Source organism: Pedobacter sp. MC2016-24 (assembly GCF_015223055.1).
Lineage (GTDB): Bacteria > Bacteroidota > Bacteroidia > Sphingobacteriales > Sphingobacteriaceae > Pedobacter.
Window position 1 is genome coordinate 230,687 of record NZ_JADFBX010000005.1, and the last position, 57,671, is coordinate 288,357.

Consider the following 57,671-nt stretch of genomic DNA (forward strand, 5'->3'; position numbering starts at 1 on the left):
GACACTAACCATAGCACCTTTTGCCTGCGAGTCGTTGTTAAAAATTTTAGCGGTTGTCACCGTATCTGTGGGCTCGGGGATTTCCACGAGCTTAGTACAAGAAAGAATTACAAAGGCCGGAACCAGCAGCAATAACCTTTTGATATAAAAATGTTGAGTGAACATAATCCTGAATTATAATGTTAATGAAAAACCTGCTGTGATAACTTTTGCGGTAGGTAAACCTCCGAAATTCTGAATATCAGGATCGATTCCTTTATAACCCGTAATCACAAATAAATTCTGCGCCTGTACAAAAAAGTTAATACCCTTATTATTCAAAAATGTCTTTGGTAAGGTATAGTTAAAAGCGACATTATTGAGTCTTAAATAAGAAGCGTCTGTATAGGCCAGATCAGAAATGGCTATATTTTGATTTGTAGAATTTGTTAAGGTTGTAAAACCTGCATATGTAGCAGATTGTCCAGGCTGAGTCCAGTGGTCATTGTAAATAACCCTTGGAATGTTAACCATGGAACCAGGAGCGCTCGATGAAAAATTTGCATTCAAACCCTTCTGATTTTTGTATTGAAAAAATAAGCTTAGTGAGAGGTCTTTATACCGTACACTGGTACCAAAAGCGCCCGTAAACTTTGGATCTGAATTGAGTAATACAAACCTATCGTCAGAACCTGGCGCTCCCTGGTCATCTCTGTCAAGTGTGCCATTGCCGTTGCGATCTTCAAACATATATTCTCCGGTAGCAGGGTTGACGCCTGTATAATGAAAAAGATATTGGATATTTATGGGTTGACCAACCAGATATTTATTGAAATACGGAGAATGCTCAATGTCAGGATATTTGAGCAACAAATTGTGGTTGGCAGAAATATTGAAGTTCAGCGACCAGCTAAAGTGCTTCCGCTCCATAAGCCTTGCATTGAGTGTTGCTTCCCATCCACTATTCTGTAAAGACGCGGGCCAATTTGCAGTTACGGTACCAAATCCACTAAAAAATGGCGTAGGATAATCGGTTAACTGGTTATCACAACGATTTCTGTAATAGTTATACTCCAGGTTGATGCGATCATTTAGCACACTAAAGTTAGCTCCGAATTCTAATTTTTTATTCGTTTGCCAATGATATTCCGGATTTACGGCATGTAAGCTTCCGAAAGGAGTAATACCGCCATAATTGGGTATTGAAGCATAAGTTGGATCCAGGTTAGACCATTGCGACAAATATTGATACTCACCAACATTGTCACTACCTGTAAGCGCATAGCTTCCTCTGAATTTCACGAAACTGATAAAACCAGGTAAAAAGGCTTTCATCCAGTCCTCTTGCGAGGCAACCCAGGCTAATCCGACGGCCCCAAAATTTCCATATTGTTTACCAGGCCCAAAACGGGAAGAACCGTCTCTTCTACCACTTAAATTGATGATGTACTTTTCATCCCAGCTATACCCAACCCGGGCAGACAACCCGGCATATTTATAATCTCCATTCCGGCCCGAATATATTTTAACCGGAGCAAGTTGAATCGACTTTAAAAGGTTGTCATCTGTATAACCAAACCCCAGGATACCCGCTCCATTTGTAGCTGTATGTTGCAAAGTTCCACCCATAAAGGCTGTAAATGTTCCCTTGGAAATGGTGGTCCGATAATTTATTTTGGGTTCGATCATCCAATTCTCATTGGTATTTGTTCCAACTGCAGCACTACCAGTTTCATTATCAAGTGGATTCATTGAAGAAATTGGTGTGTAACCCTCATGATTATTAATGCCATTATTATAGCCAAAAGTGCTACTCAGCTCCAGTCCCTTGAAAATTTCATATGATAAACCCAAGCTACCAGTAAGTAACTTATTTTGGGATCGGTAACTTGTCTTTAAAGAACTAAAAGGAAATCTCACATCTCGCCCGGCTTTATTCCACTCTTCAAAGTTCAACTCCCCATTGCTGTCATAAATTGCCGGTGCATTTGGTGCAAGATCTGCCGCAGACGGTGTATTCAGCGTATTTACATCTGTATAAGAATAATTGAAATTCAGATCTGTTTTAAACTTTCTATTCAAAGAGGTATTGGCTACATTTAAAATAACGCCAGCAATTTTATTAGCGCCGCTTGCGGTAAGGATCTCTGTTTGTCGGGTAAAATTGGTTCCCAATCTAAAAGTTGTATTTTCATTTCCTCCAGATAAAGTTGTGCTTGCGCGTGTCAGTTTCCCAGTATTTCCCCATAAGGCTTTTTGCCAGTTCGTATATCTTGTGGTATCCCAAACCAATAAATCCGGGGCATTGAGCGCAGTAGGTTCAATGCCGTCATTTTTAAAAGCCTCACGCCTCATTTTAAGATATTCCTGAGTATTGAGCATGTCCCAATAGCGAACATTTTTACTGATTCCCTGAGAAACATCCGCAGTGATTTTGGTTGCTCCTGCTTTGCCCTTCTTGGTAGTAATCAGGACTACACCATTGGCCCCTCTGGATCCATAAATTGCTGTTGCATCCCCATCTTTTAGGACATCAATACTTTCAATATCTCCTGGATTGATGTTAAACATCGGGCTTTGACCACCCCCTGGAGCAAAACCTCCGTCTTGGATTATCCCATATGATCCTTGATTATATCCAGAATTACCACCAACTTCAAGATAGGTTAAAGGCACGCCGTCAATGATATATAGCGGTTCTGAAGTAAATTTGGGATCAATATTGCTTCTGCCACGAATCTCGACTTTAACTACGCCGCTGGCATAACCCGAAGTCGGAGTTACCGTTACCCCGGGAACCCGCCCAGCCAACGCCAGTAAAGGGTTCATCACGGGCTGTTCACCAATTTCTTTAGCCGTAACGGTACCAATATTCGAAGTAGCCAAACGACGGTTGGTCGTTCCATAAGCCATAACCTGAATTTCATCCAGTTTGGAGGTACTTAATTGCAATCTGATCTGCAAGAAGTCAGAACTGATTTTAACTTCACTGGTGATATATCCCATATAAGAAATCTGTAAAATGGCATCCTGCGGAACATTGGCTAAAGAAAACTGTCCTTTCACATCCGTAGTTGTACTCCGTTTCGTGCCTTTTATAATTACTGTTGCACCGGGTAATGGCTTATTCTCCATATCACCAACATTTCCAACTACCTTGATCCCATCAAATGCAGCAACTACCTTGTCCAGAAAACTAGGTGCCTTTGCCTGCACCACAATGGATTTTTTCAAGATAGCATAAGTCAAAGGAAGGCCCTTAAATACTTCTTTAAGTGCTTCTTCCAAAGAAGCATTCTGTAATTTCACATCGACCTTAATTTTGGTCAGGTCCTCATTTTTCCAAAAGAAACTATAGCCTGTTTGTTTCTCTATGGTAGAGAAAACATTGGTCAATGTCGCATCCTTTTGTTGAATATTGATATTTTGCGCGTATCCAATAGCTGATACCTGTACACAAGCGATGGTGATTATGAAAAAAATAAGTTTCATTACCAAAATGGTTTTACGCATCAATCGCCCCGTAATCCAGGGGATTTTAGCATATGAGTATAAATTCATACGTTTGTATTGTTTGGGTTTGGATTAGTTTTCAAAAATTATTTCATCAATCCGATTTATCGGATTTGGGTAACCCAGGCATCGGTCCGGAGAAAAGTGTCGAAGCCTTCTCTGGACTTTTTTGCATAGTTACCCCTCAGGTTAATCGCTTTGGAGTAAAGATTTTTTCATTTCGATTGGTTTTGGTTTTAGGTTATTTATTAAGTTGATTGTGCTATTTTCCGCTCAGGGCGATACCAGAATTTTCTTCCCCTCTAGTTTTACATGTATTTTATTCATCTCAAGGAGTTTCAACACCTCAGAGAGGGTATAGCTTCTTTCTATTTTTCCAAAAAACTGCTCCTCCTTGATTGTACCTTCATAAACGACTTCTACATCGTACCAGCGTGCGATTTGCCGCATTAACGTTTTAAGGTCGGTATGGTCAAACCGGAACAATCCGTCTTTCCAGGCTACAGCTTCATCGGCATTCACATTTACAATATTGATCCGGCTATGATCTGTTAAAATGGCCTGTTGGTTTGGTTTCAGCATCTGACCATTTACGTTAACACTACCTTCAAGCAAGGTCGTTTTAACATCCGGTTCATCCGCATAAGAATTGATGTTAAAATGCGTACCCAATACTTCTACGGTTTGCCCTTTACTGATGACCCTAAACGGCTTGGCTTTGTTATGTGCTACTTCAAAATATCCTTCACCGACTAACTCCACGGTTCTGTCTTTACCATTGAAAGCTGTAGGGTATTTCAAAGAAGAGGCTGCATTTAATACCACTTTTGTACCCTCAGACAAAGTTATAGTATATTGACCACCTCTAGGGGTAGTTATCGTATTGTACGTCGTTGACGCTGCTGTTGCTGTTCCCTGATAAACCAATTCACCTTCCGCTGTTTTTCTAATTACAGCACTGTTCTCTGTAGCCAGTTCGCCATTTTTGGCATTTGTTAAAACAATAGTTTGCCCGTTGCCCAGCGTTAGTACAGCTTTATTAGAACCTGGAGCAATATCTTGTCCTTTAGTTAAGCTCAAACTAGTTTGCAAGCCGTTGGATTGGCTGGCATAATAAAATAGTCCCCCGCCAACGATCAGCATGATCGCTGCAGCCGCGGCTATACGCGGCCAGAGTTTAACGCGCTTGGGCATGTACTCCTGTTCGGCCAGCCCGGCATGACTGAGTACCCGGTTTTTCAGCTCCGCTTCGATTTGATCAAAATTGATTTCATGCTCCAGCAAGACCAATTGATCAGCTTTTTGTGCATACCAGTTTTCCAGTTGAGCTTTTTCTTCAACTGTTGCTAATCCCTGGTTATACTTTCTGACCAATGCTTTCGCCTCTTGCTTATCCATCTGTTTTGGAGTTCATTTACAGGTAAACGGGTGAAAGTAAATATGGGGGTAGAAAAATTTCAAAATAATTTACAATCAACGCAGCAACAGCAAAAAGGCAATGCTTACACCCAGATCATTCAATTTTGGTTTGATTACCTTCAACGCATTCTGAACCTGTTTTTTCACGGTTTGCTCAGATATCCCCAATTGAGCCGCGATCTCTTTGTGCGATAAATTCTCTTTCCGGCTCAATTCAAAGATCTCCCGCATTTTGGCTGGTAATTTTTGAATTTCGCGTTCCAGGATTTCTAAAATCCGCTTTTCGTCAATGGTATCCACCTGGCTATTTACAGGGTCTGACAAGAAGCTGGCAATTTCACCAATGTAATCAGCGCGTACTTTATTGCGTTCAATGAGATCAAATACTTTATTTCTTGCAGAAACGTACAGTAAACCGGCGATATTGGCACCACTCTTTATATTCGTGGCTTTAAGCCATAAATTACCAAAAACCTCTTGTACTACATCTTTTGCCTCCTCTTCATCACGAAGCATTTTATAGACATGCGCATAAATCAGTCGCCAATGCCTGTTATAGATTTCTGTGAACGCTACCTGGTCGCCAGCCTTTAATAAGGCGGTCAGCTCAGCATCCGGAAATTGGCTATAGACAGTCATACGATACTTATCCCCTATTTGAAGTTCAATGAATTTAAAACAATGTTAGTAAATTACACTCAAATAACGGCCTTGTCTACAATATATTCTTTGCTTTTATCTAAGATCTGCGCTATGGTCGTTAGGGAAATCTTCGCCCGACCAGATTTTCTGCGCCGACCATTTTGCTGCCGGATTTGCCCAAAAAGGATCACTTGAAGGTAAGCCCAGGGGCAAAAAAATATTGCTGCAAATATACGGACTCCCTTGATTGTTGTAAAAGTCGCCAAGGTTGGGCTGAGCTCCATATAGTCCAATCGTTAACCAGCCATTTTTATAAGTACCAGGACTTTCCAGGGTTTTCCTGATCACAGCTGTTAAGGCGCAACGTACCTGCTCGGGACTCAGTTGTTTGGGTAAAACCTGTCTCCAGGCCATATCGGCCATGTGATGAAAAGCAGCACCGCGATACACGATCGAGCGTCCGGTAGCCGGATAAGTTCCATCGGTATTGATCAGACGTTCCTGGATTATGGCATACCGCTCATTTCGTTTCCGGATCTTATCAAACAGGCTGTTATAGTCCTTTGTTTTTTTGCCAATAATGCTGGCAATGGTAGCCAGATAAGGATGAATGACATAACTGTTATAATAATCAAAAGCATAAGTACTGCCGTCTTTATACATCCCATCCCCCACATACCATTGTTCCATTTGTTGCAGGGCATAGTCTACACGCATTGGGTCCCAGGTATAACCGAATTTAGCTAAAAAAGCTTCATTCATTGCTGAGAAAAGCAACCAGTTTGAAAATACAGGTTTGAACTTCCTGGTGGTTACAATAGATTTCATCATCAATTCCTGGTGCTTCCGGCCCAGGTTTTCCCACAACCAGGGTGCACGGATGAAAGCCAACGCGACATAAGAAGCGTCGACCAGTTGCTGACCACCAATATCGTAATTCATAAAATCTTTCGCTGTAGAATCCAACGAGTTTTTAAGTCCCGCTATCGCCCATTCCCGGTATTGTTTTCTTAAGGCAACCTCACTGGGTTCCCCGCCTTCAAGCTGTAACCAGGGTGCTATACCACTCAAAACACGGCCTAAAACTTCTACATACTGCACTTTAATGCGGTGCTCTTTATTGTCAATATGAACAGAGGTCACTTGTGGCATCGCCAAACGCAAACTATCCTTGGCCAGGTTATACAAAACCGGTTTTACCATTTTATCCAACTGCTGCAGCCAAAACTGCCTGTCGGATCGTACTTCTGCTTTCTTTTTCTTTTGTCCGGATGCCAGGCTTGTGCCTGACAACAATACCAGAACAATCAATAACGCTTTGTGAAATGAGGGTTTCATATGTGATAATAAGAGTAAACTATTTTTTCAAGTACCGGTACAATTCGCAATTGGCCAGCAGAAAAGCGCCTACACCAAAATTTGCAGTTGAATTGGCATCTACAATTTGTCCGGGAATGGCCTTTTCGCCAATGGGTTGTACATAGCCTACTTTTCCACTTTCCTGTAAAGCTGTACTCGCCAGGAAATTCCAGCCTTTCAAAGCTGCGGGTAAAAAATCCTTTTCCTTAAGGTAGCCATGATTGATTCCCCAAAGGAGACCATAAGTAAAAAACGCGGTTCCGCTGGTTTCTGGTCCAGGTGCATGTTCCGGATCCAGCATACTTCGTGTCCAATAGCCTTCGCTCTGCTGGCTAGCTAGAATAGCCCTCGCCATTCCCATGTATTTACCCAGGTATTCGTTCCGGTGCGGGTCATTTAAAGGCAAATCGTTCAACACCTTCGCTAAGCCGGCAAATACCCAGCCATCGCCCCTGGCCCAAAAATCCTTTTTACCCTGGGCACTTTTGTGTTTTGGATAGACATATTTGGCATCACGATAATACAGTTTTTCTTCTTTGTCGTACATAATGCTATTCGCATACATAAAGTAGGCATACAACTTATCCAGGTATTGTTGATTTCCTGTGGCTTTGTAAAGCTTGGTCATCACAGGCATCACCATGTATAAACCGTCTGCCCACCACCAGTATTCGTTTGATGGGGTACTCATTTGATACTCCATCACTTCTTTTGCCCTGGCAATTTTATGCGCTTCAGGATTCAGATGATACAAATCAATATAGGTTTGAAAGCAGATTTGCCAATCCCCAAACAAAACATAATCATCTGTTTCACCGTATTTGTACTTCCATTGACGCTTGTCAGTAGATTTAGCTCCCATCCACTGATTGTGAGTGGCCCAATCCTCAGAATACTTGCGATAGTTTTCGTTTCCGGTTAACGCCACCACTTCCATATTTCCGGTATGGTAAGCAGCATTGTCCCAGAACGAGCGGGCTTCTGGTTTGTTGTTGCTTTGCCAATAACCATTTGCCCGATCAATGATATTCAGCACCTCTTTTTTAGATGGCAGGCTTTGCGGTATACCAGGTTTCCATTCCAGTACCTGAACCGGACTTGGTTTTGCATCGGCCTTACCTTCCCCATCAATCTGTATCACATTTTGAACGTACAGATTAAGCACGGATTTGTCCTTCCAAAGTTCGGTATCGTAGCTGGGTTCCCAGTCGCCCAAATCCTCCGAGGTCAAATCGGTCACTTTCCAATCCTTAGTATCCAAATCCTGGTTGATGGCGATGGAAGCTTTGTTTCCTCGCTCGGCATCCCTAAAAAGAATCCCAGCTCCAGATCCATTGGCATTTGGCCAGGCAATAATCTGTGGCCTGGATATTGGTATTTTTTTAGTGCCACTCCCACTCAGACTGAATGCTGTTTTCCTAAAAGAGAGGTCATTTACTTTCCATTTTTTGCCATCGTTAAAGACGATATGGTATTGCGGAACGCCTCCCGGTTGTGTATTCCAATAACTGACAATAAAAACCCTTCCTTTTGCATCGGCATACATAGCAGTCTGATTGATCAGTTCACTTTTTTGGGGGATTTTTAAAGCATATTCGGCATTTGAAGCTGTGATGGGTAATTGGTAAACTTCACCTGTTGATTTTTGCCAGCTAAGGCCACCATCCAGTGATTTAGCATAACAGAGATCATGGTTACTGGCCACATCCGGACTCTCGCGCCAAACCCACGACAAGTGCAGGGTTCCTGTAGCATCTACAGCCATTTGCCAGTAAGCGTTGCGTTTGCCCTCTCCATCAATCATTCCGTCCTGCACACGGCTCCAGTTCTTGCTACGCAGATCATAACGGTTGATCATCAGGTTGCCGTTCCCCGATCCCCCATCGCGATAAAAGAAAAGCAAATCCCCATTGACAAGTTTATAGAATTCCGGGTAGCTGACTTTGCTTTCCTTTGCTGAAGTCATCGGGAGTTTACCGCCTAATTTTAAAGTGCCGGGAGCTTCAGATCTTGCATAATTCAACGCATTATTGTGTTGGCCCCAGGCTACATGTACAAAGCCAGCACCATCCACCATAATACTGATTGATTTATGGGCGTCTGTGGCATCGCCTTTATATTGTGTCTTTTCTATAATCCAATCCTGGCCCCCTGATTTGCGTTTTGCCAATACGAGGTTTTGATCTGAATCGTAGTAGGCTGCGTATTGATAACCCTTGGCTGTTACCAGTGAATTTTTTCTAAAAATAACGGCATTGACAGAATTATTGGCCCATCCATTGGACGCAATGGTTGTGAGTTGGTTTTGTTGTCCTTTACAGAATTGAGCCGCACAAAGTACCATACAAAAGAACAGCAGCGCCTTAGCAAATAGTTTAAGATTGAATATCGGGTTATTCATTATCATATCTTGTTGAGTAACTAAGATACAGGATTTTATTAATAATTGTCAAAAAGACATATATAAACCAAGACAACTGTTGCACCCTAAAAAAAATCCCGCCAAGGAGACCATTCTTTAATCTTGCCATAACATGATAATTTTTGGTGAATTAATAAGCCCTTAAAGGGGCCTTGCTGGGGCTATAGCCCCAGCAAGGCCCCGGCAACACCTGGTAAGGGCCCCAGCAAGGCCCCTGTGATTACAGTGTTGATGTAGCCTAACTAGCCGCTGTTTACTTGATAGTTCCGTTCCAGTTCATTTAGTTGAATAAAAGCTATGTCCTGAAACTAAATGCCACCTATCAAAATAAATAGATTTTACTACAGAGTGGTCTGATTCAAAAAGGTTAACTTGTAGCCTTAAATTTAAGCTTTTGAATTGACAGAATTTCCGCAGCCCATCAAGTTCAAATACAGTTGGAGAAAATATCAGCAACGTGTCTTAAACGGCCTTGATGAATATTTAAAGGATAGGCATTTACATGTCATTGCGCCACCTGGCTCTGGCAAAACGATATTAGGTTTAGAGGTTGCACTAAGAATTAATCAACCCACTTTAATTCTTGCACCAACTACGGCTATCCGTAATCAGTGGATCCAAAAATTTCGCGAACTGTTTCTACAGATAGATGATACCCCGGACTGGATTTCCCAGGACATATACCATCCAAAATTTATGACTGTTGTTACCTATCAGGCATTATATGCTGCTTGCAACAACCTTAAAGCTATAGATGAAGACATCGACAATGAAGAAGATTTACCTGAAAATGGAAGGATTAAATCGTCCAATAAAAACCTGACCAACATTGTTCATGGTTTAGAAAAGCAGCACTTAGGTGTTGTCATTGTAGACGAGGCTCATCACCTTAAAAACGAATGGTGGCAAACCTTAACCAAGGTTAAAGAAAGTCTGGACCCTATTATCGTGGGGCTTACCGCCACACCGCCCTACGATGTTACGCCTTTGGAATGGCAAAGGTATACCGAATTGAATGGCCCCGTAGACATTGAAATTTCAGTTCCCGAGTTGGTTATTGAGGGGGATCTTTGTCCGCATCAGGACTATATCTTTTATGCCCCTCCCTCTCCAACTGAAAATCAACAACTCATTCAGTTTAGAAAAGAAATTGAAGCGCTCTTTAAAGAGATAAAAAAAGACGAAACCATTGTCACTGCTATAACCAACCATCCCATTTGGTTGAATCCGACCAATAACCTGGAATGGATTTATACGAATCTTCCTTTTTATTCTGCGGCACTTATTTTTTTAAACGCGAACGGGCAACTCATCCCGGAAATGCACCTGGAAATCATTGGTGATAAAAAATTAAAAATCCCGGATTTTGATGACTATTGGGCGGAAATACTTTTAGCATTCTATCTTTTTAAAGATCCAGTAAATTTTAAAGCATTTGCCGAACATCAACAAGAACTGGAACGCTTGTTACGCAAAGCAGGTGCGCTGGAGAATCGACAAATTAATTTCGCTCAAAATAAACGGATGACCAGCATCCTGACTTCCAGTATCAGCAAGCTAACGGCCATTCAGCAAATTGTTAACTTTGAGCATGGGCAGTTGGGTTCCTCGCTCAGGCTTGTCATATTGTCCGACTTCATCAGGAAAGAATTTTATGTAAATACAACTGAAAACAACCTGGAACTCAACAAAATTGGCGTGATCAGCATTTTTGAAAAGTTAAGACGTCAGCAGCATACAAATATAAAAATTGGCGTGCTTACCGGTTCTCTGGTCATTATCCCCAAAACCGCGTATCCTGCATTTAAGGAGCATGCCAGTAAATACAATATCAAAAACATCAATTGCAACCCGGTTCCATTCGACGAAAACTACTTATTAATCGAACAAAGCCAGCAATTGAAGCATGACATTGTGCATGTTGTTACACATATTTTCCAACAAGGAGAAATAGAGGTACTCATTGGTACAAAATCCTTATTGGGCGAAGGCTGGGATGCTCCGGCAATCAATACATTGATACTGGCAAGTTTTGTTGGTTCTTTCGTATCTTCTAATCAGATGCGCGGCAGAGCCATCAGAACACATCGGGGATGCTTAGAGAAAACGGGTAACATCTGGCATCTTGCCTGCGTAGATCCGACATCTTCCAATGGAGGACAGGATATTGATCTTTTAAAAAGAAGATTTAAGGGGTTTGTAGGTATTTCCTTAAAAAAGGATGGCGGAATCGAAAATGGAGCCAGCCGCTTAAACTTATCAGAGCGATTCGATCTTTCAGGAGAACTTGACCGAAAAAATCTTGAAACTTTTCGGCTTGCAGCAGATCGCCAATCGCTAAAAACGCACTGGGATCATGCACTTGAAAAAGGGATTTCCCTTGTGGAGGAGATTAAAATTCCTTTTCTGGAAGAACAACCCTATCAAGCGGTAAAACAACTGTATCTACGCAAAACCATTTCCAATTTAATCGCATCCCTGGCTTTTGGCTGGTCTGTATTTCTGGAAACGTTTATACGTTCTTCCAGGTACATGAAATCGGCTAATGATGTTTATACTTTTCTTAAAATTGCAGGGCTTATTGGCTTTGTACTCTACGGCCGATTGGCAATAAAGACACTTCTACTTTACATTAAATACCGGGATATATCAAAAGACATCCAAAAAATAGGTGAAGCTTTATTAAATAGCCTCATCAGCATTGGAATGGTCAAAACCGAAGGGTCAATCCTTCAGGTTGTATCCTCAATAGATAGTAGCGGTGCCGTTCTTTGCCGCCTCGAGGGCGGAAGTACTTTCGAAAAATCTTCCTTTATTAATGCTTTACAAGAGATTCTTGCCCCGATCGAGAATCCAAAATACGTCATCGTTAGAAAAGGCATGTTCATGCGCTTCCTTGAACAGAAAGATTACCATGCGGTTCCCGAAGTTTTAAGCCGAAATAAAGCTATAGCCGTTTATTTTAAAGACGAATGGGAAAAGATTGTCGGACCTTGTGATCTTATTTTCAGCAGAACCATATCCGGAAGAAAGATATTATTGAAATCGAGGATTAAATCACTGGCGTCGCAGTTTGAAAATAAAATTGAGCGTGTCAATAAATGGAGAAAGTAAGTATTCATTTAGGATTATATTTTGAAGGTCACTTATACAATTTAAGTTTTTGATGACATGGAGATCCCCGTAAGACTTTTTCACCCCTTTAACTAGCATGGTGTTTTGCATATGTTTCGTCTTAAATAGTGGTAACTCTGGACAGGTCAACGCCTACTCCTTTCAGTGCGGCATAAGTCAATTTATCCATCATAGCGCCGTCAAAGCAAATGGTTTGGAGCGTTCGGTAATACTTATTGGTAAGTGCATATTGCGCCCTGAAAGACACATTGCGCAGGGTTGTGTCTTTGAATGTAGTACCGTTCAGCGCAGTATTGGTGAATTGGACACCCATAAAGACCTGACCGTCCAGGCTCACGCCGCTAAGATCAGAATACTTGAAGTCTACATTTTCAAAAATGCAGCTCTTAAACAAGGTAGTCCGGAGGTCGGTCTTCGTCAGTTTTACCTCGCTTAGTTTGGTATCACTGAAGTTTACCCGGATCAAGCTTGACTTACTGAACTCGGTACGTAAAAGCGTCGTTTGATGAAAACTGGCATCTGTTAGGTCCAGGGCCGAAAACAGGCAATCGGTCAGATTTGCCCGGTCAAAGTTAGCCTCCCTCATGTCGCTGGAGGTAAAAGAACTTTCGGTCAGGTCGGCGCCTGAAAAATCAGATCCGCGCAGGGCACTGCCATGAAATTTTCTTTTGTGCGCAGTTATATTTGCAAAATCACTTCCGTCCAGGTTGCTGCCGATGAAGTTAACCAGATCCTTAGCTTCCGCTGACTGACTGCTGCCTGTTGTTTTCGGCTGGAACTGAGCTTCTGTGGAAGGGAAATCGGCGGAGAAATAGTTCAGGTCGACTCCCAGTACCTTAGCGAGTCGATTGAACGTAATCAAGTCCGGGATGGATTCCCCACGTTCCCATTTACCAACGGCCTGTGGACTTATAAATAAGCGCTGAGCCAGCTCGGCCTGGGATACTTTCATTTTTTTTCTTGCTTCGGCAATTTTGCTGCCGATCATCTTCATTTCCATACTATTATCTTTTATGTGATCTTTCGACAAGACAAAGATAGTGAGGCTGTTTACCAAGATCACAAAAAACGCGGCAACCGTTAGTTGTTTTGTACGCTACTTATAGTTGTATACGACAACTAACTAATTTTAAAATAGAGCACTCCGTTTGTTTTTACGTCAATGAGCTTTGTAAGAAAATGACCTGACATTTTACTTATAATTTCGAAGGGAATACCTAGCGAGGGTTGCAGTAGTAGCAAAAATATACCTGCAGCATGAAATGAGCCTAGAAAAAAAAACCTGCAAATCGTGTAATTTACAGGTTTTAATATTTTGTTGATTCTTGCGGACCGGACGGGACTCGAACCCGCGACCTCCGCCGTGACAGGGCGGCATTCTAACCAGCTGAACTACCGGTCCGTTTTCCTTTTCAGGTGGCCTTTTATAGTAGGGCCTCTACTTTAATAAATTAAAAAAGCACTCTACTGAGTGCTTTTGCGGACCGGACGGGACTCGAACCCGCGACCTCCGCCGTGACAGGGCGGCATTCTAACCAGCTGAACTACCGGTCCGTTTTCCCTTTTCGTATTCTTACGTCCGTTTCGGGATTGCAAATATAGAGCCTTTATTTATATTTACAAACTATTTTTTCAAATAGCCATAACTCTTTAAATTACAGCACCTTCCTTTAGTTTCTCTGCATTCTCAGCAAACTGTAACGCATCAATTAACTCCTGAACACCTCCGTCCATGATGTTATTCAGATTGTAAAGTGTCAAACCAATACGGTGATCCGTTACTCTTCCCTGCGGATAGTTATAGGTACGGATCTTAGCAGACCTGTCACCAGTAGATACCATTGTCTTTCTTCTGGCAGCGATATCCCCATTCTTTTTCTGCAATTCGATATCGTAAAGTTTACTACGCAACATCTCCATTGCAATCACGCGGTTACCCAACTGGGAACGCTCCTGCTGACAAACTACAACAATTCCTGACGGTCTGTGGGTCAACTGCACTTTAGTTTCCACCTTATTCACGTTCTGACCACCAGCACCACCTGAACGGGAAGTTTGCAGATCAATATCTGCCGGATTGATGTACAGATCGATCTCCTCTGCCTCTGGCAATACGGCTACCGATGCTGCAGAAGTATGCACACGTCCCTGGGTTTCCGTATCCGGTACACGTTGTACACGATGTACACCAGACTCATATTTCAATTGTCCATACACATCTTCACCGCTCACTTTCAAAATCACCTCTTTGTATCCACCGGCAGTTCCTTCCGTTACATCCACAGTTTCCACTTTCCAACCTTTTTGCTCAAAGAAACGGCTATACATGCGGTATAAATCTCCGGCAAACAAAGCCGCTTCATCACCACCCGTACCACCTCTAATCTCGAAAACGGCATTTTTAGCATCTTCAGGATCAACAGGAATCAGCATCAAACGCACACGCTCTTCCATTTCCTCCTGTTGTTTCAACAACAAATCCAGTTCTTCTTTAGCCATCTCACGCATTTCCGCGTCTTTCTCAGTATTCAGAATCTCTTTGTTGGCCTCTATATTACTCATTACATTTTTGTAGACTTTATACTCGTCTACAATCTTGCCTAAATCTTTGTATTCTTTATTTAAAGCTGCAAAACGTTTCATATCCTGCATGGTATCAGGATTACTCAACTGCTCCTCTACATCTTCCCAACGCAGCTTTATGGCTTCTAATTTCTCTAACATATCTTATAATTCAGCAAATATTATTCATCGCCTGATGCAATTTCGGCAATCCGCTTTTCAGATTTGGTTACTCAGGCTATTCGTTTTTTTGTTTTGGACAACAAAAATAGAGTTTTTCAACTAATTCTTTTCGAAATAATTCAGCGTTAATTCATTACCATCAAATACAGCATAGGAATTGTAATTGATCCACTCCCCCAGATTGACGTATTTGCTATGCTGACTAAGTTCAATATCTAAGGGTAAATGCCTGTGTCCGAAGACGAAATAATCAAAATGGGATTTTTGCAATTGCTCCTTTGCGTAAATGGCCAGCCACTCCCGATCCACGCCTTCAAATACTTCTTCCTTAGCTCCTGCAGCCCGACTGTGGCCCGACCAGCCATTGGCAATTCCTAAGCCGATACGCGGGGGTACTAAACTAAATAACCATTGACAAACCGGGTTTCTAAAAATCTTACGCAAGAGTTTGTACTTTTTATCGCCCGGCCCTAAACCGTCACCATGATGTAAAAAGAAACTTTTTCCGTTTCTTTCAATGATGAGCTCATCGCTCACAATTTCGATACCCAGTTCCTTCGTAAAATAATCATTTACCCACATGTCATGATTTCCTTTGAAAAAATAAACCTTAATTCCAGCATCTGCCATGGCAGCAAGTTTTCCTTGCAAACGCACAAAGCCTTTGGGTATAACCGTCAGGTATTCAAACCAGAAATCAAAGATATCGCCCATTAAAAAAAGTTCAGCACAACTGGGCTCTATGGCGTTTAACCATCTTAAAATGCGGTTTTCACGTTTCCGGCTTTCTTCATAATTTGGAGAGCCCAGGTGAAAATCTGAAGCGAAGTATATCTTATTTCTCATGCGTACAGCACAAAGATAAATAATATTATCAGGCAAAGTTTTTAAATAAAATCTACAGGCTTTATAGAATATTATAAATAGAATCGTTATTAATAACAAAAGTTCGTAAATTCGCACCAAATTTTAAACTATGATTTCTACTGATATAGCCATCATTGGCGCCGGACCCGTAGGTTTATTCGCAATTTTTGAAGCAGGACTGTTAAAAATGCGTTGTCATTTAATTGATTATTTACCACAAGTTGGCGGACAACTTTCTGAGATATATCCTAAAAAACCAATTTATGATATTCCAGGATACCCTACCGTTTTAGCTCAGGAACTGATCGATAATTTAATGGAACAGGCTAAACCTTTTCATCCTGGCTTTACTTTAGGCGAGCGCATCGAAGGTTTGGAAAAACGCGGTGAAGGTGATTTCGTTTTGACCACCAACATGGGAACCATCATAGAATCAAAAGTAGTGGTGATTGCCGGTGGACTGGGCTGTTTTGAGCCAAGAAAACCTGCTGTTGCTGGTTTAGAGCAATTTGAAAATGGCAGGGGGGTGAATTACATGATCCTGGATCCTGAAAAATATCGTGGACAAAAAATGGTGATTGCAGGCGGTGGTGACTCCGCTTTAGACTGGACCATTTTCCTGGCAGATATTGTTGACGAGTTGACCCTGGTTCACAGAAGCGAAAGTTTCCGTGGTGCACCAGACTCCGTAAATAAAGTAATGGCCTTAGCAGAAAGCGGAAAAATTAACCTGGTATTGAACAGCAATTTAAATTCAGTAAGCGGAAACGGAAAACTGGAGCAAGTTGAAATTGTACATAACCGCAGCCTGGAAACCTCTGTTGTGGCAGCAGATCACCTGATCCCATTATTTGGGTTAAGCCCTAAATTAGGTCCAATTGAACAATGGAACTTAAACATCAGCAAAAGTGCGATTGAAGTAAATACAGATGACTATTCTACCAACATCCCTGGTATTTATGCAATTGGCGATATCAATACTTATACAAATAAATTAAAACTGATCCTTTGTGGTTTCCACGAAGCAGCCCTGATGAGCCACAGTGCTTACCAGTACATGAACCCAGGCATTAAATACACCATGAAATATACTACAGTTAACGGTGTAACTGAATTTTAAAAATGGAAGAACAAAACATCACCTTACATGTGCAAAATCCTGACGGCAGCCGCACTACTTTAGAGGCTCCTGTTGACATGGGATTGAGTTTAATGGAATACTTAAAAGCTTGTGAATACGACATTCTGGCAACTTGTGGTGGAATGGCATTGTGTGCTACCTGCTGCGTGGATGTTCTGGAAGGCGAAGATAAGCTGAACGAAATGACTGACGATGAATACGCCATGCTGGACACCCTGCCTGACGTATTGCCAAACTCCAGATTGGCTTGTCAGCTACAGTTAAACCCGGCAATGGACGGACTGGTTGTTAAACTGCACCACGCAGAATAACCCGAAATTTAATCCTCAATAGCACGATTGGCAGCAGCGGTTTTGACCGGGCTGCCAATTGTTTTATACTCCCCTTCACCTTTCAAAATAGCCAACATTTTATTGTTGTTGTTTAAAATCGCTTTCGCGGCATTCAATTCCTGGTCGTACTGGAAGGCCTGAATTACCTTACCCTTATCGTAATAATACCTGCTTACTATCTGCATTTCAAGTAAACGCTTGATTTCAGTTTTATTAACCATCAAGTCTGTTTTTTTAGCACCCAGCATTTTTAGCTTCAAATCATCCAGATCCGCTTTCACTGCGGCCAGCTTATTTTCTTTTTCAGCCTCTGCTCTCAGGTCTGAAAGCAATCGTTCTGTTTTGGAAACGTAACTGTAATCTTTATCCACTATGGAATTCACATACTGCGTGTAATCTGCATCGCTGAGCTGAAAGCCTGCTGCAGGCACAATTGTCTTGTTGTTTTTTTTGTATGTATTCGCATAGTCAAAGAATAAGCTTTTATTCATGAGGGTTATGGTAACCGGACTGAGCTTATTTGCAGTCACAAAAACATCAGGATATACCCCATTTCCATCGTACACGTTACGCCCTTTTTTTGTGCTGAACTTATTCATCAAAGAATCTGCGAACTTAAGTGTCTTGCCATTGGCGTCTTTATGCGCATAATCAAGCGCCTGAATACATCTTCCGGAGGGTGTGAAGTACTTGGCTACGGTGACTTTAACCAAGCTGTTATAGGGCAGATTAAAGGTTTGCTGAACTAAGCCTTTGCCGTAACTGCGCTGACCGACAATAATGGCCCGGTCAAGGTCCTGCAATGAACCGGCTACAATCTCTGACGCCGAAGCCGATGAGCCGCTAATGAGCACAACCAGGGGTATGTTTGGAAGAAGGGGCTGGGCCAGGGTTTTATAGCTTACCGTCTTTTGTGGATTGCGTCCTTTTTGGGTAACAACCAATACATCCTGATCTACAAATAAGTTGACAATTTTAACGGCTTCCTGCAAAATACCACCACCGTTATATCTTAAATCAAGCACCATGCCCTTGGGATTTTGCTTATTCAGATTCACTGCTGCATCTTTTACTTCCTGGGCAGAATTCTCCAGAAATTTATCCAGACGGATGTAAGCAATGTGATCATCTGTCATTCCGGAATAAGGTACGTTTGGCTGTTTGATTTCTTCACGAACCAGTTTTTTAGTGATGACAGCACCATCTCTGATGATCAGCAACTCAACAGCGGAACCTTTTGGCCCCCTCAGTAACTGACTGATCTGGGCCCGTTCTTTTCCTTTAACATCTGTATTGTTGATTTTTACGACCTGGTCTCCAGGCTTAACACCATCTTTATCGGCAGGATAACCTTCTGTAACTTCATTCACAAAAAGTTTACCTTCGATAAATAACGTGCTGGCACCAATTCCCCCGTATTGGGTACTCACATACTTCAGCTTATAATCTTCTATTTCCGACTCAGGTACGTATTCGGTATAAGGATCCAGACCATCAAGCATGGCATCAATGCCATTTCGCATCAGATCAGAAGGATTGGTTTCTTCTACATAATTGATGTTGATCTCTTTGTAAAGAGAAGCAAAAATATCGAGGTTTTTTGACACCAGGAACAGATCTTCTCTAAAAGACCAGCTTAGGGTAGCAAATGCAAGGAGCAGGCATGCCGCAGCAATTTTATATATTTTCATCGGACTAACATCTTGTTTGCTGCTTATTTCCGACAGAAATAAACAGATGAAGCTAAATGTACAAAAAAGCCCTGTATATCAAAACCCTCAGGATTTAAAGACGATTTCCGTCCGGATCAGCCAGAGCCTTTTTGATGGTAAATTCTACGTAATCACGGTCTCTTTTAACCAGATCCATTAATTGTTGTACCAATTGGTCTTCCTGCCCCGGAGTAAAAGGAATATCCAATTGTGCCAGTTCACGGTACTTTCTTAAAAATTTGATCTTAACTTTTTCTGCAGTTTCAGGAGTCAATGTAAAATTTGCCATACGCAAAAATATAAATAATTGTAATAGGATAAATCTTATTTGTTTGCCGGAGCACCTTTTATATGCAGATCTTCAATACGGGCCCTGATTTTTTGCATAAATAACTTTCCAGGATCGGTCTTGCTGGTCTGGTAATTTGGATCAGCCTCTTTCCATAAAGGGGTATTTTTGAAGCGGGTATACTCGTAATGCCCAATGACATATGCTATCGGATACTTGCTCTTTAGTTCCCTAATCAATTGCTCATTGGCTTCCAGTTGCGCCTGGGTTAAAGGACTATTGCTGCCACCAATATTCTCAACCCCGATGGCACAGTAATTTAGGCCAATCACATGCCTTGCAAATACGGTATCCGGCAACAGCCTGTAAATGGTTCCGTCCCGATCTACCATGTATTGTGATGACACGTTCAATGCACTGGCAGAAGTCAGTTCCTTACGGGACCCTGGGATAGTAGAACGGTTGAAGACCTTGAAGGTTGTTTCTATAGATGGAATCTCTGTCCAGTGCAAAACTACCATTACAGGCTTAATGGATGGCTCGGTTTGTTTTAAACCGTGTCGTTTGTATAGATATTCCAGAGACAACTGTTTTCTTTCTGCATCAAAAATGATGGGTCTGTCGATAACGGGGTATTTCTTTTGCGCAAATGCTACTGAGAACAATGAGCATAGCCAAAACAGTATAAATATGAATCTTTCGGACTTCATTAGATAGAGATAAAATTAAAATCGGGTACTCATAAATGATGAATACCCGATTTCAAAAGTAGTGAAAAATTAAGCTATTGAACTTTTAGTGTCAGCACCAATTTTTTAGTTAAGGTATTCTTGTTAACCACTTCTACCTCCATCGCGATTGATGTTCCTGTGGCCAAACCTGAGGGTACAGGATAGGACAGCAACAAGGAATCTGTTCTGCTCACGCTTGAATATGCTTTTTTATAAGGCGTTGTGGATACCAATGCCTGAGCACCCGTACCTACTGTAGCTCTCAAATTGATGAGATTAATTTCATCATCAGACCAGTAGCGTAAGTCCAGTTTCACTGGAGTTCCAGATGCTACATTGGTAGTTTGTGGGGGAGCTACAGTAAAAGTTGCAATTACCGGGACTTTACCGATAATGGTAATGTTATCTTTTAGGAACTGATCTGGGGCATTTTTCTTGCAGGCAGAAAACAAAGCTGCAAGTGTAAAAAGTCCGGATACATATAGAGAAATATTCTTTTTCATGTCATTCGTATTTAGTTAAACAACCATAGTTTTACTGCCTGATTGGCAACCTGTGGAACATTCGGATTTCTACCAGGTTCATTATCCGGATATTTTCCGCGCTGAACAAGTACATTAGCACCTAAGAGATCTTTAAGCGGAGCTTTAAAACCAGGATATACCGTTGTACTGTATTGATACCTGCGCATGTCTGTCCAGGTTTCCATTTGTAAAAATTGTGCGATGTACTTTTGAAGCATAACATCTGTAATTGTCAAATTTGCTGCTCCTTTAGCAATTAATGGAGATCCCGTTCCGGTATAAGCATCAATATCAGCAGTTGCCACCCCGAGCTTAACCATATTACTCCTAATCCCTTCCAAATAAGCCGCATAAGCACCCGGCTTATCAGTAGCAAGTAATGATTCTGCTTTGATAAATTGAACCTCTGAGTAAGTCAGGATTGGTACGGGGGAAGTTTTGGCTGCATAATAGGTTTTTTCCGTGATCTGAGTATTGGTCAGACTTACGCCAGGATCTGTACTAATTGCCCCTACCGGTCTACCCACATAAGTAGCAGCACCATTGTTGTCAAATAGCTTTGGCAGCCTGGGATCAATCAGACCTGGATAGTAACCTGTTCCATTCATCAGGTTAACGATAAAATAAGAAGGCCTGTGTTGTTTGGCCGTCGCAGCAGGTAAACCTAAATTGGTATACCATGGACTAGGCTTATCTGCTGTGTATTTCAACTGCAAGTCAAAAGCTCCGGTCCTATCGTTCAATGCATTATTTGCATCAGCCACGGCTTTAGCTGCATTAGAAGGATCTTTAACCGATAAATGTAAATAATAACGGGCGCGGGCGCCATATGCTGCTCTTTTCCAATTGTCAATTACACCCGCATAAATCAGATCTGTGCTGCCCACCTGTAAAGTGGTAGAAGCCGGAACCGGTTGTTGCAAATCAGCTATTGCACCATCAAGTAATTCCTTTAAAGAAGTAGTATAAATGTCTTGCTGGGTATCGTAAGTCGGACTAGGTACTGACGGCCCTTTAAACGCGTTTTTATAAGGTAAATCACCCCATACATCTGTAGACTGCATTAAGTTCAAAGCCAGCAAAAGTTTACCAATGCCAGCATATTGAGGTGCCCCGGCTGTAGTCGCGCGGTCTATCATATCCTTTAAATTCGGCATGGCATCCCGGTAAGCAGATTCCCAGATGTTATCAAAACCATAAGGATTGTAGGAGTCTATGTTTGCTTCATAAGTATTACTTCCCGCAAGATACTGCGGATAAGAATTTCCATATTGCCCCACATTAAAAAACGAGGTTGCGGTAAACTGTATGGTTGAAGGCAATAACCCCGATAAAGCCACTTGGTCCGGTGTCAGTTTTGAGGGATCATTATTGATATCCAATTGCTTTTTGCAGGATACACCCGCAACCAAAAGCAGCATGGATAAAGTGAAAATTTTATATTTTAAGTTCTTCATAGCTTTAGAAATTAACATTTAATCCTACATAAATACTTCTTGTAGAGGGAACACCGGATCCAACATAACCCACCGAATTAGAACCGGATCCATAAGCACTTGCCTCAGGGTCAAATCCGACAAAGGATGTACTTAACCAAAGATTATTGGCTGTTACAGAAACCGAGGCCGATTTAATAAAGGACTTATTTAACCAAACCTTTGGCAGACTATAGGCTAGTGAGACATTCTGCAAGCGAATCCAGGAAGCATCCTGAAATCCATTATTTTCTGGAGCCAGCTTATAAGGGAAACTAGCGGTATAAAAATTCTGATCGATCAACACTTGTTTATCGTTAGGCACATAGATCGGGGCATCAGCTGTTCCCGTATTTTTAACACCTTTGAAAACTACCATTACGTCTCTGATTTCAGTTTCAGCACCTATCCCGGTAGAAAAACGTTGGGTTCTTGGAATATCAAACACATCCCCACCTTTCCTGAAATTAAACATGAATGAGAAGGTAAAATCTTTATAAGTTAAGGTACTTCCCAAACCACCAGTCCAGTCCGGATAAGCATTGCCGATCAGGTAATTATTAGATAAAGGCTGTGGAATGATCGGAAATCCATCGGCACCAATGATGAGTTGTCCCTGGTTAGCACTTCCGTCGGTAACCCGGGTATACGGCCAGCCGTACCAATCGCCAGGTCTGCCCCCGGTTTTGATGATTTGTTTAACCCATGGACTCTCCGGGTTGAATTGAATTTCGCTTACTCCTGGAGGCATACTCAAAACCCTCCCCTTGGTTTGCGACCAGTTTGCATTGATATCCCATTTAAAACGGTCATTTTGAACTACTGTTGCATTCAGTAAAAACTCCAGGGATTTATTCCGGATTTTACCTGCATTAGTTAAAAACACATCGTATCCAGAAGCATAGCTAATAGGCACAGGCACAATCTGATCTATACTATTCAGGATCGCATAATTGGCATCCAGGGTAATCCGGCTTTTGAAAAAGCGGAACTCTCCACCAAACTCCAAACCTTTTGTTCTTTCTGGCCGCAATTCTTCAGAACCGATTTTGATGTCACGTCTAACTCCACTTACAGCATTAAAAGATGGCAAAGTAGAATAATACATACCTATCTGGTAAGGATCTGCATCTTTACCTACCTCAGCATAAGAGGCCCGCAACTTGCCATAACTGAATATCGGATTTTCCTGTAAACCTAGAGTTTCGGTAAACACGTACGATAAACTGGCCGAAGGATAGAAAAAAGAGCGGTTGCTTTGCGGCAGGGTTGATGACCAGTCATTACGACCTGTCACACTCAAGAACACGGTGTTGTCATAGCTCAGACTTAAATCGCCAAAAAGCCCAATGATGTTCTTTTTGCCAGGATAAGTGTTTGTAGTATACACATTATAGTTATTGATACTCTCTACGTTGGGCACCACTGCCTGAGTTCCTACAACCGATAAATTGGTGCGATCTATATGCGTGTAAGAATGTCCAAGCAGGAAGGATCCATTCCATTTTTCTCCAAATTGCTTACTTGCCCTGGCGAAGAAATTAGAGTTAATCTCATTATAACTGATCCGCTGTTCGGTCATAGATCCCAATGTACTCGCACTAATCAACAGACCTTTTTCACTAAAGATCTGTCTAAAATCGGTATAGTTGTCCATACCAATTTTATAATTGAATGTCAGCCAGTCGTTCGCCTTGTACTCTGCACCAAGGTTACCAATAATCCGGTTCACATTATCCTTCATGAAAGCATTTTCAGTAAAATAAAAAGGGTTATCAATAGAGGCATTGTATGTTTTCTGGGTACCATCAGGGTTTAAATAATCCCTAGGGTCTACAGTGTTGGTTTGACGCATCAGGTAAAATATGGTTCCCGAAACAATACCTGTTCTTGGGTTCCGGCCCCCAGAATTGATGTAATTCGCTGAACCTTCAAATTTGAACTTATCTGACGCCTTTAAGGTTCCTGACAAGCGGATCGATGTTTTCCCATAGTCTGAATTGGGCACAACGCCGTTTTGTTCAGAATTGGCAATAGAGGTAAAATAGGTTGCATTCTCATTACCACCACTAAACGTGAATGAGTTTTGTGTTTGATGGCCGGTCTTAAAGAATAAGTCGTAGGGATTGTATACCGGAGTTCCAGGTTCTATTTTAGGTCCGAAACTATTTACGCTGGGCACATAAGCCCCTCCATTCCCATTGCCATAGCTGGTCTGGATGTCGGGCGTTTTTACCACATCATCAAAACTAACCGAGCTTTTAAAGCTAAATGAGGGCTTCCCGGATTTCCCCGATTTGGTGGTAATTACTACCGCACCATTTGCCGCACGTAAACCATAAAGCACAGAAGCGGCAGGCCCTTTTAAGATCGTCATGGTCTCAATATCCTCCGGATTAATATCTGCAGCACGATTGGTATTTTGGAAATTATCGTTGTTGACGGCAATCTGGTCTGTATTGTTAGATATCGGAATACCATCTACTACAAATAGAGGCTGGTTGTCCGCAGTAGGATTCAATGAGTTGACACCCCTGATCTGGATTCTTGATCCTGCTCCAGCAGCACCACCCACACTGGTAATCTGCACGCCTGAAGCCTTCCCCTTGATGGCATTTAACAAATTGGACTGGTTGGTATTGGTGATATCCTCTGCTTTGATTTCCTGAGCAGCATACCCAAGTGCCCGTTTTTGCTGTTTAATACCCAATGCAGTTACCACCACTTCCTGCAGGTTTTTAGAATCGGAAGCCAGGGCCACATTAATTGTTTTATTGGTTCCAATGGTTCTTTCTTCAGCCTTCATACCAATGTAAGAGAACACCAATACATCGGCAGGAGCCGCTTGTATAGTATACAATCCATCTGTATTTGATTGTACAACCACGGTTGAAGATTTAATTTTCACGGACACGCCCGGTATCGGCATACCGTCATCTGATGAAGTTACCTTTCCGGTAACCGTTACTTTCTGGGCCATAGCCTGGGCAGCCATGATAAAAAGCCCCAAGAATAACAATAGTAGTTTTCTTTTCATAGTAAGGAATTAGTTAATAATTATTGAAAAAAAATTGTGTCTAAAATCAAAATATTGACAAAAAACACAAAGTTTTAAAACAATTAAAACACCTTGGTTGCCCAAGATGTTTTAATTGTTTTTTAAGAATTATATTTATTTTGAAAGTGCCTGATTGGCAGCTTTAATCAAAGAACTTGCACCGGCCACATCCTGGCTAAGTTCCCAAAACATAATTCCATTACCTCTTGCCTTAGCCAAGGCTGTCTTTTTTTCGATCAACGGGATTCCATTGTAGTAATAGGTGATTCCAGATACGACAAACTGAGATCCTTTGGGATCAGCTCCGGCTTTAAGCAGATCTTTAAATGGCAATGCCTTATCAGCAGCATCAGGTTTTTCTCTTCCCTTACCATAGGCAGGCAAACCAAGTACAGTTTTTTCTTTAGGTAAATTCTTTTGTGTCAACCAAACATCCAGTACCTTTTCTGCAAATGTATAAGCGGAATGATCAGCAGGTGCGGCAGCGTCAGCTCCGATTCCATCATAAGCCATCAGATTTACGAAATCACAGGCATCTATGGCATCCTGATTAATGCCATCCTTTACCGGACCTGCATATACACCTGCAGTGACAGCCATACTTAAAGTTTTATGCCAGCTATGCAATTCATTGGACAAGTCCTTCATGAAAAGGCCAAAAGTAACATCACTACCTTTACTTGCACTTGGATACTCCCAATCCATATCTACGCCGTCATACTGATTTTCAACCGCATAGGCAACAATATTTTTAATCAGCAATTGTTTGGATTGCGGATTGGAAAGTAGTGTAGTATAGATCTTATTGTCTCCGTTTAATGCAATGATCATTTTGCAGTTGTGCCTTTTCACTAAGCTCATTACCGTTTTAACGTTCTCTTTTGAATCGTCTAAAACCAGTGTCCCGTCAGCACGGGGCTTTAAAAAAGAAAAAATCACATGCGTTAAATCATCTAAGGAGGTTGTATCAATGTCGCTGATAAAACGATAACTTGGAAAATAACTCACTTTTTTAAAGGACACATCTGCCACATAAGGCGTAGTTGGTTTCACAAATTCCTTTGCGCCATAACCATCGGGTACTTTTGCAATCTCCTTAGTACAAGAGGCAAAAGCAGCAGCCACAACTATACTTAAAATCAAAAACTTTTTCATAATCTCTTACCATTAACCCATCCGGGCTAAGCCCGGACAGGTGTTATTAAATATTATCGTTTAACCTGATCTATTGCCAAGCCATAAGGCGCATAACCTTTCAACAAGAAGTCTACAGGCTGTGTCCCATCTAATTTATAGCGTAGAATACCCGATTTAGAACCAGAACCCACAGTCTGCGGTGCATTGGCGCCATTAGAATCGGCCCTATTCCGGTAACCAAAATACAAGTAACCTTTGCCGGTTTCATCCACATCGATATCCATTCCCGTCACAAAGATTGTTTCGTCAGTAAGACCACCTGTGTACCCCTGATCACTAAAGGCTGTTGTTGTGGTAAAGCCCATTACAGCAGCGTCATTGTAAATGGCCACAATGTTATTACCAGACATATCTGAACGATAAATTCCCGGTGCTAATGTTGCAGATTTATTGATGGCAAAATAGATGTATTTATTTACCGGATCTATTACAAATTGTCTGATACCATGGTTTTTAATGGCACCAGGCATCACTTCGATAAATACACCAGCTTTGGTAAAGCGCTGTATGCCTAACCCTGCTGTTCCTGTGAAGGAAACCCAGATTTCATCGTTTACTTCTTTAATTCCACTGTAGAAAGATGTTGTTCCAAATCCAGTACCGCCGCCTCTAAATTTAAATGCAGGATAAGTTGCTTCTGAAGTTGTCGAATTGATCACATAAACCCCATTATTTCTGGAAGTCCACCAGATGTTACCATCTTTATCAACCATGTGCATCCATGGATCGGAATTGTATCCATTTCCTGAAAGGTTTTTAGTAATTAAATTCTCTCCGCTTCCATCTAGATTGAAGGACTTTAAATACCCATCTCCAAGAGCAGCGTCACCAGAACTAAACCTCAGGCCAAGTCCGGCTTCACTGTAATAGACTTTGCTACCGACTACGGATAGGCCCAACGGGCTTACTCCGGTAGCGATGCCCACGTAAACCGGTACAGAAGGCGATAAGGTTGTCAATTTATACTTATAAATTTTCTTGGTAATGACGTCTGTAAAATAAATGGTTTTAGCCAATTCGCCCTTAACCTGAACCGTAACTTCTACAGCCAGATCATCTACACCATCACTCACTTTTAATTTAACCACATGCGCACCCTCTGTCTTGAATTGTACGGTAGGGCTTTTCAGGGTAGATGTTCCGGCATCGCCAAAATCCCAGGCATATTTCACATCCTTACCAGGATAAACGAATGCTTTAACGTCAAACTTTGCATCCTGAAATACCGCAATGTTCTCCGGAACGACAATTTTAGGCGTCATTTTTTTAAGTACGATCGTTTTACTAACCTCCTCTTTTTTATCGCCCTGCCAGCTCGTCAATTTTACAGTATACGTTCCTGGCAGTTCGTATAAAATGGTATCAGGCACCATTTTTTCAGATTCAGCCACATCGCTTATTCCACTTTTATTTAAAGTTTTACCCCCAGCAAATTCCCAATGGAATTTATCTGCATTCTTTGAACGGTTGGTTAAAATGACCTTTGCAGGTGCGGTGAGCTCCCCATTTGGGAAATCAAAGTTGGCCAGGTAATTTCCCTGCTGACCAATACTGGTAATTTCGTCTTTTGAACAGCCCAAAAACATAAGGCCAATCAAAGCGAATATAAATGTCAATTTCTTCATGATCTTATAGTTTGATATCAAATGTCCGGGTAGCTGCTGTGGTCGTATTTGTTGGTGTCACAGATGCCACATCAATGGTCAGGTTATAGCTGGCTATTTTTTTAATTGCTTTCACAATAGTTTTAAGCTTAGCCCGCGTTAAATTTTGTTTTAAATTGGTCATACCAGCAGTGGAAAGTACGTAGGCTCCAGAGGTTGAAAAATCTGTAGCGGGTGCACTGGCAAACAGCAATAAATAATCACTTTTGCTGATTGAATAAGACAAAATACTCTTCAGGGAACCGAAATTCGCTTCAGAGATCTTATCTATTAGCGTAATGTCATTCGCGTATTTGCCATCTTTGACTTTAACCATGTAGCTGTAATTAACCACATAGTTATTGGAAGATGTTACCCAATATTTATCCAGATCAGCAGCCTGTACTTCCAACAACACATTTTTATTGGAAATGGTATCCACAACCATAATTGTGGATTCGTCTGCAGTGGTTGTCAAAACCCGCGTTCCATTGGTTAAGGTCATATCGATTCCAAAAGACTCTACAAGTGTTTCGTAAATCGCTACTTTCTGAAATTTATCATCCCTTTGCCAGGTTGAAGCGGATACGATCAGCGTATCACCTATAGCAGGCTTGGTATTGTTATAAGTAACCCGAAGCTGACTGGCAAACTCGTTGTTTGTATCGCCCAATTCTGCAATCGGATCGTTTTTTTTACAGGATATCATAAACATGCACATGATTATAAACCCCAGGTATATTTTCAAACTAGTTCTCATCGTATTAATTTTTTAAAGTCGAATTATCTACCCACCATACCGGTTTAAATGCCCAGTTCCGAACTCTTGCGCCCAAACGGTCAATCTCTTTAGGATTATACACATACTCTGTTTGTGGATCATAAGGGAAGCGTTGTATGTATTTACCACCCCATTCTGCCAGGGCGTATTTTGGATAGTAAAGATCAGGATATGCATTTTTACTGTACCCATACCTCCTCATGTCAGACCAGGTCTCTGCCTGAATATACAAAGCAATGTATTTCTGCATCATGATGTCAGATATTTTAAGGGCAGCACTATTCTGCGCTACTTTGGCCGAACCTAAATAACTGATGATTTGTCCTTCAGCTACACCTAAACGTTCCATATTCAGTCTTATCGCTTGCTGATAGGTAGTCAATGCACCCTGCAAGTCGTTCAGGTAAAACTGTGTTTCTGCTTTTACAAAAAGTAATTCTTCTTTAATGATGATCGGATAAGGAGAATCGTCAGCTGTCCAATAGCCGTTCTGAAGGTTAGCGAAATCTTTATAAGTTGTATTGGAAGGCAAATTGCTGGCTTTGTCTCCTTCTGACATTTTTGCACCAAGGTATTTGTTGTTTTCACCAGGTGTTGTCAGCTTAAATAACCGGGGATCATAAACAGGCGTGGTACCGTCAACAACCGTCAATGCTTTCATCAATACATCTGTAGGCAATGTATTTACCAAATCGTTTTTGATGTCTGCAAATTGAAAAGCGTCGGCAGCAGTTGGCGGATTTGGTCCCCAGGTATTGTGGGTCCAGTTGGATGTACTTCCTTTCGGATACCGGAATAGGGCATCTTCAAATTTTAAAAGTGCATCATTAACCAAAGTTAACAATTCCTGATTTCCACCTTTAAAATTTACGGTACGCAGTTTAAGTCTCACTCTAACCGCTTTCGCAAAGGCTCTCCAGCTCTCCAGATTTCCTTTATAGATCAAATCAGATGTAGCATCCATACTCAGGGCCTGATCGGTAACCTTGCCCAGTTCGGCCACACCTTCATCTAAAAGTTTTTCAACTCCCGCAAGCACTTCTTCCTGGGTATCATACACTGGGTTAAAAGTACCAGTATAAGCTTCTTTAAAAGGCATGTCGCCAAAAACATCCGTGGCAGAAAGGTAACTCATGGCCAGAATAATCTTACCTACACCAATATAGTTATTAGATCCTTCTTCCGTTGCCCGGGTAACCATGCCATTTACATTTGATCCGACATCAAAATAATGCCATCTCCAGGCACCCATACGGGTGATGCTGTTGTAATTCCAGGTATCTGTTATGGCGTTGCTATTTCCAGCCCTGGTGGTAAAATAATAACTGTGATAAGCGCCAAACCTGGCTTGTGAATATAGCGAATAGGCCAGATTTGCTTCAATCGCAGGTAAACGTTGTTTAGACGGAACCGTAACCGGTGCCACCGGGTTTACGTTTAAATCCAGTTTCTTACAAGAGCATGCGCAAATAATTACGAGTGCAAATGTTATATTTTTTATAATCGTTTTCATATGATAAGTCTTAAAGCGTCACATTAATACCCAAAGAGAATGAGCGTGGCAATGGGATCGCACCATTATCAACTCCCATTGTACTTGCACCAGAACCACCCGCATTCGGACCGGCACTATTTACCTCAGGGTCACCGCCCGAGTAATTGGTAATCACAAATGGATTTTGTGCAGCCAGCTCAAGGCCTAAGTTTTTAAAGCCCAATTTAGAAGCGATTGTTTTAGGCAACTGGTAGCCTAAAGTGATGTACCTAACCCTTGCCCAATTCACTTTTTCTACGAAGTTGGTTCCTACAGAATAATAGTTATTGGCAAAATAGCTATAATCCAAAACTACCTTCTTATTGTTTTTAATATAGGTACCATCATCTTGCTGAACTACCCCATTGAAAACAAATTCCTTATCTCTCCACTGGCCGATATCATAAGCGATACCATTGGCCATCATCCCCTGGCGACTCGCATTCAGAATGTCACCACCAATTCTGAAATCCCATAAAAAGGACAGGTTAAATTGCTTGTATTTGAAATTATTGATAAAGCCAATATTGAATTCCGGCTCACGGTTACCAATGTATCTTTCTTTGTTGTTGTTATCTAAAACAGGGTACCCATTTTTATCTACCACGATGTATCCATCTTCATTTCTTTTATAATCAGACCCTACAATTCCCAAAACAGGTTCGTTTAATGAAGTAGCAGCAACACCTGCATTTAATTGTGCATTGGTATACTTAAAAGTCACGATATCACCCGCAAATTGCAGCATTTTGGACGTGTTTTTCCAGGCATTCAATGTTGATGTCCAAGTAAAATCATCGGTTTTAACCGGTGTGCCAGTTACAGAAAACTCTACTCCGCGGTTGCGCAAAGATCCTGCATTGAAGGTCATGATTACATACCCCGAAGGCAAAGGAACCCTTGGTGTCATGATCATGTTTAAGCTTTTACGCTGGTAATAGGCAATGTCAAAATTCAACCTTCTTTTGAAGAAGCTTAATTCTGTACCCATTTCAAATTCTTCTGTAGTTTCCGGACCAAGGTTTGGATTTCCTCCGGTTGCACTGGTCACAAAACCTCCACCTACTGTTAGTGAAGAAACCAGATTGGTATTGGTACGGTAAATTGGTGCATCCTTACCTACGCGGGCATAACTACCTCTTAATTTTCCAAACCAGGAGTCTTTGTTTTCGAACAGTTCAGAAAAAGAGAAACTGGCTGAGTAAGAAGGTGAGTAGAAGGTACGCGCATTTGAAGGCAGTGTAGACGTCCAGTCGTTACGCCCGGTTATACCTATAGCTACAAGGTTTTTATATTCCAGTTTTAAGTCGCCAAAAACAGCATAGCGTTGTCTGCGCAGCCAACTTTCGGTTAAAGCCAGGTTTTCTTTATTCACTACGTTTGGAGAGAAGATGTCACCAACTAAAAAGTTATCAGCAGTGTAAGAAAGCGACTTGTTGTCGTAGTATTCACTGCTAAAACCAGCGATTAAAGTTGCCCGGAAATCTTCTAAAAATTTCTTATCAAATGTTGAGGTAAAATTCGAAGTCACGAATTTTGTCACCCCGTTATTTTCAGTTACCGATCCGCCAAAATTACTACCTGGCGTTCCCGGAGTGGTTACAATTCTATATTTTGAATTGGTATAATCCTGCCCCAATCTGTAATTCAGTGTAATCCAGTCATTGGCCTTATACACCAGGTTGTTGTTAACCAGGAAGCGTTCCACATCGTTATTCCTTGGGTTTCTCATCACACCCCACATTGGAGATATCCTGGCTTCTCTTTCTTTTCCTGCTTCCACATAAGAGTACAAAGGCTCTCCGTTTGGCTTTTGATATTCCAGAATATCATTCATCCTTGGGTACCTCAAAATGCTATTGATCCAGCCACCTTCTGAAGCTCCGCCCAGTCCCTCCTGGATGTTGTTTTTGATGTAGTTTGCTGATGTGGTCAGCTCGATTTTAGAACTTAGTTTAGCCGTACCTTTCATCAGGAGGTTAATTTTTTCCTGATTGGTATTCGGAACCATGGAGCCTCCATTACGGTAACCACCTGAAACATAATAATTCAGCTTTTCAGAACCACCATTTACATTTACGTTTACATCGTGTGTAATGGCGGTTTCAAAGAAGCGGTCAATGTTATTGTATATTTTCTCATCATAACGGAATTTCCTTCCCCATGAGCTTGCAGACGAAGCATCGTAAACGCCACCTGTACCCACAGTATAAATTCCCTGTTGCCTTGGGGTTCTTCCCATAGTTTCCAGGAAGGACTTATAAGATCCACTAACCTGCAACGTTCCGGCTTTACCCTGTTTTGTCGTGATGATAATTGCTCCTGAAGCAGCATCAATACCATAAAGTGCTGCTGCTGCTGCTCCTTTAAGAATGGATACATTTTCAATATCTTCCGGGTTAAAATCGGCCAAACGGTTTACTGTTCCATTAGCAGAATTGTTGTTTACACGGATACCATCCACAATCATCAAAGGCTGATTATCGCCCGAAAGTGTAGTAGATCCCCTCAAAATAATTTCAGAAGGAAGCCCAGGTGAGCCCCCGGACGAACTGATCTGAGCACCAGCAACCTGCCCTTGCAAAGCATTGATCAGGTTAGATTGGTTTGAATTCCTTAAATCGTCTCCCTTAACAGTCTGAACGGAATAAGTTAGTGTTCTTTTGTTACGTTCAATGCCTAAAGCAGTTACAACAACCTCACTTAATGCTTTAGAGTCCGTTGCCAAAACAACATTTAGCACAGCAGCATCGGCAACTGTTTTTTCCTGGCTTACAAAACCGATGTATGAGAAAACCAATACATCACCCTTTGAAGCTTTGATGGAATATGCACCATCAACATTTGTCTGCGTAGCAGACGCTGCACCTTTAATCTTGACTGAAGCTCCGGGAACCCCCAGGCGATCATCGGCAGAGGTCACCTTTCCCGTAACTGTTATTTGCTGTGCCATAGCATGGGCAACCAGCAAAAACGTACTCAAGAACAGCATGAGTAATTTTCTTTTCATAAAAGCTAATTTGGTTAAATAAATAAGTTATTGTTTGTTAGTCGGTTATCCACGCAGCTAAAGACGCAAAATAACGCAAAAAAATGAAATAACAATAGCTATTTGCAATATTAAATACTTAAAAACGCAGAAAAGCCGCAACAAAAAAATTACAATCAAAAAAGTACCGCAAAAACACGCAAAAAAAAACACACCTAAAATCAACGTTTCAAAAACCTTGGTTAAAAAAAAACCACCTGATAATTCAGATGGTTTTTTTTTTAAATCAAAGTTTGCAACTACCTTATAAGAAAGAAGGAAAGGTAGGGTTTCTGTGCATTTGCGGTCTTCCCATTATACCCACAGGCAAAAGCTGTATACACACGCTGATTCAGGAACAGACTCGTGCTCGTATAACTTGCTAATATGGTTGCAGATGTAATTGCCGCTCCAGCTGTTCTTATTTTCCAGGTTTTGGATTGTGCACTTTTTAATTTTATCTCATTCGAGATATTTAGATAGCTAATGTTCCCTGCAAGTAAAGTATCCTTGGTTTGATCGGTTGCACTTGTCCCATAATAAAGATCTACCGCAGCAACATTAGGTATCAGATTTACGAAACGATAGCGACAGTATGAAGTGTCTGGTCTCACAAAGTTTTCTTCTGTTAAAAATGTCTTTGTACTACTTGTCGTATCTGCAATATGAGCTACATAATTCTTTCCAGCAACCAGTTGCAGGTTAGTAGAATACAACTCCAAAGAATCCAATCCATTATCCTTCTTAAAAGGAACGATCACTGACAACTTTACTGTTCCTGGATTTACTGCCATAAAATCAGGTCCAGAACCTCCCCCAGTGTTATATCCTCCACCCGGGAAAGGTGTCCGCCAGGTCACAACGTTACTTACGCGGACATCATTTATTTTAAATGCAACGCTACGGTTATTCGCATAAGCAGATACATAATTAATCTTTAACAAAGCCTGATCCGAACCAAGCTTCTCTACATCACCGTAATCCAATACATTTTTATTGCAGCTAATTATTACAAATAACAAGGCGCATATTGATAAAGCTGAAAATATTTTCATAATGTTTCTTTTTAATTGTTAATAATTAAGGCTGACTAAACCACAACTCCTGAGTCATGTAATTTAAATTCAAACCACCCCATTTAGCTAACTCTTCGGTATTCCATACATATTCAGAATTGTAACGCGGCCTAAACCGATAAGCATATTTTCCACCATTTGTCGTAGCAATTTCTGCCCCTGTCAACTGATAATAGTTTCTATAAACCAATGGATCATAATGATATTTTCTGATATCGCACCACTGCTCAAGGCCTGCCCAACCCCATTGCGCAATATATTTTTGGCCCATAATATCTGCTATAGTTAAAGCACCTGCATTTTGAGCAACCTCGGTCGAAGCCATATAAGCATTAATCTCAGGATCGGAGATCGCTACATCAGGTGTCTTAGACGCACGACCATAACGATTACAAAAATCCATGTGCGCTCTGATACCTTTTACATAAGCTGCATAAGCATCTGTAGTATTCCCTTTGACAAATAAAGCTTCTGATTTAGCAAATTGCAATTGACTATAAGTCATCAACGGATAGCGTGCAGCATCGGCAAAAATATATTTACCATTATAAGTTGTAGAGCCAGCTGGTATCGCACCATATACGATCGGAACAGAAGTTGTATTGCTACCATGCGTTGGTTGAATACCCTGATAAACTCCTAAAGTTGCCGTAGCAGTACTTGCAGGTAACATTCTACTTAATCTCGGATCAATAGATGTCTTTGGATCAGGAGTTGCCGTCCCTCTGACACCACCTGTCAGGTATTTCAAAATTTGAGTAGTAGGTCGGCCATAATAAGTGGTATTGGCACTTAAATAACCAAACTGAGGACCAAGCGGGTTTGAATCATCAGCACTTGTAGCCGTAAAATTAACTGTTGCAGACTCTGATTCATCAACAAAGGAAAGGTCGACATACTTAACTACACTATCCGCGTAATTGGTTTTGAATTGCGCCTTATTTCTTAAATGACTATATTGAAGTGCATATAGTGCGTATATAAACTTTCTCCATTTAGCCTTATCTCCTTTATAAATATTGTCTCCAGAGACACTTGCTAAAACTGCGGCATAACTCATTGGACTAGTCATATTTAAGTATTTCAGTGATAGCGCGCCATATTCACGAACCTTAGCATAAACATCTGGTTGATCGTGGTAAGGAAACCTGAGCATTCCTGGTGTGAAAGCTTCGTCCAAAATAATGGGACCATGCAGATCTGTCGTCAACTGATACGCCCAGGCTTTAATTGCATAACCTATAGCTACATACTCGTATTTTTCATTCGCAATTCCATCATTAATCATGTTTTCCAGATTGAGTCCAAGATCTACATAGGTCATCCTCCAGATAACTCCACCATTGTCACTAGTTGATGGAAAGCCATGTTGCTCCCAAATTAATGGCCCTGCAAGCGCAGAGGTTCCTCCCATATCCTGGGTAACCTTCCAAATAAACCGATAATCCTGTGCGGTTCCATTTGTCATCTGATAAATAATCGGCGGGAGTAAAAATTCCGCTTTTGTAACCTGTGGAACTGTAGGATTGGTATTAATATCCAGATATTTCTTACATCCTCCAAAAATCATCGCTACAACCAGTAGCACTACTATTTTATATATATATTTCATGATCTTTCTTTATAATTTTATCCTCAAGCCCAAATTCACTCCTATTGGTTTACCTACGTTTCCATAGTCTATACCATAACCTCCTACCCCGCCTACGCCAGGGGTATTTGAATTACTTTCAGGATCTCCACCAGAATAATTGCTAAACATCACCGCATCTGTTACAGTAACAAAAGCACCTAGTCCCTGCGCAAATTTGATTCGCTTCATAAACGATGGTGGAAAATCGTAACTGAGCGTGATATCTCTAAGCCTCAAAGTTTTAATATTCTTTTCAATAAACATTTCAGGAGAGACATTAGTCGTATAATAAACAGAAGCAGAATAAGGTGTTACAGCAATAGTATTTCGGGTAGGATTACGCGTATTCTCCAATCCATCTTTTAAAACTCCTGTTATTATCCTTGGCGTTTCGCGGTCCAGCGTTTTAAGACTGATGCCTCTCGTAAATGCAACATATTCGGATGCATTAAGCACATCCCCTCCGTAACGAAGATCCCATAAAAATGAGAATGACCAGCCTTTAAATCTAAACCTATTGTTTAAACCTAAAGTAAACTTAGGCGTTCTATCCCCAATAGGATAATACTCGGTATCTGATGTTGTTGGTAAACCATTGAGTGGGCTAATCAGTAAATCACCTCTATCATTGCGTTCAAAACGAGTACCACTTAAAGCCGCTGTACTCGCACCTGGATGTACAGCAGTACGAACCCCACCTACCAACTGGGTATCAGATTCATACAGCTCAGGCAAATCATCAGATAAAGATAGAACGGTTCCTTTATTGTGCGTAAAATTCGCTGTGATATCCCATCCTAAAGATTGCTGTCTGATTGCAGCACCAGTAAGCTGAATTTCGATACCCCGATTTCTAACTGTTCCCCCATTCCTCATTTCAAGTACAAATCCTCGTCCATAACTAAGTCTTGGATTAATGATTTGATCTTTACTCAAAAGATTATAATAATTAAAATCCAAACCTAACCTACTATCAAGAAAATGAAGCTCCGTACCAATTTCAAAATTTTCTGTATGCTCAGGCTTAAGATCTGGATTACCACCATAATAAGAATAAGCGAAACCACCACCAGTCGCTTTGGAGGCTACATAATTTGTTCCAGTAGAATATTCTCGCCAAGGCTCTTTTCCTGTCAGGGCATAAGAACTACGAAGTTTACCAGAATTCAACCATGGCATACTTTCCTTCACAGATTCCAAATCCGTAAAATTAAATGCCAAACTCACTGAGGGATAAGCAAAATAAGGATTATTTGGCATCAATCTGGAAGCACCATCGACACGTCCGGAAAGGGTCAGATAAAGTAAAGTTTTATAACCGAGAACAGCCTGAGCAAAAGCGCCAACATTTCGGTACCGGTTTACATAAGTTAGAGTTCTTTGCGTAGTAGGCAGCGTATTATTAATACTATAAAAATTCGGGTCATACATGTTTGTACCCAGTTGAGAATCCGTGGCGGAATTAAAATCATTAAAAGAAGCTCCGAGAATATAGGTATTGTTAAAATCACCCAATTTTTGCCTAGCAACGGCAGTCAAGGACCCGCTGATCACTTTAGCCAACTGGCTATAGGTAACAACCCTTCCACCCGTGGGAGCGGTCGAAGAGCCAGATCCTTTATAAGATTGGGCATGATAAACCTGCAGCCCTTTTGTATTTGCAATGTCCGCGCCTAATATTCCATTTATACGAAGCCATTTTAACGGTGTTAATTCCAAATTCGTGCTGGCAATCATCCGATTTGTTTTATCATTACTGATATTCTTATTTACATCCCAAAGCGGGTTATCAAACTCACCATAAATACTGGAAGTATGCAACAAGCGATTGCCTTTTGCATCCTGATAATTACGAATATCAAATTCAGAGCTGAATCTCATTAGCTCTACAAGAAAACCATTAGGCCCCTTACTAACTTTATCATTAGAAGAATTTAGATAATTAAAAGTCGAGGTCAACTTCAATATAGGAGAAATTGTACCTACACCCGTTAAACGGGATGAGAAACGGGTATAACCACTTGTAGGGACAGTACCTTTAGTATCCGTAAATTCATTAGACCAACGATAAGTAAATTTATCAGTTCCACCTTCAAAAGCTAAATTGTGTTTTTGAGAAAATCCTGTCTGAAAAAATTCCTTGATATTGTCATAGATTTTTGTACCCCGAGCAAAGGGCGGCCCATTGAATGTAGTAACAGTACCATCAAACACGCCATTTGTACCAGAATTATAGACCTGTTGTATCTCTGGAAATTTATATACTTTTTCAACCCGAAAAGAATTATTATAGCTAATACTACCCTTTCCGGCTTTACCTTTCTTAGTCGTGATCAATATGGCACCACTAGCACCTGCATTACCATATAACGCTGTTGCTTCCGGACCTTTCATAATGGTATATGTTTCGATATCATTAGGATTAATATCCATACCACGGTTGGAGTAGTCCCGATCTTGATTTGCCGCACCAGTCACAAGCTCCCTCGTTTCATTGAGCGTACTGTTGTTAATAGGAACCCCATCGATAACAATCAATGCATTATTGTCTCCACTGATTGAAACAAAGCCTCTCAATACAATCTGAGCAGAAGCCCCTGGGTTACCATTGGTGCTATTGATTGAAAGCCCTGGAACCCGTCCTTGCAGACCACCAAAAAAATCATTCCTTTGAGTTTCACTTACTTCATCTCCCTTCACAACTGGAGTAGAATACCCCAGACTCTTTTTATCCCGATCAATCCCATAAGCTGTGACTACAACTTCATTCAGAGATTTATTATCTGGTTTTAAAGAAACATTGATTGTAGTGGAGTTACCCACAGTCAATTCCTGGGAAAGCATGCCAATAAAACTAAAAACAAGGATATCCCCCGCTTTAGCCTGAATAGAATACATTCCAGAAGTGTTTGTTTGGGTAGCTATTTTAGCACCCTTAATTTTAACAGATGCTCCAGGTATGCCGAGCCCATCATCTGAAGAGGATACTTTACCAGCAATCACTTTCTGCTGCGCAAAAACATTTGCAAACAGCAGGAGACTGCCTAAAGTAAGTAGGAGTAGCTTTTTTTTCATAAAAACGCCTTTTTGGTTAAGATTAAGTTGTTAGTTGTGTTGGTTATTATTTTGGGTCTTGTTGGTTTGGTTAAGCTATACAGGGGCAACAGCAAACAAAAAATGGAATCACTTCAGAAAATAGGATAACGGCAAATACTATGGCAAATAAAATAAAACTGCAATAAACAGCATTATTTATTAACAACAATTAAATATCCTAAATAAATCTCGTAATAAATGCACAAGTCCAACAAATTTATTTTCAACACACACAAACTCCCGCATCAATGCGCAAAATACCGCATCTTGATTTATTAATTTTTTATTTTACATTAGCTAAAAAATAAGAACATGCTTAAGAAAGAAAGACACGATTTTGTGATGCGTCAGATCAACCTGCACAATCGAGTACTTACGTCAGATTTGGTACAGCAGCTCAACGTATCTGAAGACACCGTTCGTCGCGACCTTCAAGAACTGGCAGAAAAAGGCCAGCTCTCCAAAGTTCATGGTGGTGCGCTTTCTAAATCTTATCAAAGTTCATTCGATGATAGCGAGGTATATGCCAAGGACGCAAAAATTGCCATCGCAAAAAAAACGACAGATCTGATTAAGGATGGTATGGTTGTCGTTACCGGCGGCGGAACTTCGATTATCGAACTCGTCAAACAATTACCCGAAACTTTAAATGCTACGTTTTTTACCATTAGTCCTTTCGTGGCTATTGAACTGGCCAAATATCCAAAAATTGAGGTTATTCTTATTGGAGGGCTTTTTTCAAAAAACTCGCAAATTACCTATGGTGGTCACGTAATCAACCAACTCTCAGAGATTCATGCAGACCTTTGCCTGTTGGGAACAAGCGCCATTCACCCTCAGGACGGCTTAACAGATACCGACTGGGAAATCAACCAGCTTAAAAAAACAATGTTCAATTCCTCCAAGCGCACAGGAATTCTGTGCATCTCAGAAAAACTAAACATCTCATTAAGATTAAAAGTTGCTTCGCTGGAAAATATAGACTATTTAATTACCGAGTTAAATGAGAACGATCCACAGCTGGATCCATATCGGGTAAAAAATCTACAGATTCTTTAGTCTACTGATGCAAGTCAATAAAAAAACCGACTATCAGATCAACTGATAGTCGGTTTTTTCCATTCGAACAAGCATTAAAATGTCGGATCAGCTGGCGTATTCGTATTGTTATCTCTTTCACTAAAAGGATAAGGGAAGAAGTTCCGCTTACGATCCGCGGTAGGCAAACCAAACCTCCTCATATCTTCTAATTTCAATCCTGAAAGATAAAGTTCTATGCAACGGTGCTTATAAATTAAAGGCAACAGCTGTGCCGGTGTTAATGGCCCAACAATTGGCAGCAAGCCGGCTCCAACACCAAAAGGATCAGCCGCAGGCTGCTTGGTCACCACATCATTTAACCGCGCCAATGAAAGTACCGGATCAGGTGTAGCCTGACGTGCATATACCTCAGCCTTGATCAATGTGATCTCTCCAGGCAGGTAAAGCGGAATTGGCACCCCCGCCAAACCAAAACCACCTAAACGGGCAGTTGGTGCAGTTGCATTTGGCACGGTATAAAAAGCAAGGCGTTTATCGCCAGCATCCGGCGTATAAATACCAGACAAACCCAGATTAGCATTAGTGGGCTGAAACACATTATTTGTCGATGTAGCAATCTCAAATATGGGATTTAGCGTTTGTGCATCAAATGTAAAAGTCGATTTCTTAGTCAGATCAACACTGTTGGCAGCAGAAAGTGCCAGGGGATAGTTTCCGGCAAAAAGTGCATATCTTGCCTTTATAGCATATAACGTATTTTGTATATCAATACCTGGAGGCATATTTCCCAGGAAGGACGAACTGATGTTGTTGGCGGCAATAACAGCCAGGGCGTTGTCGATTACGGCAATCGCTTTATTCAAACCATCTACCCGGCTGATAAAGGTTACATTTTGCCCAATGCCCGATGGAATGCGCTCCCAGCTCTGCGCCATATTGCCCAAAGCCAATGCTTTAAATAAACTTGCATAGGCAATCAGACCAGAAGCATAGGTTTTATCTGGTAAGTTGCCCGCATTATTGATCACATTATCTGCATCAAAAATGGTTTTGTTGCAATAAGTCCACAAATTCAATAAAATGGTATTTGTCCCATCAACACTATTACCTCCGGTAGCCAGCTGTAATTCCGGAATATTCCCCGAATTCATCAGTATGATCTCATTGGTTACAAAGCCTACGCTTGAAACTGAATTGTAATAAATCCCTAAGCGGCCAGCGATATAAATTTTATGCAGTCCGACTGTAACTCCAGTAAGACCTTTTGCCGTAGTCAATACATCACCTGAATTTGCACCAGATGGATTTCTATACTCCTTTTTACAGGAAGCACCTATAACGAGCACCAATAAGGCACATGTTATTTTATATATATAATTTCTTTTCATCAGAATATGATTTTGTTCTTAAATAGATTTAAAACTTAGCACGTACACCTAAACTGAACGTTCTTGGAATTGGCACAGAACCAAAGTCAATGTTCCTAAGCACAGTAGACTGCCCTCCAGAATTCAACTCCGGATCGTACCCTTTATAATTATCCCAGGATACCAGGTTTCTTCCGCTTAAATTAATGGTCAGATCCTGGATAAACTTCACTTTTCCGATATTATAGCTTAAGGACACTTCCCTCAGCTTGACGTAAGAACCGTCATCGATCCGCCATTCTTCAATAGCGTAAACTCCCGCTACGTAACCACGTGGCAACAAACCCATTTGTTCCTGCTCAGCAACTTTTCCATTACCTACGCCCTGCCTCGTGCGCCAATCTGCATTCCATACATCAGCACCATGCGATGCATCGAACTGAACGTGTAGTCCAAGTTTTTTATAGTTAAAATCATTTACAAAAGAAGCGGTATAATCCGGGTTGGGATCTCCAACCACCTTACGCAAGGTATTTCCCGTCGGCAAACCATCCGATCCTCTTTGTGGACTATACGTAGTGCTGGTATTTTGGATACCACGTTCCAGCTGAGGGATACCCGCAGCATTGGTCAACAAGCTTCCATCAGAATTGCGCGCAAAGAAAGTCCCGTAGAAAACACCGATCGGTTGCCCATCGATAATTGATACCGGGGCACCTGCATTGGTTGCCAACAATTGTAAAGCACCGCTTCCTTCTGCTTTATTTCTATTTCTGTTAAAAATAAAAGTAGTATTCCATTTAAAATCATCGGTAACTACGGGAACCCCGGTGAGCATAATTTCAAAACCTTTATTCCGCAATGAACCACTGTTTCTTAATAAACTATTGTACCCAGTTGTTGGGGCAATAAACACCGAAAGTAACAATTCCTGTACCTTTTTATTGTACCAGTTTACGACCAAGCCTAAACGGTTGTTAAAAAAGGACATATCCGTTCCGATTTCCAACTCAGTCTGCCGCTCAGGGGCCACATCCACATTCGCAAGCTCAGTTTTCGATCCCAGTGTTGTTTTACCAACATATGCAGAAGACAGATATTCATTGAACCTTGAATATGGGCCGATCCCAGTTAAATTCCCCGATTGTCCATAAGCTGCTCTTACCTTAAAAGCATTCCACCATTCAGACACGCCCAAGTTCTTCCAGTATTCCGCTGACGACAGCACATAACTCATATTTCCTTTTAGATAAACCTTGGTCCTGTTTTTTTCACCAAAAACAGAAGATTGATCCACACGAACAGCTCCCGTTACAAACAAATGGTCTTTATATTTAAAGTTCTGTTGCAAGTACGCCCCGCTTATGTCCTGCTGTAGCCTTGCATCATTATTGGGCAGAATGGTACTTGCACCATTTACACTTTCCACAAAAGGAGCAAGTCCCCGACCGTTAGACAGTAAATAATTGTTTTTTTCATACTGGTATGAACCGCCCAGCTGGGTAGTAGACAACAATACATCACTGAATTTTGCATCATAGGTAAAGTTCAGTTCATGATTAAAAAGTGTAGCTGTATTGTCAGCAGCACTTGCATAACCATTTAAAGTAGGATCCAGTGTTGGCCCACCACCATAAAAACCAGTACTTACGTTGTAAGCAAATGGCGGAATAAAAGTCGTTCCATTTTGAATCGTATTGTCAACCCCAATCGTATAATCAACAGTAAGATTTTTAACAGGATTCAAAACCAGTTTAGCATTTGCAATTACGCGATTGACCGACTGCCGCTGTTTGATATCTTCAATTACCGAAACTGGATTTACCCTTCCCCGCTCGCCAACAGCTTGCAGATTACCCAAGGCATCCCTCGCAAAAATATCATGAAAGTTGCCAATGATGGTCACCGAGTTCATTGGCGAAAAGAAAGAATTGCCATCCGGTTTTTCATCTGCATCACTATGCACGTAGTTAAACCCTGCGCTGATCTTAGCCCAGCTGTTAATTTTCTGATCCAGGTTTAACCGCATATTAGAACGCCTGTAGTCTGTATTTTTTATAATTCCCTGGTTGGCAAAATACCCCAAAGAAGTATAAAATTTTGTATCCTCATTGCCGCCGGCGACAGAAACGGTATTATCTGTTCCGATTGCAGATTGAAAAATATAATCCTGATAATTATATCGCTTTACCGGAACCGTAGTAGTATACAGTGTTGGAACAGTGGATGGCGGTATGATTACCGTCTGGATTACATCCTGAGTAAAGGACTCTACAGGTTTAGTCGGATCTCCAAACTTAACCGGCGATTCATTTACCTCGACCTGCTTACGCAAACTACTGGTCGTAAAACTGGTAGAGAAATTAACGACAGGCTTGCCACTTGCCCCCCTTTTGGTAAAGATCTGGATAACCCCGGCATTTGCCCTTGACCCGTAAATTGCAGCTGCTGCCGCACCATTCAGAACCTCTATTCGTTCTATATCATTGGGATTAATATCACTCATTCTGTTCTGCCCAATAGCCCCCACAAAGTTCCCATTGCCGCCAACACCACTACCACCACCATCATAATTGGCTGATGTATTGGTTACCCGGGCAGTTGTATTATTCACAATTACCCCGTCAATAATGTACAATGGATCTGAACCTGAATTAACCGAACTCACTCCCCTTAGTCGCACACTCATGCCACCAGCAGGATCGCCAGAGTTCTGGCTGATCTGAGCTCCAGGAGCCTTACCTTGCAAGGAAGAAAGCACATTACCGCTCGGTGCCTTCAACAACTCATCCCCCTTTAACGAGGTTACGTAACTTCCCATTTGTTTACGGGTAGTACCGATCGAAGTACCTGTTACAATGACCTCATCCAGTCCGATATTATCTGCCGATAGCGCAGCATCTACATTAACCTGAGATTTTTCGGCCAATTGAACCGTTTTGGTTACAGACCGATACCCGATAGAAGAAAAAACAACCTGGTAACTTCCAGCAGCCAGATCAACTGCAAAGCTAAACTTGCCCTCGCCGTTCGTTGCCATTGCCATGTTTGTGTTTTGGATTTTCACAACAACTCCAGGTATCCCCCCACCCACTCCGGCATCTGTTACCTGACCTGCGACTGTATAGCGCTTTGTTTGTGCATTTACCACTTGGGTAAGCATCAGTAAAAAAATGGGCACCCAGAAAACCGACCTGATTTTAAAGGCGCTACTTGAGTAGATTTTTTTCATATAATTTGGATTATTCTATATAAATATAAAATATTAAATCGTCATTATAATCAAAAACAAAATTAATTACTGAAACAACCTAAACAGGCAAACAAACCTTCCCCATTTGCACCGAAGGAACACCTTCCCTATTGCCAAAATCGACACCCCTACCCACAAGCGTTTCATTAGCCAAAACGGCAAAAAGTACGGCTTCTTTAGCATCAGGATTAATATCCAGGTCATCTGTAGTAAAAAACTGGGCTGTGGGCAAGCCCGCCCTTAAGCTTCGCATCAACAAGGGATTGTGCATGCCGCCACCACTTACATAAATTGACGGCGTCTGACCGGCTCCAAAACAACGCTTTACGGCATCGATAATCACCGCCGCTGAAAAACCATTCAAAGTAGCCATAACATCCTCAGGACTGAGGTCAGCTACCCCGGCCGCCGCCATTGCATCTTCCAAATATTGTAAATTAAACAATTCCGGCCCAGTTGTTTTCGGAAATTCCGAACTTAAAAAATCAGCTCGCAGCAATCGCTCCAATAACAAATTATTGATTTGACCTGCCTGAGCTATTTTAGCCTGATCATCAAAATATAAGCCATCATAATGTCGTTGAACAAACTGATCCATTAAGGTATTACCCGGCCCCACATCGGTAGAAAAAACTTTACTGGCATCCTGATCGGCTGGTAAATAAGTAAAATTGGCAATTCCGCCAATATTGAGCATGATGCGATCTTCCCCCTTCCGGGAGAACAACAAATAATCACCATAAACGGCCAAAGGAGCACCCTCACCGCCCGCAGCAAGATGTTTTTGCCTAAAATCAGCAATCGTAACAATACCGGTATGAACGGCTATATGATCTCCATCCCCAATTTGCAGCGTAGCATTGGGATAGGCTTCAAGTCCATGCAAGGACTGCGGCGCATGGAAAATGGTTTGTCCATGACTGGCAATGACATCAATATCTTCCGGTTTTAAACCCCATGATGCAATGGCCTCCAAAATCAGTTCAGCATGATAAACCCCTATTTTTTCATTCATTAAACAAACCTGCTGCAAATCAGCATCACGTCTGGAAAAAATTGCTTTTACCTCTGCTTTAAATGCATTGGTATAAGGAACAGTCGTAAACTGGATCAACCGGACTTTAGTTTCCCTTCCTTCGCCCGAAATACCGCACAAAGCGATATCTAAGCCATCTAAGGAGGTACCGGACATCAATCCAATGATAATCCTTTCAGGCTTTTGAATCATGTCAAAAATCTTTTTCCAGTTTGAGTTCATATGCAAATGATTTGATTTATTTTCAAACTTAAGGCTTTTTTTAATAAAGCCGCTTTCACCTGCTTATCAACCGTTTGCACAGTACCCTTAATTTTCATTTTTAACCTGCAAATCGTTAAAAAAAGCACAAAGCACTTTTTAAAAAATTTGATTAAGTCAACTTAGTACCTATATTTACTGCTCCGTACAAAATTTAAGAACAAAAAATGGCTAGATTAAATCTTCTGGAAGAAACGCGCTTTGAAAGATTGCCCGTTTCTGTCTTTGAAAACCCCAGACAAGCTTCTCTTAGCGTAGCTAAACGCATCGGGGACCTCATCAGAGAAAAACAAAAAAACAACACTTATGCAGTTTTAGGACTCGCAACCGGTGCTACTCCAATCGCTGTTTATGCAGAATTGGTAAGAATGCACAAGGAAGAAGGCCTGAGCTTCAAAAATGTAATCACCTTTAACCTTGATGAGTACTATCCTATGCAGCCTACCGCTGCACAGAGCTATGTAACTTTCATGAACGAGAATTTGTTTGATCACATTGACATTGAGAAAAACAACATCAACATTCCTGACGGGACATTAAGTTTAGAGGAAATCCCTGCATTTTGTCTGGATTATGAGAAAAAGATTGGAGACCTTGGAGGATTGGACATCCAAATCCTCGGTATCGGACGTACAGGTCACATCGGATTCAATGAGCCAGGTTCTGCTCCAAATTCTGGTACAAGGTTAGTTACGCTAGACGACCTGACCAGACGTGATGCCGCAAGAGATTTCGGGGGTAAATCTTTTGTACCTACCAAAGCCATCACCATGGGTATTGGTACCATTTTCAAAGCAAGGGAAATCATTTTGATGGCCTGGAACAAGAAAAAAGCATCCATCATTAAAAAAGCTGTTGAAGGCGAAATTTCAAGTGAAGTTCCCGCGACTTACCTACAATTGTCAGACAACGTAGAGTTTATTCTGGATCAGGACGCAGCCTCTATGTTGACCCGTTTTGATACACCTTGGTTGGTAAAAGATTGCATCTGGGACGAAAAATTAACCCGCAAAGCAGTAATATGGTTAGCCAATACACTTAAAAAACCAGTACTTAAACTAACCGAAGACGATTTCAATAACAATGGCATGGCGCAACTTGCTGTAGAGCAAGGTCCAGTGTATAACATTAACATTCATATTTTCAACAAACTGCAACATACCATTACCGGCTGGCCGGGTGGTAAACCAAATGCAGACGACTCACAAAGACCGGAAAGAGCGGAACCAGCGAAAAAACGCGTGGTGATCTTCTCTCCGCACCCGGATGATGATGTAATCTCTATGGGTGGAACGTTTATTCGCCTGGTTGATCAGCACCACGATGTACACGTGGCTTACCAAACCAGTGGAAACACAGCCGTTTGGGATGACGATGCACTCCGCTTCGTGGAATTTAACATTGATTTCTCTGAAAAAATGGGCCTGGAAACTGCTGAACTGAAAGGCTTGTATCAAAACATGCGCAGTTTCATGGAGCAGAAAAAACCGAACCAGATTGATACCCGAGAAATTCAAACCGTTAAAGGATTGATCAGAAAAGGTGAAGCCATTGCTGGTGCGCGTTATTGCGGACTGGAAGATGACCACATCCATTTCATGGCATTGCCTTTTTATGAAAGCGGTAAAAGTCAGAAAAACCCGGTTACTGAAGCGGATGTCGTGTTAACCATGGAATTACTTCAAAAAGTGAAACCGGAGCAGGTATTTGCAGCGGGCGATTTTGAAGATCCACACGGTACACACATCGTTTGTTTCAACATCATCCTGCAAGCCCTGCAGCGCCTGGCACAAACAGAAAGCTGGGTTAAGGATTGCTGGTTATGGATGTACCGTGGCGCATGGCAGGAATTCCCTACCCATGAAATCGAAATGGCCGTGCCTTTAAGTCCACAGGAAGTAGAGCGAAAGAAATTTGCCATCTACAAACACCAGTCGCAGAAAGACCGTGCCGTGTTCCCAGGTGATGATGCCCGTGAATTCTGGCAAAGGGCAGAAGACCGGAACAGGGAGACCGCTCAGGCTTATGACGACCTCGGACTTGCTGAGTACGAAGCTATGGAAGCTTTCGTTCGTTATAAATTTTAACTACATTTATCATCGCGCTTCGTAAAACAAGCGCGATGATTGTTTATAACCCAACCAAATATGACCCCAAACCAGGTTACTCAGGAAACGCCTTCACGGCTACTCTCTTTAGATTTTTTTAGAGGTGCTACAGTTGCGGCTATGATTTTAGTGAATAATCCGGGCGATTGGGGGAATATTTATGCTCCATTAGAGCATTCGGAATGGAATGGCTGTACGCCAACAGATTTGGTATTTCCATTTTTCCTCTTCATCGTAGGCGTATCCATCGCCTATGCCATGGGCAGTAAAAAGACAGATCCGGCAAGCCATAGCAAAACCATTTTAAAAGCTTTAAAACGTGCACTGACTTTATTCGGGCTAGGCCTCTTCCTTTCGTTATTTCCTAAAGTATTTACAGATCCGATTGCAGCTTTTGAAACGGTAAGGATTCCAGGCGTATTGCAACGCATAGCGGTCGTCTTTTTCATTTCTGCAGTCCTGTTTATCAAGATCTCCGAAAAGAACCTTTTCAGGATCATGATCGGTATACTGGCACTTTACTGGGCACTAATGACCTTTGTTCCGGTACCTGGCGTAGGTTACCCCAATCTGGAAAAGGAAACCAATCTGGGCGCATGGGTTGACCGCGGTATACTTACGGAGGCCCATTTATGGAAATCTTCAAAAACATGGGATCCGGAAGGAATTTTAAGCACTTTACCGGCCATCGCCTCTGGCCTGTTTGGTATCTTAGTGGGCGTATACCTAAAAAGAAAAGACATTGACCCGGCCACTAAAATTGCCTGGTTATTTAGTACGGGCTGTGCAGTTGTACTGCTTGGGCTGTTATGGGACCTGCAGTTCCCAATTAACAAATCACTATGGACCAGTTCTTTTGTCCTGTATACGGGCGGCCTGGCCACCATAATCCTAGCCCTGTCTTATTGGATCATCGACATCCAGAAATACAATCGTTTCACCAAACCTTTTGTAGTATACGGGGTAAATGCCATCACGGTATTTTTTCTCTCAGGATTAATTCCAAGGATCATGCGTATGTTTGACGTAACCGCAGCAGATAGCACTCAAGTGAGCCTGCAGACCTGGTTATATTCCGGATTCACAGCACACCTGTCCCCCATCAATGCTTCCTTGGCCTGGGCAATCACATTCATCTTGTTTTGGTTGGTTATTCTATGGGTAATGTACAATAAGAAGATCATCATCAAGGTCTAAGCAGCTGTCTTTTTGTTAAATAATGTTAAATTTAGTACCATCTATCAGCAGGTGTTCGTAGGTTTGGCTGTAAACTTTTTATTCATGAGAAAAAAATTGACCATCCTGTGCTCGGGACTTGTGGTATATATGGCTATTTATAGTCCGGCATACGCACAAAAAACCGTAGTTCACAAAAAAACAACCACAACCACAAAAACCTCTTCAGGCACAGCAATCCCAAATGATCCAAATGTTAAAATTGGTAAACTGGCCAATGGATTAACGTATTACATTCGTAAAAATACAGAACCTAAAAACAGGGCAGAACTGTATCTGGCTACCAGAATCGGATCCCTCATGGAAGAGGATAACCAACAGGGACTCGCTCACTTTACAGAGCACATGGCCTTTAATGGAACCAAAGATTTTCCTAAAAACGAAATCATCAATTATTTACAAAAGGCCGGTATCCGCTTTGGTGCCGACTTAAATGCCTATACCTCATTTGACCAGACGGTTTATCAGTTACCAATTCCTACAGATAGCGCCGCATTGTTCAAAAATGGTTTTAAGATTCTTGCCAACTGGGCTGGAAAATTAACCATGGATGGCGATGAAATTGATCGCGAACGTGGTGTAATCGTAGAAGAAGACCGTCAGCGTGGTAAAAACGCGCAAGATCGCATGAGTAAACAGCTCTTGCCTGTTTTATTGAAAGGATCCCGTTATGCCAACCGCATTCCAATCGGAAAAATTGACATCCTGAACAGCTTTACCCACGATAAAATCAGAAACTTCTATAAAGACTGGTACCGGCCTAATTTACAGGCTGTAATTGCTGTTGGCGATTTTGATGTGAATGCAGTAGAGCAAATGATCAAAGAAAATTTCTCTGAATTGACCAATCCGGAAAATCCGAGACCAAGGTTGGCTTATGATCTGCCTGACAATAAAGAACCCCTCATTAAAATTGTAACCGATTCCGAGCAACCTTATAACGTGGCACAGGTCATGTACAAGCAACGTGGCACGGAGGTCAAAACCACTGCCGATTACAAAAAGAGCATCATGTACGGCATGATCAATAGCATGCTTGGCGCAAGGATCCAGGAAATTACCCAGAGTGGTAAAGCTCCGTTTATCCAGGCTCAAACAGGATACGGACAATACCAGGGCGGATTGGTTCCAAACATCAATGCCCTTCAATCTGCAGCAGTTTCTACCACGGGAGCAACCCTTGGCACTGCTTTAAAAGCTGTGCTCGCAGAGAACGAACGCATGAGCAAATATGGCTTCCTGCAATCAGAACTGGATGTAGCCAAAAAGAACATTACTGCCGGAAATGAAATGCGTCTCAAAGAAAAAGACAAAACCTCTTCCGCTTCGTTTGTAAAAAAATACTTAAGCAACTTCATCTCAGGCAGCATCATTCCGTCTACAGAATATGCCTATGCAGAAACAAAGAAAGCCCTTTCGGAGATTACCTTAGCCGAAGTAAACGCATTGGCAAAAACACTGATTACCAAAGAAAACCAGGTGATTGTGGTACAGGCTCCCGAAAAGGAGAAAGCAAATCTCCCTACTGAAGCACAGCTGATTGCCATATTGAAAACCGCTGGTGATGGTATCACACCGTATCTGGACAATTCTGTAAATAAACCTTTACTGGCTAAAAAGCCTAATCCAGGTAAAATTGTCGCAGAGCGTAAAATTGAAGCTATTGGTGTAACTGAACTAACTTTAAGCAACGGGATTAAAGTCTTGTTAAAACCAACTGATTTTAAAAACGACCAGGTGATTTTCAACTCCTTCTCTAAAGGCGGTCAGTCCTTGGCCAATGATGCAGAATTACAGTCGGCAAATATGGTGGAGCTCATTCCGCAAAGTGGTGTAGGCGAATTCAATCCAACGCAATTAAACAAATTACTGGCCGGAAATACCGGTAGAGCCGGAGCTTACATTTCCGACCTGTATCAGGGGTTCCAGGGAAGCGCCGCTCCTAAAGATCTGGAAACAGCATTCCAGATGGCTTATGCATATGCTACTGAGCCACGTAAAGATGCAGAGATATTCAATAAAAACATCAGCGACAGTAAAGTTGTTCTGGCCAATAAAAGTGCAGATCCGCAAAGTGTATTTGCAGATACTGTACAGGCAGTAATGTCATCGTATAACAAACGGGGCATGCCAACTACGCTGGCCGACCTGGACCAGGTTTCTTTAGACAAAGCCTATGCATTTTACAAAGACCGCTTTGCAGATAACGGAGAGCAGACTTTTGTAATTGTGGGTTCTTTTGACCTGAATACCATTAAGCCTTTAATTGAGACCTACATTGCCAGTTTACCAACACTGGGTAAAAGGCAGAATTTTGCAGACAATGGTGTAAATCCGCCAAAAGGCAAAGTAAGCAAAACAGTGTATAAAGGTCTGGAGGATAAGGCCAGCGTGGAAATGCTGATTCATGGCGACTATGAATTCAATGCCGCAAACAATACGCAATTAGAAGCGGTTAAAGCGGCTTTGGAAATCAAGATTCTGGAACGCCTGCGCGAGAAAGAAAGTGGCGTATACAGTCCTCAGGTTAGCTTAAGCGTAAGCAAATACCCCAATGCACATTATTATTTCGGTGTATCTTTCAGCTGTGCTACTGCAAACGTTGAGAAATTAATTGCAGCCGCACTGGACGAGATCGCAAAGATTAAAGAAAGTGGAGCAACAGCAGATGATGTTAGCAAATTTAAATCTGAAGAACAACGTCAGATCGAACTGAGCTTACGTAACAACAACTTCTGGTTAAACTACCTGACCAATCGCTTAAAAAATGGCGAAGATCTGCTTCAATTGTCACAAGCAAAAGAGAGACTGGACAGCGTAACGGTTGAATCAACCAAAGCCACTGCTCAGAAGTACTTAAATGAAGACAACTACATCCGTATGGTATTAATGCCACAGAAATAGGAAGTATTTTCCCTATAAAAAAGAGCGGCTGAATCAAATGATCCAGCCGCTCTTTTATGTAAAGCTATTTCGTTTCCACGCCAACCGGGCCGCTCGGCTCGCTCTCATTTTTAAGCCTGTCCAGGGCCGTAACCAGGTAATTATACCTTTTACCCTTTTCTACACTCGTATCGATAAAACTGGTATACTCTTCAAAACTGATTTTAAGGATGTTCCTCGCATCAAGCACACTAATCTTTTCTCCTTCTGTAAAACGATAAATGACATAACCCGAAGCCGTTTCCCCATCTTCAGCCTTCAGGGGCTTCTCCCATTGCAAATGCACGCCGTCACGATGAGCTTCGGCTGTCAGATGTTGGGGTTCATTAGGTGCAATATCATCCAGCCATGGCATTTGTGGCGGCAATGCCGGATACCTATACAAGTCATTTTTCAAAGAATCCCCAAGCGCCCGCGCTACGGTAGAGAAAGACTTGGAACTGAAAAACACACTTCCCTGCACTCTGTTGTTATTCCGGATATATCGGATCTGATCGGGAATCTGTCCCGGCTTTGCCCAGGCAGCTTCTTTTTTCGTCGTACCATTGTGCATCAGGTAGGGCCCCTGCCCAATGTATAAATGCCTGCCAAAAGTATTGTTGCTCCACCAGTCGACCAAAGTACCAAAAGGTGCGGCGCGGCGACTAAAGCTAAAATAGATCTGAGGATTAATGTAATCTACCCAACCTTCTTTCACCCATTTACGGGAGTCTGCATACAATTCTGAATAGTTGGACAGTCCATTGGTTGCCGAACCCAGAGAGTCTTCGGAAATGTTCTTCCATATGCCAAAAGGGCTGATTCCAAATTTGACATACTTTTTATAATGATGGATACTATCATCAAGCTGCTTGATTAGTAAATCGACATTATTTCTACGCCAATCGTTGATATTGGTAAAGCCATTGGGATGCTGATTGAAAGTTGCCGCATCTTTAATGGTTTGCCCCGCGATTTTATACGGATAGAAATAATCATCGAAATGTATTCCGTCAATGTCATAGCCTTTAACGACATCCAAAATGACCTGTACAATATATTCCCGCACCTCTGGTATACCCGGATCAAATTGCTTTTTACCCCCATAAACAAAAAAGAATTCAGGATGTTTTCTCGTCATATGTTCTTCGCTCACAACCGTATTTGCACTCATTGTAGCCCGATATGGATTGAACCAGGCATGAAGCTCCATCCCTCTGAAATGCGCCTCCTTAATCGCAAAAGCCAAAGGATCATAACCGGCAGCCGGGGCAAGTCCCTGTTTACCCATCAGCCATTGACTCCAGGGTTCCCTGGACTTGGCATAGAAAGCATCTGCAGCTGGCCTAACCTGTAGCATAATAGCGTTGATCCCATTAGATTTGTGTTGTTCAAGCAGGCCAATTAACTCTTGTTTCTGCTGATCTACACTTAAACCTGGTTTCGATGGCCAGTCAATATTTGCAACAGTAGCAACCCAAACACCTCTAAACTCCCTTTTTGGAGCAATTTTTGATGTGGTCTGGGCAATTAGGGAAATGGGGGGTATTATTATTGATAATAGTACATAAATTGTTGTTTTAAACATCTTTTGTAGTTAGGAGTATTTTAAATTGGTTTCATTTGTTAGGGCTCGTTAGGCCAACTATAGCAATTAAACGATTTTTTTTAAGGTCTCATACAATTTATATGTTTTTTTTACGCAACATGCAACGCCCTGCTCTTTTTTTAAACTGTTTTAGCATAGCATTTAATCCATGTCAGATTCAAAAGATATCGTAAATAAAGGTGACCGAAATAAGATCTATTTTTTAGTTATGGTTATTGTTGCGCTGCTGGGCACCAACCTATACCTTTACCTGAAAGATAAAAAAGAGAGCGAACGCTTTGTTTCTGTCAATACCGAAATGGATAGGCTAAAACTCGAAGTGGAAAAGATTGAAGTGGAGCTGGACAAGGTAAATACCCTAAATTTAACCCTCAGCACCAAATTACAGGAAGAGCAACAGTTAGCACGTGAAAAAATTGCTGAGCTAAAACAGGCCTTACAAAAAGGCGTATTAACCCAGACACAACTGGTTGCTGCTCAAAAAGAAATTACCGAACTTAAAGAATTTGTAAAAAAATACAACGATCAGGTTTTTAAACTGGAGCGTGAAAATGCTTACTTAAAAACGGAACGTGACAGCCTCCAGGAATCAGCCAATACAGCCAATCAACGGGCAGAAGAACTGAGCAGGAAAAATGCAGAATTGAACGAAAAAGTAAAAACCAGTGCCGCATTAAAAGCTACAAATGTTCAGATCACGGCATTTAAAGTTAAAAGCAATGGCAAGCATGTAGAAGTGACTAAAGCCGGAACTGCAAAAAAACTAAGTGTTTATTTTGGTATTGTTTCTAATCCACTGGCCAAAAAAGACTATCATAAAATTTACCTCCGTGTATTTGACCCTGCAGGCAACCTGATTGCCAATGAATACAACATGTTTGAGGCAGATGGACAGGAAATGCAATACAGCTCTTCTACGTCCATATCTTACAATGATGATGATACGTCCTACAAAATGGATTGGGTTAACCCTGGCGACTTTATAAAGGGTGTCTATTCGATCATTTTATATGTAGATGGTTTTACAATGGGTAAAGCCATGATCGAACTTAAATAAGTCTGGCTTAAGCCAGCGGAAAACTCAGGTAAAAGGTTGTTCCAACACCCTGCAACGATTTAAAGTTAACCGAACCGCCACCATTTTCTACAGCCTGCTTCACAAAAGCCAGTCCCAGACCAGTTCCAGATGATTTGGTTGTAAAGTTAGGTACAAAGATTTTTTCTTGTAAATCAAGGTCAATTCCTTTTCCGTTGTCCTGTATTTCAATGTGCACATTCGAGTCATCGTTTACAATCCGCATGCGGATGATACTGGTGTCCTGCGCATTACCAGCCTCCACACCATTCTTCAACAGGTTATTAAAAGTACGTAACAACTGATCTTTATTGCCCAAAATCTGTACATCTGTACTGGTGAAGTTGGAAATGTAAATTTCTACATGCTCCATTTCAGCAAAAACGTCACGGGCCTGCTCAATAATCGGCAATAAATGCAAGATTTCCAATTTGGTATCAGGCATTTTTGCAAAGTTAGAAAACTCAGAAGCGATAGTAGACAGGCTGTCTATTTGCTCTACAAATGATTTGTTGAACCGTTCAAATTTCTTTTCAAAATTGGGATCCTTTTCTTTCCAGCTTTTCTCCAGTAACTGCACGCCCAGCTTAAGCGGGGTTAATGGGTTTTTGATCTCATGTGCCACCTGCTTGGCCATTTCCCGCCAGGCACTTTCACGCTCTGACTTGGCCAACTTAGCCGCACTTTCCTCGAGTGCTGCAATCATTTTATTATATTCCCGGATCAACGATCCGATTTCATCATGCCTTGACCATTGAATAGGCTGATTCTTTTGGCCCAGCTTGGTTTTCCTAATGCTATCTTGAATAAAGGTGAGCGGGCTTGTAATCTGGTTGGCCAGGAATACCGCTAAAATTCCGATGGCCACAAATACCAATGCATAGATATTGATCAGCGTATTGATAAACAAACCAATTTTGTTTTGATAATCTGCCTCATTGCCATAATAAGCCAGTCCGATATAAGCAATCGTCCTGTTCTGCGCATCCCGGATCGGTGCATATGCTGCCGAATATTTAAAATCGCCAATATACTCTGCCGAGTTGACATATTCTGAGCGTTGAACCCGTCTTAAATTAATATAAGCCCCGGCGTTCATCACTCTTCCTATAATACCAAAATCATAAATTTTAGGAAGAGAGGTATATTTCAACGTGCCCTGAACATCAAAAAGATTGAGATAAGAAGCATTGATGTTCGCAAATTGGTTGAAATCAGCTTCTGATTGATCATTTGCTTCAGGAATCTTTCCTGTAGTAAAAACCTGCTTTTCATAAGACATCTGTACTTTACGGATCTTTTCTTTAATAAAATCCTGTTGTTGTTTACGGTATTCGTCCCTGATGTAAAAATAGGTAGTCCAGCCCACCACCAGCAAAGTAGCCACAACGGACAGGACAATTGAAAACTGAATCCGTGTTTTATACAAAATCTTATTGGCATTGATCATCAGTGAACGGTTGATGTTAAACCAGCCATTCCAACTGCCATCCAGGTTTTTCAGCAACCAGATCAGGGTATAAAGTGTAACGGAAAAGATAATGAAAACCAGGAAAAAGAAAGACAAGGTAGCCAGCTTCACCACAAAGGATACCTTTGTTTTACTGATGACTATCATTTTCGAATTCCCAGGCATATATACCAGGTGGGTATATCCCAAACTATCATTGAAAATCTTAATCTCCCCTACCTGACTCTTGAAATCAGTAGCGGAGAGTTTATAAGTGTACTTGCCAGATTGGTTCACGAGCTTGCCGCCATTATAAAAGGCAAAAGAATATTTACTGTAGTCATCCTCCCCTTTATTCTTTCCATCCACCAGTATTTCAGGAAGCTGACTATTGTAGTTGTATTGAGGGGATTTCAAATCAATCAATAAAGTACCCAAAATATGGTTATCATCTACAATAGGAATCATCCCGAAATAGTTCTGATAGCCAAAAGTATAATTCAGCCGATAGAAAAACTTCGATTCCGGAACCTTGACCGACCCTGATTTGACGAGGTTTTTATAATAACTTAAGGGAACAGGATCCTGCCTGGAAATGGAAGAATCATTCACGCCATACTCATACAGATTGTAATCAAATTGCGGAAGATATCCCTCCAGTAAAATGGTATTGATGTGTTTCTGAAGGTTAAAAGAACGCTTGAGTTTAGGCTGTTTAAAATATTCAGCAATAAACAAATCCGTTGAAATCGACTTCTCAAGGCTCTCAATAGAACTGATGATCTTAGGATCATCCGTCGCCCCCAGCTTTTGAGCAATCACAGAACGCTTGTTCTTTTCTTTCTGATCTGTAAATTTAAGGTACTTAATTGATGAAATAAAGGCCAGGCAAAAGAAAAGGGCTGCAAATATGCCGATGGAGAATTTATTGTTCCTGATGTATACATTCCAGCCAATGATGAAGATCAGCAACATATAGGCC

At 41.5% G+C, this 57,671-nt stretch carries 36 protein-coding genes and 2 tRNA genes (2 of these 38 running past the window's edge); 8 read left to right on the plus strand and 30 right to left on the minus strand.

Annotation, left to right across the window (positions count from 1 at the left end):
* The 6 genes from IM797_RS14245 to IM797_RS28405 all read right to left on the minus strand — a co-directional run.
* Window positions 1-165 carry the 5' end (the start) of a RagB/SusD family nutrient uptake outer membrane protein gene (locus tag IM797_RS14245; RefSeq protein ID WP_194127816.1) on the minus strand. Its footprint begins 1,287 nt before the window's first position, so the window shows 165 of its 1,452 coding nt (coding positions 1-165); it begins with the start codon at window positions 163-165; its stop codon lies beyond the left edge, outside the window.
* Between the two features lie 9 nt (window positions 166-174).
* Window positions 175-3,540, minus strand: a complete 3,366-nt coding sequence (locus tag IM797_RS14250) for a SusC/RagA family TonB-linked outer membrane protein (protein ID WP_194127817.1) — start codon at window positions 3,538-3,540, stop codon at window positions 175-177.
* Between the two features lie 225 nt (window positions 3,541-3,765).
* Entirely contained in the window at window positions 3,766-4,890 is a 1,125-nt protein-coding gene (locus IM797_RS14255) for a FecR family protein (RefSeq protein ID WP_194127818.1), read from the minus strand.
* 75 nt (window positions 4,891-4,965) lie between these two features.
* Complete coding sequence (locus IM797_RS14260; RefSeq protein ID WP_194127819.1) at window positions 4,966-5,550, minus strand: RNA polymerase sigma factor; 585 nt, start codon at window positions 5,548-5,550, stop codon at window positions 4,966-4,968.
* A 96-nt stretch (window positions 5,551-5,646) separates the two neighbouring features.
* A complete protein-coding gene (locus IM797_RS14265) occupies window positions 5,647-6,891 on the minus strand; it encodes a DUF2264 domain-containing protein (RefSeq protein WP_194127820.1) in 1,245 nt (414 codons plus the stop codon).
* Window positions 6,892-6,910: 19 nt separating this feature from the next.
* Window positions 6,911-9,313 carry a BNR-4 repeat-containing protein gene (locus IM797_RS28405; RefSeq protein WP_228098865.1) on the minus strand — a complete coding sequence of 801 codons (2,403 nt, stop codon included), beginning with the start codon at window positions 9,311-9,313 and terminating at the stop codon, window positions 6,911-6,913.
* A 420-nt stretch (window positions 9,314-9,733) separates the two neighbouring features.
* Between IM797_RS28405 and IM797_RS14280 the strand changes: the two genes are divergently transcribed.
* Window positions 9,734-12,448, plus strand: a complete 2,715-nt coding sequence (locus IM797_RS14280; protein WP_194127821.1) for a DEAD/DEAH box helicase family protein — start codon at window positions 9,734-9,736, stop codon at window positions 12,446-12,448.
* Between the two features lie 121 nt (window positions 12,449-12,569).
* Here the strand turns inward: IM797_RS14280 and IM797_RS14285 are convergent, their stop codons facing one another.
* The 5 genes from IM797_RS14285 to IM797_RS14305 form a co-directional block, all read right to left on the minus strand.
* Window positions 12,570-13,469 carry a pentapeptide repeat-containing protein gene (locus tag IM797_RS14285; RefSeq protein WP_194127822.1) on the minus strand — a complete coding sequence of 300 codons (900 nt, stop codon included), beginning with the start codon at window positions 13,467-13,469 and terminating at the stop codon, window positions 12,570-12,572.
* Between the two features lie 328 nt (window positions 13,470-13,797).
* Window positions 13,798-13,871, minus strand: a tRNA-Asp gene (locus IM797_RS14290).
* 78 nt (window positions 13,872-13,949) lie between these two features.
* Window positions 13,950-14,023 (minus strand) — tRNA-Asp (locus IM797_RS14295).
* Window positions 14,024-14,119: 96 nt separating this feature from the next.
* A complete protein-coding gene (gene prfA, locus IM797_RS14300) occupies window positions 14,120-15,193 on the minus strand; it encodes a peptide chain release factor 1 (protein ID WP_194127823.1) in 1,074 nt (357 codons plus the stop codon).
* 120 nt (window positions 15,194-15,313) lie between these two features.
* Window positions 15,314-16,060, minus strand: a complete 747-nt coding sequence (locus IM797_RS14305) for a UDP-2,3-diacylglucosamine diphosphatase (protein ID WP_194127824.1) — start codon at window positions 16,058-16,060, stop codon at window positions 15,314-15,316.
* A gap of 130 nt (window positions 16,061-16,190) precedes the next feature.
* Between IM797_RS14305 and IM797_RS14310 the strand changes: the two genes are divergently transcribed.
* A complete protein-coding gene (locus tag IM797_RS14310; protein WP_194127825.1) occupies window positions 16,191-17,201 on the plus strand; it encodes an NAD(P)/FAD-dependent oxidoreductase in 1,011 nt (336 codons plus the stop codon).
* A 2-nt stretch (window positions 17,202-17,203) separates the two neighbouring features.
* A complete protein-coding gene (locus tag IM797_RS14315; RefSeq protein ID WP_194127826.1) occupies window positions 17,204-17,533 on the plus strand; it encodes a 2Fe-2S iron-sulfur cluster-binding protein in 330 nt (109 codons plus the stop codon).
* An 8-nt stretch (window positions 17,534-17,541) separates the two neighbouring features.
* Here IM797_RS14315 and IM797_RS14320 read toward each other — a convergent pair whose 3' ends face one another.
* The 14 genes from IM797_RS14320 to IM797_RS14385 form a co-directional block, all read right to left on the minus strand.
* Window positions 17,542-19,245 carry a S41 family peptidase gene (locus tag IM797_RS14320; protein ID WP_194127828.1) on the minus strand — a complete coding sequence of 568 codons (1,704 nt, stop codon included), beginning with the start codon at window positions 19,243-19,245 and terminating at the stop codon, window positions 17,542-17,544.
* Between the two features lie 94 nt (window positions 19,246-19,339).
* Window positions 19,340-19,555, minus strand: coding sequence for a hypothetical protein (locus IM797_RS14325; protein WP_194127830.1), 216 nt, complete (start codon window positions 19,553-19,555; stop codon window positions 19,340-19,342).
* Window positions 19,556-19,590: 35 nt separating this feature from the next.
* Complete coding sequence (locus tag IM797_RS14330) at window positions 19,591-20,265, minus strand: N-acetylmuramoyl-L-alanine amidase (RefSeq protein WP_194127831.1); 675 nt, start codon at window positions 20,263-20,265, stop codon at window positions 19,591-19,593.
* Window positions 20,266-20,339: 74 nt separating this feature from the next.
* Complete coding sequence (locus IM797_RS14335; RefSeq protein WP_194127832.1) at window positions 20,340-20,789, minus strand: hypothetical protein; 450 nt, start codon at window positions 20,787-20,789, stop codon at window positions 20,340-20,342.
* A gap of 11 nt (window positions 20,790-20,800) precedes the next feature.
* Window positions 20,801-22,267, minus strand: coding sequence for a SusD/RagB family nutrient-binding outer membrane lipoprotein (locus IM797_RS14340; RefSeq protein ID WP_194127833.1), 1,467 nt, complete (start codon window positions 22,265-22,267; stop codon window positions 20,801-20,803).
* 4 nt (window positions 22,268-22,271) lie between these two features.
* Entirely contained in the window at window positions 22,272-25,322 is a 3,051-nt protein-coding gene (locus IM797_RS14345) for a SusC/RagA family TonB-linked outer membrane protein (protein WP_194127834.1), read from the minus strand.
* A gap of 135 nt (window positions 25,323-25,457) precedes the next feature.
* Window positions 25,458-26,498, minus strand: coding sequence for a glycosyl hydrolase family 18 protein (locus IM797_RS14350; protein WP_194127835.1), 1,041 nt, complete (start codon window positions 26,496-26,498; stop codon window positions 25,458-25,460).
* A 53-nt stretch (window positions 26,499-26,551) separates the two neighbouring features.
* Window positions 26,552-28,165 carry a PKD domain-containing protein gene (locus tag IM797_RS14355; protein ID WP_194127837.1) on the minus strand — a complete coding sequence of 538 codons (1,614 nt, stop codon included), beginning with the start codon at window positions 28,163-28,165 and terminating at the stop codon, window positions 26,552-26,554.
* 4 nt (window positions 28,166-28,169) lie between these two features.
* Window positions 28,170-28,892, minus strand: coding sequence for a hypothetical protein (locus tag IM797_RS14360; protein ID WP_228098866.1), 723 nt, complete (start codon window positions 28,890-28,892; stop codon window positions 28,170-28,172).
* Between the two features lie 55 nt (window positions 28,893-28,947).
* On the minus strand, window positions 28,948-30,477 hold the full coding sequence (locus IM797_RS14365; RefSeq protein ID WP_194127838.1) for a SusD/RagB family nutrient-binding outer membrane lipoprotein: 1,530 nt from the start codon (window positions 30,475-30,477) through the stop codon (window positions 28,948-28,950).
* 10 nt (window positions 30,478-30,487) lie between these two features.
* Window positions 30,488-33,508 (minus strand): SusC/RagA family TonB-linked outer membrane protein, encoded by a 3,021-nt coding sequence (locus tag IM797_RS14370; protein WP_194127840.1) that lies wholly within the window; start codon window positions 33,506-33,508, stop codon window positions 30,488-30,490.
* Between the two features lie 278 nt (window positions 33,509-33,786).
* The gene (locus IM797_RS14375; RefSeq protein ID WP_194127841.1) at window positions 33,787-34,581 is read right to left on the minus strand and encodes a DUF4397 domain-containing protein; all 795 of its coding nucleotides are present in this window, start codon (window positions 34,579-34,581) and stop codon (window positions 33,787-33,789) included.
* Window positions 34,582-34,606: 25 nt separating this feature from the next.
* A complete protein-coding gene (locus IM797_RS14380; protein WP_194127842.1) occupies window positions 34,607-36,214 on the minus strand; it encodes a SusD/RagB family nutrient-binding outer membrane lipoprotein in 1,608 nt (535 codons plus the stop codon).
* 9 nt (window positions 36,215-36,223) lie between these two features.
* Window positions 36,224-39,310: a SusC/RagA family TonB-linked outer membrane protein gene (locus tag IM797_RS14385; RefSeq protein WP_194127843.1), complete on the minus strand. Its 3,087-nt coding sequence runs from the start codon at window positions 39,308-39,310 to the stop codon at window positions 36,224-36,226.
* Window positions 39,311-39,643: 333 nt separating this feature from the next.
* On the opposite strand from IM797_RS14385, the gene IM797_RS14390 reads away from it, so the two are divergent.
* Window positions 39,644-40,390, plus strand: coding sequence for a DeoR/GlpR family DNA-binding transcription regulator (locus IM797_RS14390; protein WP_194127844.1), 747 nt, complete (start codon window positions 39,644-39,646; stop codon window positions 40,388-40,390).
* 74 nt (window positions 40,391-40,464) lie between these two features.
* Here IM797_RS14390 and IM797_RS14395 read toward each other — a convergent pair whose 3' ends face one another.
* From IM797_RS14395 to IM797_RS14405, 3 genes are all read right to left on the minus strand, one after another.
* Entirely contained in the window at window positions 40,465-41,760 is a 1,296-nt protein-coding gene (locus IM797_RS14395; protein WP_194127845.1) for a RagB/SusD family nutrient uptake outer membrane protein, read from the minus strand.
* A gap of 28 nt (window positions 41,761-41,788) precedes the next feature.
* Complete coding sequence (locus tag IM797_RS14400; protein ID WP_194127846.1) at window positions 41,789-44,971, minus strand: SusC/RagA family TonB-linked outer membrane protein; 3,183 nt, start codon at window positions 44,969-44,971, stop codon at window positions 41,789-41,791.
* A 79-nt stretch (window positions 44,972-45,050) separates the two neighbouring features.
* Complete coding sequence (locus tag IM797_RS14405) at window positions 45,051-46,250, minus strand: anhydro-N-acetylmuramic acid kinase (RefSeq protein ID WP_194127847.1); 1,200 nt, start codon at window positions 46,248-46,250, stop codon at window positions 45,051-45,053.
* 206 nt (window positions 46,251-46,456) lie between these two features.
* Between IM797_RS14405 and nagB the strand changes: the two genes are divergently transcribed.
* From nagB to IM797_RS14420, 3 genes are all read left to right on the plus strand, one after another.
* Window positions 46,457-48,376, plus strand: a complete 1,920-nt coding sequence (gene nagB, locus IM797_RS14410; RefSeq protein WP_194127848.1) for a glucosamine-6-phosphate deaminase — start codon at window positions 46,457-46,459, stop codon at window positions 48,374-48,376.
* A gap of 60 nt (window positions 48,377-48,436) precedes the next feature.
* Entirely contained in the window at window positions 48,437-49,594 is a 1,158-nt protein-coding gene (locus IM797_RS14415; protein WP_228098867.1) for an acyltransferase family protein, read from the plus strand.
* An 84-nt stretch (window positions 49,595-49,678) separates the two neighbouring features.
* Window positions 49,679-52,537 carry a pitrilysin family protein gene (locus tag IM797_RS14420; protein ID WP_194127849.1) on the plus strand — a complete coding sequence of 953 codons (2,859 nt, stop codon included), beginning with the start codon at window positions 49,679-49,681 and terminating at the stop codon, window positions 52,535-52,537.
* A 64-nt stretch (window positions 52,538-52,601) separates the two neighbouring features.
* Here IM797_RS14420 and IM797_RS14425 read toward each other — a convergent pair whose 3' ends face one another.
* Window positions 52,602-54,143 (minus strand): glycoside hydrolase family 10 protein, encoded by a 1,542-nt coding sequence (locus IM797_RS14425; RefSeq protein ID WP_194127850.1) that lies wholly within the window; start codon window positions 54,141-54,143, stop codon window positions 52,602-52,604.
* A gap of 169 nt (window positions 54,144-54,312) precedes the next feature.
* Between IM797_RS14425 and IM797_RS14430 the strand changes: the two genes are divergently transcribed.
* On the plus strand, window positions 54,313-55,221 hold the full coding sequence (locus IM797_RS14430; RefSeq protein ID WP_194127851.1) for a hypothetical protein: 909 nt from the start codon (window positions 54,313-54,315) through the stop codon (window positions 55,219-55,221).
* A 7-nt stretch (window positions 55,222-55,228) separates the two neighbouring features.
* Here the strand turns inward: IM797_RS14430 and IM797_RS14435 are convergent, their stop codons facing one another.
* On the minus strand, window positions 55,229-57,671 hold the 3' portion of the coding sequence (locus IM797_RS14435) for an ATP-binding protein (RefSeq protein WP_370583083.1). The gene runs 1,280 nt beyond the window's last position; 2,443 of the gene's 3,723 nt are visible here — the last part of the coding sequence; the start codon falls outside the window, past its right edge; it ends in the stop codon at window positions 55,229-55,231.

Excerpts from the sequence above, each read along its gene's own strand:
- IM797_RS14250 (WP_194127817.1), bottom strand. The coding sequence starts at position 3,540 with ATGAATTTATACTCATATGCTAAAATCCCCTGGATTACGGGGCGATTG.
- IM797_RS14255 (WP_194127818.1), bottom strand. The coding sequence starts at position 4,890 with ATGGATAAGCAAGAGGCGAAAGCATTGGTCAGAAAGTATAACCAGGGA.
- IM797_RS14260 (WP_194127819.1), bottom strand. The coding sequence starts at position 5,550 with ATGACTGTCTATAGCCAATTTCCGGATGCTGAGCTGACCGCCTTATTA.
- IM797_RS14265 (WP_194127820.1), bottom strand. The coding sequence starts at position 6,891 with ATGAAACCCTCATTTCACAAAGCGTTATTGATTGTTCTGGTATTGTTG.
- IM797_RS28405 (WP_228098865.1), bottom strand. The coding sequence starts at position 9,313 with ATGAATAACCCGATATTCAATCTTAAACTATTTGCTAAGGCGCTGCTG.
- IM797_RS14285 (WP_194127822.1), bottom strand. The coding sequence starts at position 13,469 with ATGGAAATGAAGATGATCGGCAGCAAAATTGCCGAAGCAAGAAAAAAA.
- prfA (WP_194127823.1), bottom strand. The coding sequence starts at position 15,193 with ATGTTAGAGAAATTAGAAGCCATAAAGCTGCGTTGGGAAGATGTAGAG.
- IM797_RS14305 (WP_194127824.1), bottom strand. The coding sequence starts at position 16,060 with ATGAGAAATAAGATATACTTCGCTTCAGATTTTCACCTGGGCTCTCCA.
- IM797_RS14310 (WP_194127825.1), top strand. The coding sequence starts at position 16,191 with ATGATTTCTACTGATATAGCCATCATTGGCGCCGGACCCGTAGGTTTA.
- IM797_RS14315 (WP_194127826.1), top strand. The coding sequence starts at position 17,204 with ATGGAAGAACAAAACATCACCTTACATGTGCAAAATCCTGACGGCAGC.
- IM797_RS14320 (WP_194127828.1), bottom strand. The coding sequence starts at position 19,245 with ATGAAAATATATAAAATTGCTGCGGCATGCCTGCTCCTTGCATTTGCT.
- IM797_RS14325 (WP_194127830.1), bottom strand. The coding sequence starts at position 19,555 with ATGGCAAATTTTACATTGACTCCTGAAACTGCAGAAAAAGTTAAGATC.
- IM797_RS14330 (WP_194127831.1), bottom strand. The coding sequence starts at position 20,265 with ATGAAGTCCGAAAGATTCATATTTATACTGTTTTGGCTATGCTCATTG.
- IM797_RS14335 (WP_194127832.1), bottom strand. The coding sequence starts at position 20,789 with ATGAAAAAGAATATTTCTCTATATGTATCCGGACTTTTTACACTTGCA.
- IM797_RS14340 (WP_194127833.1), bottom strand. The coding sequence starts at position 22,267 with ATGAAGAACTTAAAATATAAAATTTTCACTTTATCCATGCTGCTTTTG.
- IM797_RS14345 (WP_194127834.1), bottom strand. The coding sequence starts at position 25,322 with ATGAAAAGAAAACTACTATTGTTATTCTTGGGGCTTTTTATCATGGCT.
- IM797_RS14350 (WP_194127835.1), bottom strand. The coding sequence starts at position 26,498 with ATGAAAAAGTTTTTGATTTTAAGTATAGTTGTGGCTGCTGCTTTTGCC.
- IM797_RS14355 (WP_194127837.1), bottom strand. The coding sequence starts at position 28,165 with ATGAAGAAATTGACATTTATATTCGCTTTGATTGGCCTTATGTTTTTG.
- IM797_RS14360 (WP_228098866.1), bottom strand. The coding sequence starts at position 28,892 with ATGATATCCTGTAAAAAAAACGATCCGATTGCAGAATTGGGCGATACA.
- IM797_RS14365 (WP_194127838.1), bottom strand. The coding sequence starts at position 30,477 with ATGAAAACGATTATAAAAAATATAACATTTGCACTCGTAATTATTTGC.
- IM797_RS14370 (WP_194127840.1), bottom strand. The coding sequence starts at position 33,508 with ATGAAAAGAAAATTACTCATGCTGTTCTTGAGTACGTTTTTGCTGGTT.
- IM797_RS14375 (WP_194127841.1), bottom strand. The coding sequence starts at position 34,581 with ATGAAAATATTTTCAGCTTTATCAATATGCGCCTTGTTATTTGTAATA.
- IM797_RS14380 (WP_194127842.1), bottom strand. The coding sequence starts at position 36,214 with ATGAAATATATATATAAAATAGTAGTGCTACTGGTTGTAGCGATGATT.
- IM797_RS14385 (WP_194127843.1), bottom strand. The coding sequence starts at position 39,310 with ATGAAAAAAAAGCTACTCCTACTTACTTTAGGCAGTCTCCTGCTGTTT.
- IM797_RS14390 (WP_194127844.1), top strand. The coding sequence starts at position 39,644 with ATGCTTAAGAAAGAAAGACACGATTTTGTGATGCGTCAGATCAACCTG.
- IM797_RS14395 (WP_194127845.1), bottom strand. The coding sequence starts at position 41,760 with ATGAAAAGAAATTATATATATAAAATAACATGTGCCTTATTGGTGCTC.
- IM797_RS14400 (WP_194127846.1), bottom strand. The coding sequence starts at position 44,971 with ATGAAAAAAATCTACTCAAGTAGCGCCTTTAAAATCAGGTCGGTTTTC.
- IM797_RS14405 (WP_194127847.1), bottom strand. The coding sequence starts at position 46,250 with ATGAACTCAAACTGGAAAAAGATTTTTGACATGATTCAAAAGCCTGAA.
- nagB (WP_194127848.1), top strand. The coding sequence starts at position 46,457 with ATGGCTAGATTAAATCTTCTGGAAGAAACGCGCTTTGAAAGATTGCCC.
- IM797_RS14415 (WP_228098867.1), top strand. The coding sequence starts at position 48,437 with ATGACCCCAAACCAGGTTACTCAGGAAACGCCTTCACGGCTACTCTCT.
- IM797_RS14420 (WP_194127849.1), top strand. The coding sequence starts at position 49,679 with ATGAGAAAAAAATTGACCATCCTGTGCTCGGGACTTGTGGTATATATG.
- IM797_RS14425 (WP_194127850.1), bottom strand. The coding sequence starts at position 54,143 with ATGTTTAAAACAACAATTTATGTACTATTATCAATAATAATACCCCCC.
- IM797_RS14430 (WP_194127851.1), top strand. The coding sequence starts at position 54,313 with ATGTCAGATTCAAAAGATATCGTAAATAAAGGTGACCGAAATAAGATC.